Annotated in this window: 34 protein-coding genes and 2 pseudogenes; 22 read left to right on the top strand and 14 right to left on the bottom strand. The window is 71.0% G+C overall.

Annotation, left to right across the window (positions count from 1 at the left end):
* Positions 1 to 114: 114 nt before the first annotated feature.
* The 5 genes and pseudogenes from ACI3KY_RS07070 to ACI3KY_RS07050 all read right to left on the bottom strand — a co-directional run bounded on the left by ACI3KY_RS07070 (position 115) and on the right by ACI3KY_RS07050 (position 5,300).
* Positions 115 to 642, bottom strand: coding sequence for an ECF transporter S component (locus ACI3KY_RS07070; RefSeq protein ID WP_404929473.1), 528 nt, complete (start codon positions 640 to 642; stop codon positions 115 to 117).
* A gap of 130 nt (positions 643 to 772) precedes the next feature.
* A pseudogene (locus tag ACI3KY_RS07065) lies at positions 773 to 1,528 on the bottom strand (siderophore-interacting protein); the annotation flags it as partial.
* A gap of 63 nt (positions 1,529 to 1,591) precedes the next feature.
* On the bottom strand, positions 1,592 to 2,443 hold the full coding sequence (locus ACI3KY_RS07060; RefSeq protein WP_404929472.1) for an energy-coupling factor transporter transmembrane component T: 852 nt from the start codon (positions 2,441 to 2,443) through the stop codon (positions 1,592 to 1,594).
* Positions 2,440 to 4,530 carry an ABC transporter ATP-binding protein gene (locus tag ACI3KY_RS07055; RefSeq protein WP_404929471.1) on the bottom strand — a complete coding sequence of 697 codons (2,091 nt, stop codon included), beginning with the start codon at positions 4,528 to 4,530 and terminating at the stop codon, positions 2,440 to 2,442. Before ACI3KY_RS07055 ends, ACI3KY_RS07060 begins: the two co-directional genes overlap by 4 nt.
* A gap of 218 nt (positions 4,531 to 4,748) precedes the next feature.
* Entirely contained in the window at positions 4,749 to 5,300 is a 552-nt protein-coding gene (locus ACI3KY_RS07050; protein WP_404929470.1) for an ECF transporter S component, read from the bottom strand.
* A gap of 141 nt (positions 5,301 to 5,441) precedes the next feature.
* Between ACI3KY_RS07050 and ACI3KY_RS07045 the strand changes: the two genes are divergently transcribed.
* On the top strand, positions 5,442 to 8,453 hold the full coding sequence (locus tag ACI3KY_RS07045) for a S8 family peptidase (RefSeq protein WP_404929469.1): 3,012 nt from the start codon (positions 5,442 to 5,444) through the stop codon (positions 8,451 to 8,453).
* A 119-nt stretch (positions 8,454 to 8,572) separates the two neighbouring features.
* On the opposite strand, the gene ACI3KY_RS07040 is transcribed toward ACI3KY_RS07045, so the two are convergent.
* Both ACI3KY_RS07040 and ACI3KY_RS07035 read right to left on the bottom strand, forming a co-directional pair.
* Positions 8,573 to 9,562 carry a pirin family protein gene (locus tag ACI3KY_RS07040; protein WP_404929468.1) on the bottom strand — a complete coding sequence of 330 codons (990 nt, stop codon included), beginning with the start codon at positions 9,560 to 9,562 and terminating at the stop codon, positions 8,573 to 8,575.
* A 10-nt stretch (positions 9,563 to 9,572) separates the two neighbouring features.
* A complete protein-coding gene (locus ACI3KY_RS07035) occupies positions 9,573 to 9,965 on the bottom strand; it encodes a GNAT family N-acetyltransferase (RefSeq protein ID WP_404929489.1) in 393 nt (130 codons plus the stop codon).
* Positions 9,966 to 10,066: 101 nt separating this feature from the next.
* Between ACI3KY_RS07035 and ACI3KY_RS07030 the strand changes: the two genes are divergently transcribed.
* On the top strand, positions 10,067 to 10,906 hold the full coding sequence (locus ACI3KY_RS07030; protein WP_404929467.1) for a GDSL-type esterase/lipase family protein: 840 nt from the start codon (positions 10,067 to 10,069) through the stop codon (positions 10,904 to 10,906).
* A 96-nt stretch (positions 10,907 to 11,002) separates the two neighbouring features.
* Positions 11,003 to 13,561 carry a DEAD/DEAH box helicase gene (locus ACI3KY_RS07025; protein ID WP_404929466.1) on the top strand — a complete coding sequence of 853 codons (2,559 nt, stop codon included), beginning with the start codon at positions 11,003 to 11,005 and terminating at the stop codon, positions 13,559 to 13,561.
* A gap of 149 nt (positions 13,562 to 13,710) precedes the next feature.
* On the opposite strand, the gene ACI3KY_RS07020 is transcribed toward ACI3KY_RS07025, so the two are convergent.
* The gene (locus ACI3KY_RS07020) at positions 13,711 to 14,583 is read right to left on the bottom strand and encodes an SDR family oxidoreductase (protein WP_404929465.1); all 873 of its coding nucleotides are present in this window, start codon (positions 14,581 to 14,583) and stop codon (positions 13,711 to 13,713) included.
* 77 nt (positions 14,584 to 14,660) lie between these two features.
* Between ACI3KY_RS07020 and ACI3KY_RS07015 the strand changes: the two genes are divergently transcribed.
* Both ACI3KY_RS07015 and recQ read left to right on the top strand, forming a co-directional pair.
* The gene (locus ACI3KY_RS07015; protein WP_404929464.1) at positions 14,661 to 15,251 is read left to right on the top strand and encodes a DUF1697 domain-containing protein; all 591 of its coding nucleotides are present in this window, start codon (positions 14,661 to 14,663) and stop codon (positions 15,249 to 15,251) included.
* Positions 15,252 to 15,506: 255 nt separating this feature from the next.
* The gene (gene recQ, locus ACI3KY_RS07010; protein ID WP_404929463.1) at positions 15,507 to 17,516 is read left to right on the top strand and encodes a DNA helicase RecQ; all 2,010 of its coding nucleotides are present in this window, start codon (positions 15,507 to 15,509) and stop codon (positions 17,514 to 17,516) included.
* 88 nt (positions 17,517 to 17,604) lie between these two features.
* Here the strand turns inward: recQ and ACI3KY_RS07005 are convergent, their stop codons facing one another.
* Positions 17,605 to 18,195, bottom strand: a complete 591-nt coding sequence (locus ACI3KY_RS07005) for a TetR/AcrR family transcriptional regulator (protein ID WP_404929462.1) — start codon at positions 18,193 to 18,195, stop codon at positions 17,605 to 17,607.
* A gap of 90 nt (positions 18,196 to 18,285) precedes the next feature.
* Between ACI3KY_RS07005 and ACI3KY_RS07000 the strand changes: the two genes are divergently transcribed.
* The gene (locus tag ACI3KY_RS07000; RefSeq protein ID WP_404929461.1) at positions 18,286 to 18,669 is read left to right on the top strand and encodes a hypothetical protein; all 384 of its coding nucleotides are present in this window, start codon (positions 18,286 to 18,288) and stop codon (positions 18,667 to 18,669) included.
* A gap of 182 nt (positions 18,670 to 18,851) precedes the next feature.
* On the opposite strand, the gene ACI3KY_RS06995 is transcribed toward ACI3KY_RS07000, so the two are convergent.
* Complete coding sequence (locus ACI3KY_RS06995; protein ID WP_404929460.1) at positions 18,852 to 20,189, bottom strand: TetR/AcrR family transcriptional regulator; 1,338 nt, start codon at positions 20,187 to 20,189, stop codon at positions 18,852 to 18,854.
* A gap of 164 nt (positions 20,190 to 20,353) precedes the next feature.
* Here ACI3KY_RS06995 and ACI3KY_RS06990 point away from each other — a divergent pair, with 164 nt between their 5' ends.
* On the top strand, positions 20,354 to 21,658 hold the full coding sequence (locus ACI3KY_RS06990) for an MFS transporter (protein ID WP_404929459.1): 1,305 nt from the start codon (positions 20,354 to 20,356) through the stop codon (positions 21,656 to 21,658).
* Positions 21,658 to 23,499, top strand: coding sequence for a glycoside hydrolase family 3 protein (locus tag ACI3KY_RS06985; RefSeq protein WP_404929458.1), 1,842 nt, complete (start codon positions 21,658 to 21,660; stop codon positions 23,497 to 23,499). The genes ACI3KY_RS06990 and ACI3KY_RS06985 overlap by 1 nt, the downstream gene beginning before the upstream one ends.
* A 193-nt stretch (positions 23,500 to 23,692) precedes the next feature.
* Here ACI3KY_RS06985 and ACI3KY_RS06980 read toward each other — a convergent pair whose 3' ends face one another.
* A complete protein-coding gene (locus tag ACI3KY_RS06980; RefSeq protein ID WP_404929457.1) occupies positions 23,693 to 24,154 on the bottom strand; it encodes a GNAT family N-acetyltransferase in 462 nt (153 codons plus the stop codon).
* A gap of 187 nt (positions 24,155 to 24,341) precedes the next feature.
* Here ACI3KY_RS06980 and ACI3KY_RS06975 point away from each other — a divergent pair, with 187 nt between their 5' ends.
* Positions 24,342 to 26,105, top strand: coding sequence for a formate--tetrahydrofolate ligase (locus tag ACI3KY_RS06975; RefSeq protein ID WP_404929456.1), 1,764 nt, complete (start codon positions 24,342 to 24,344; stop codon positions 26,103 to 26,105).
* 250 nt (positions 26,106 to 26,355) lie between these two features.
* Here ACI3KY_RS06975 and ACI3KY_RS06970 read toward each other — a convergent pair whose 3' ends face one another.
* The gene (locus tag ACI3KY_RS06970) at positions 26,356 to 27,627 is read right to left on the bottom strand and encodes a GNAT family N-acetyltransferase (protein WP_404929455.1); all 1,272 of its coding nucleotides are present in this window, start codon (positions 27,625 to 27,627) and stop codon (positions 26,356 to 26,358) included.
* Positions 27,628 to 27,705: 78 nt separating this feature from the next.
* Positions 27,706 to 28,065 carry a VOC family protein gene (locus tag ACI3KY_RS06965; protein WP_194412011.1) on the bottom strand — a complete coding sequence of 120 codons (360 nt, stop codon included), beginning with the start codon at positions 28,063 to 28,065 and terminating at the stop codon, positions 27,706 to 27,708.
* A 194-nt stretch (positions 28,066 to 28,259) separates the two neighbouring features.
* Between ACI3KY_RS06965 and ACI3KY_RS06960 the strand changes: the two genes are divergently transcribed.
* On the top strand, positions 28,260 to 30,365 hold the full coding sequence (locus ACI3KY_RS06960; RefSeq protein ID WP_404929454.1) for an acyl-CoA dehydrogenase: 2,106 nt from the start codon (positions 28,260 to 28,262) through the stop codon (positions 30,363 to 30,365).
* 234 nt (positions 30,366 to 30,599) lie between these two features.
* On the opposite strand, the gene ACI3KY_RS06955 is transcribed toward ACI3KY_RS06960, so the two are convergent.
* Positions 30,600 to 31,004: a glucose-6-phosphate dehydrogenase gene (locus ACI3KY_RS06955; RefSeq protein WP_404929453.1), complete on the bottom strand. Its 405-nt coding sequence runs from the start codon at positions 31,002 to 31,004 to the stop codon at positions 30,600 to 30,602.
* Between the two features lie 171 nt (positions 31,005 to 31,175).
* Between ACI3KY_RS06955 and ACI3KY_RS06950 the strand changes: the two genes are divergently transcribed.
* From ACI3KY_RS06950 to ACI3KY_RS06895, 12 genes and pseudogenes are all read left to right on the top strand, one after another.
* Entirely contained in the window at positions 31,176 to 31,745 is a 570-nt protein-coding gene (locus ACI3KY_RS06950; RefSeq protein WP_404929488.1) for a DNA-3-methyladenine glycosylase I, read from the top strand.
* A gap of 39 nt (positions 31,746 to 31,784) precedes the next feature.
* A complete protein-coding gene (locus ACI3KY_RS06945) occupies positions 31,785 to 32,393 on the top strand; it encodes a TetR/AcrR family transcriptional regulator (protein WP_404929452.1) in 609 nt (202 codons plus the stop codon).
* Positions 32,394 to 32,402: 9 nt separating this feature from the next.
* Positions 32,403 to 34,646, top strand: a complete 2,244-nt coding sequence (locus ACI3KY_RS06940) for an LLM class flavin-dependent oxidoreductase (RefSeq protein ID WP_404929451.1) — start codon at positions 32,403 to 32,405, stop codon at positions 34,644 to 34,646.
* Between the two features lie 315 nt (positions 34,647 to 34,961).
* Complete coding sequence (locus tag ACI3KY_RS06935; RefSeq protein WP_404929450.1) at positions 34,962 to 37,349, top strand: ATP-binding cassette domain-containing protein; 2,388 nt, start codon at positions 34,962 to 34,964, stop codon at positions 37,347 to 37,349.
* 243 nt (positions 37,350 to 37,592) lie between these two features.
* Positions 37,593 to 43,655, top strand: coding sequence for an Ig-like domain-containing protein (locus ACI3KY_RS06930; RefSeq protein ID WP_404929449.1), 6,063 nt, complete (start codon positions 37,593 to 37,595; stop codon positions 43,653 to 43,655).
* A 244-nt stretch (positions 43,656 to 43,899) separates the two neighbouring features.
* Positions 43,900 to 49,968 (top strand): Ig-like domain-containing protein, encoded by a 6,069-nt coding sequence (locus ACI3KY_RS06925; protein WP_404929448.1) that lies wholly within the window; start codon positions 43,900 to 43,902, stop codon positions 49,966 to 49,968.
* A 41-nt stretch (positions 49,969 to 50,009) separates the two neighbouring features.
* Positions 50,010 to 50,981 (top strand): AAA family ATPase, encoded by a 972-nt coding sequence (locus ACI3KY_RS06920; protein WP_404929447.1) that lies wholly within the window; start codon positions 50,010 to 50,012, stop codon positions 50,979 to 50,981.
* Positions 50,981 to 52,240 carry a DUF58 domain-containing protein gene (locus ACI3KY_RS06915; protein WP_404929446.1) on the top strand — a complete coding sequence of 420 codons (1,260 nt, stop codon included), beginning with the start codon at positions 50,981 to 50,983 and terminating at the stop codon, positions 52,238 to 52,240. The genes ACI3KY_RS06920 and ACI3KY_RS06915 overlap by 1 nt, the downstream gene beginning before the upstream one ends.
* Entirely contained in the window at positions 52,237 to 54,801 is a 2,565-nt protein-coding gene (locus ACI3KY_RS06910; protein WP_404929445.1) for a transglutaminase family protein, read from the top strand. Before ACI3KY_RS06915 ends, ACI3KY_RS06910 begins: the two co-directional genes overlap by 4 nt.
* Complete coding sequence (locus ACI3KY_RS06905; protein ID WP_404929444.1) at positions 54,798 to 56,213, top strand: RDD family protein; 1,416 nt, start codon at positions 54,798 to 54,800, stop codon at positions 56,211 to 56,213. The genes ACI3KY_RS06910 and ACI3KY_RS06905 overlap by 4 nt, the downstream gene beginning before the upstream one ends.
* Entirely contained in the window at positions 56,210 to 57,067 is an 858-nt protein-coding gene (locus ACI3KY_RS06900) for a PP2C family protein-serine/threonine phosphatase (protein ID WP_404929443.1), read from the top strand. Before ACI3KY_RS06905 ends, ACI3KY_RS06900 begins: the two co-directional genes overlap by 4 nt.
* A pseudogene (locus ACI3KY_RS06895) lies at positions 57,067 to 57,671 on the top strand (FHA domain-containing protein); the annotation flags it as partial. The gene ACI3KY_RS06900 and the pseudogene ACI3KY_RS06895, both read left to right, overlap by 1 nt.

Raw genomic sequence — 57,671 nt, 5'->3', positions numbered from 1 at the left:
CTCGCGAGGGTCCGGGCCGCGGCATCCGTCGTCCGTGCGTTCACCGCACCGGGGCTCCGCAGTCACGAACTGTCCGTCCCGTCGGCGCACCGACGCGGAACACGACTGCGGAGCTCAGGGGGTGACGGGTGGGCGCCGACGGGCGAGCTTCGCGACGCCGGCCTTGCGCAGGCGATCGGCGACGAGGATGCCGAGCCCGACGCCCGCGAGGCAGCTGGCGATCGTGAGGACGAAGAAGGTCACGAGCGTCCAGGGCGGCATGGCTGCGAGGTTGAACGAGGCCGCCGCGAAGATCGGGTAGACCACGCCGACGAAGACGGCGCCGGCGTAGTACTGCCACGTGCGCCAAGAGCGGTAGAGGCAGACGAGGAAGGCCAGTTCGGCGAAGAACGCCCACCACACGGCCGCTCCGATGAACGGGAACACCACGAGCCCCGAGATCACCCCGACGAGGATGCCGGCGAACGGCCGCTCGAGCAGCCGCAGCGCGACGGTCGCCGGCAGCAGCCACAGCCCGGCGATCGCGACCGAGATGAACGGCACGGTCGCGAAGAGCACCGTCGAGATCCAGCCGGCGCCCCACAGCATCACGCCGCCGGCGACACCGATGGCGGCGCAGGTCAGCAGATACGCCGTCGTCACCCGGCCCCGAAGTCGCAGCGCACCGCGGTGGAGGCCCACTCGTGAGCGGCGCGGAGGCGGCGCCGACGACGCGCCAGTAGCCGCAGAAGCTCACGTGGTCCTTCGAGACGCCGCGCTCGCCGACGAGGTGCCGGCGACCCTCGGTCGCGAGGGCCTGCTCGCCCACGACGTACGCGTGGAACGGGGCATCCGGAATCGAGGCATCACGCAGCGCCTGCAACGCCGGTGTTCCGGGCGTGACATCGTGGTCGCGCACGATCCACTGGACGTCGACGCCCGGCGGGTGCGGAAACTCCAGGGCGTCGTCGGCCGACGGCACCTCGACGATCGCCAGGCCGGTCGCCTGCGCCGGAAGAGAGGCGCAGATGCCCGCGACCGCGGGGAGGCCCGTCTCGTCGGCGACGAGCACGACGCGATCCGTGCCCCGCTCGGGGTTGAAGGTGAGTCCCTCGTCGATGATGACGACGCTCTCGCCCGGTCCGCAGGTCTCGGCCCACCGCGATGCCGGACCCGCTGTGCCGTCGGCCGCCGAGCCGTGCAGCACGAAGTCGACGTCGATCTCGGCATCCGCGGTGGCGGTCGCGGGACGGAAGGCGCGCACCGTGTAGTTGCGCATCACCGGGCGGACGCCGTCGGGGATGCGGAGGTACTTGAGGTACCCGAACATCTTGTTCGCCTTCGCCGGGAGGCGGTCCAGCCCTTCGTCGCCGCCCAGCGGCAGGAAGAGACGGAACCACTGGTCGTAGCCCATCGGGCGGAACCTGTCGATCTCGCCTCCGCCGAGCGTGACCCGCAGCCAGTGCGGCGCGAGGCGCTCGGTACGCAGCACCTGCAGATGCACGAGGCCCTGCGTATCGGGCTTGACGAGTCGGGGAACCGGTGCCATGTCAGTGCTCCTTGATGACGGCGAGGGGGGTGAGTGCGACAGGGGAGTCGAGCGCGGGCGGGGTCATGACAGACCCCAGGGGAAGAAGGAGGTGAGGATCGCGGCCGACACCGCCCAGAACGCCAGCACGAAGACCGTGTCGCGCACGCGCCAGGGCACGAGGTATCGCTCGGTGCGGTCGGGATGCGCGCCGAACGCGCGGGCGTCCATGGCGAGGGCGACGCGCTCGGCATGGCGGATGGCGCCGGCCATGAGCGGCACGACATAGCCGAACCAACGCGCCGCCGCGGCGAGCGGACCCCGACCGCCGTGCGCGCCGCGCACGCGGTGCGCCTGACGGATGACGTCGAGCTCGTGCCCGAACCGCGGCACGAAGCGGAACGCCGCCAGCGCCGTGTAGCCGATGCGATACGGCACGCGCAGCTGCTGCACGGTCGCGCGCACGAGGTCGGGTCCCGTGGTCGACAGCCCCGCGATGAGCGTGAGCGCGACGATCGCCGAGAGTCGCAGACCCGTCGCGCCGCCGACGGCGAGTGCCCCGCCGTACATCGTCCAGCCGCCGAGCTGCCACACCACGACGGACTGGTCCACGCGCGAGGGGTCCGTCCACAGCGCGAACCCGAAGCCGATCACCAGCGCGCTGACCGGCAGGGCGAGGAAGAGCACGGCAGCCAGCCGTCGTGTGAAGTCGACGCCGACCAGCAGCACGGCATACGCGAGCAGCAGGAACGCGGCGGGGGTCGCGGCATCCCTCACGAACACCAGCACCGCCATCGCGGGCAGCGGCGCAGCCAGCTTCGCGAGCGGGTTGAGCGCGTAGAGGAAGCGGATCCCGGATGCCTGGACCCGCGTCGCGTACGGATCCACCGGGCTGTGCACGGCTGTGGCCGCGGTGAGAGGGCCGGCGTCGGTCACTTCTCGCTCCCCCCGCTGGTGGAGTGCGCGGGCGCCGTTCCGTATTCGGGGAACGGGTGGGTGCCGGCGGCTTCGGCAGCGCTCGCCACGCCGTTCCCGGGCGCGGGACGCGTGACGGGGGTGCCCGAAGCGCCGGGGAGGTCGGCGAGGCGCGCGATGCGGGACAGCTCGGGATGCCGCTGCACACCGCCCAGCGCGCGACGCAGCGGAGGCGGGCGCAGGCCTGCACGGGCGATGAGCGCGTCGTCGGCGAAGATCGCGGCGGTGGGGCCCTCGGCGAGCACGCGGCCGTCGGCGAGGATCACGGTGCGGTCGGCGTATTCCGTCACGAGCTGCATGTCGTGGGTCACGACGATGACCGTGGTGCCCTCGGCGTTCAGCTGCGACAGCAGCGACAGCAGCTCGTCGGCGCGGGCGCGGTCCTGCCCGAAGGTCGGCTCGTCGAGCACGAGCACCGGTGCGCCGGCGACCAGCGCCGTGCCGACCGAGAGCCGCCGCTTCTGTCCGCCCGAGAGCAGGAACGGATGGCTGTCGGCCTTGCCGTCGAGCCCGAACCGCTCGAGCAGCGCCAGGGTGCGCGCGCGCACCTCGTCGTCGGGCAGGTGCTGCCGCCGGAGGCCGTGGGCGATCTCGTCGAAGACGGTGTGCGCGATGAACTGGTGCTCGGGGTTCTGGAACACGAAGCCGATGCGCCTGCTCAGCGTGCGGGCGTCGGCGCGGCCGATGTCGAGTCCGTCGACGTGCACCGTGCCTTTCGGCGGTGCGACCACGCCGGCGAGGGCCTGGATGAGGCTGGTCTTGCCGGCGCCGTTCGCCCCCACCACCGCGACGAAGGCGCCTCGCGGCACATCGAGGTCGACGCCGTGCAGCACGTCGCTGCGCCCGCGGCGGAGGGTGAGGCTCCGAACCGTGATGAGGGGCGTGTCCGGAAGCTCCGCACCCCGGTCGGTGAGCGAGGGAGCGCCGGCGACCGAGTCGAAACGCCCCGGACCGACCGGGCCCGCGGGCTCGGCGCGTTTCGTCTCGCTCGTTCCTCGCTCGCTCAACGACCGGGGAGAAGGGGACGCTCCGGTGGACTCGCTCGACGACCGGGGAGAGGGGGACGCTCCGGTGGACTCGCTCGACGACCGGGGAGAGGGGGACGCTCCGGTGGACTCGCTCGACGACCCGGGAGAGGGGGACGCTCCGGTGGACTCGCTCAACGGGCGGGCTCCCGCCGGGGCATCCTCCGTCTCCAGGGCGTCGCGCAGTTCGTCGGGGGTCAGCGGCAGAGGGTCGAGCGTGAATCCCGCGCGGCGCAGCCGCAGTGCGGCGATCGTCGACACCGGCAGCCACACGCCCATGTCGTGCAGATCCTCGGCACGGTCGCGCAGTACCTCGTCGACGGTGCCGTCGGCGGCGAGGCGGCCGTCGTGCCCGAGGACCAGCACGCGGTCGACGAAGCCCACGGCCGCGTCGAGATTGTGCTCCACCAGCAGGATGGCCCGGTCGCCCGCCGAGACGAGCTCCGCGAGGGCGGCATAGACCTCCTCTATCCCTGCCGGGTCGAGGTTCGCGGTCGGCTCGTCGAACACGAGCAGGGGCGACCCCATCGCCAGGGCGCACGCGATCGCGAGGCGCTGTCGCCCGCCGCCCGACAGCCGGTCGGGGTTCTCGGCGCGGCGTTCCCAGAGGCCCACGCGGCGGAGGGCGTCCTCGGCGCGGGCGAGCACCTCGGCCACCGGCATCCGCAGATTCTCGGGTCCGAACGCGACCTCGTCGAGCACGGTGCCGGTCACCAGCTGTGCGTCGGGATCCTGGAAGACCATGCCGACCCGCGTGCTGAGCTCGGCGACGGGCGTGGTCTGCGTGTCGAGCCCGTCGACCGCCACCGATCCGGTGACGCTCGCCGGCACCACCTGCGGGAGCAGGCCGTTGAGCGCGAGCGTCAACGTGGACTTGCCCGAGCCGCTGGGACCCAGCAACAGCACCACTTCTCCCGGTGCGATGTCGAACGAGATGGATGCCGGAGCCGGCGTCGTCTCGCCGTCATGGGTGATGCCGAGCCCGCGCACCCGCAGCAGCGGCACGGCAGAGGGCACGGGCATCCGATCGTCGAAGGAAACTTAGCCTTCCCTAACTTACCCGCCTTCTCGCCCCCCACCAATCGGATGACTTGGCGTATATATGTACGCGACACGCCAGGGTGTCGCGTATATATACGGCAAGTCACGGGAAGACGTCCCACGGGCGCGCGACGGCGACGGCGGGGCGGCCGGGAGCGGCAGGCGCTGCGGCCCGGGGCGCGGGCGCGGGGAGTGGCGCGTCAGGCGCGGCTGCGGCGAGCCACGCCGGCGCGGCGCAGCGCACCGCCGATGGCGAGGCCGATGGCCGTCCACGCCACGGGGCCGACGATGAAGAGAGCGACGTAGACGATCTGCGCCCACAGGGCGAACTTCGTGACGTCGGCCGCGAACCAGATCGCCACCGCGATGACGGCGCCGACGATGACCGCCGAGAGGAAGAAGCGCCAGGGCTCCCAGCGGCGATAGCGCGACGTGGCCGCGATGATCTCCTGCAGGCCGCCGATCAGCAGGGCCGTGCCGATGTAGCGCCCGATCCACAGCGGCACGATGGCGCTGGCGACGAGGGCGGCGATGAGGTGCGTGATGAGGGCGACCCACGGCCGGCGCAGCAGATCCTGCGCGACGACACCGGGAAGGACGTGGACCCCGAGGACGAGCCCGTAGAGGATCGGCGCACCCGCCGAGACGAAGCCGCTGATCGCACCGGCTCCGGCCTGCAGAACACCCGTTGCGACGCCGATCGCGGCGCAGGTGAGCAGAACGCTCGTTGAAATCCGGGTTCGATCAGCCACCTGCCCAGCGTACTTGGCTACGGAAGTACGTTTCTCACACATCTCTCATTTACTGAGATTCCGCTGACAGTTACGTTTGAGATCGCTGCGCCCCAACGATGTGGCGCGGCAACTCCCAGCACATCAACCTGGAGGCCACACATGGGTCGATCCTCCGTCAGAGCAGCAGCGGTCGTCACACTCGCCGCGCTGTTCGCGGGCACTGCCACAGCAAGTTTCGGCGCGGTACCCGAGGCGGTGACAGCACCTGTTCCCGTCGACGCCGCCGGCGGCCACTACATCGTCGTCCTGAAGGGCGCGCCCCTCGCGACCTACGACGGCGGCGTGAGCGGTATCGCCCCGACCAAGCCCGGCAAGGGCAACCAGCTCGACGCGCAGTCCGCGAACTCGCAGAAGTACGTCGCGCATCTCAAGAAGGAGCAGGCGGACTTCGCCACCGAGAACGGTGTGACTCCGGCCAGCACCTACCAGGTCGTGCTCAACGGCTTCAGTGCGGACCTGACGGCAGAGCAGGTCGGCAAGCTGCAGACCGACAAGGACGTGCTCGGGGTGTTCCCCGACGAGATCTACCACCCGACCGCCGCGGTGCCTTCGACGGAGTTCCTCGGTCTCGGAGCGGGTGCGAACGGCAGCGGCGGCGTGTGGGACAGCGTCGGCGGCACGGCAGCGGCGGGCAAGGGCATCGTCGTCGGCGTCGTCGACACCGGCATCTCGCCCGAGAACCCCTCGTTCGCCGGCAGCAAGCTGAGCACCAAGCCGAGCAGCGAGCCCTATCTCTCGGGCGACAACATCGTCTACAAGAAGGCCGACGGCGGCACGTTCGTGACCCAGCGCGTGGCCGGCGAGCAGTGGAGCAAGCAGGACTACAGCACCAAGCTGATCGGCGCGCGCTACTTCAACACCGGTGCCGCGGCCTCGGGCTTCTCGTTCAAGACGGACTTCGCATCACCGCGTGACCTCGAGGGCCACGGCTCGCACACGGCGAGCACCGCCGCGGGCAACTTCGGCGTCTCGGCCTCGGTCGAGGGCATCGACTTCGGCAAGATCTCGGGAGTGGCTCCCGCCGCCAAGGTCGCGGCCTACAAGGCCTGCTACGGCGGACCGGACCCGCTCTCGACGGATGACGACATCTGCGCGGGCAGCGACCTGATCGCCGCCATCAACGCCGCCGTCGCCGACGGCGTCGACGTCATCAACTACTCGATCGGCGGCGGCTCCGCCACGAGCGTGCTGCAGGCTGACGACATCGCATTCCTCAACGCCGCTGCCGCGGGCGTCTTCGTGTCGGTGAGTGCCGGCAACGACGGCCCCGACGCCGCCACCGCCGACCACGCATCGCCGTGGTACACGACGGTCGCAGCATCCACCATTCCCACCTATGAGGGAACGGTGCAGTGGAACGGCCAGCAGGCGGTCGGCGCCTCGGTGACGGTGTTCTCGCAGCCCGAGGGCAAGGTCTCGGGCAACGCCGTCTACGCCGGTGAGGCAGCCCTCGCAGGCGCCGCACCGAACGAGGCTTCGCTCTGCTTCCTCGGCACGCTCGACCCGGCCAAGGTCGCCGGCAAGATCGTTGTGTGCGATCGCGGTACCAACGCCCGCGTCGAGAAGTCGCAGGCTGTCGCCGAGGCCGGTGGCATCGGAATGGTGCTCGTCAACGTCACGCCGGGTTCGCTCGACAACGACTTCCACTCGGTGCCCACCGTGCACATCGACGCGCAGTACCGCGACGCGCTCCTGGCGTACGTCAAGGGCAACGCGGCCGCCACCATCACCCTCGTCGGTGACAACGTGACGGGCATCCCCACGCCGACGCCGCAGATCGCGGGCTTCTCGAGCCGCGGACCGATGCTGGCCGACGGCAGCGACGTGATCAAGCCCGACGTCTCCGCCCCCGGTGTGGCGATCCTCGCGGCGACGAACAACGCCAAGGGATCCGCGCCGACGTTCGGCTTCATGTCGGGCACCTCGATGTCGTCGCCGCACGTCGCCGGTCTCGGTGCCCTGTACCTCGGGAAGTACCCGAAGGCGACGCCGGCCGAGGTGAAGTCCGCGCTCATGACGACCGCGTACGACCTCGTCGACTCGAAGAACCAGCCGGTCACCGACCCGTTCACGCAGGGTGCCGGACACGTCGACCCGACGAAGTACTTCAACCCGGGACTGCTGTACCTCAACGGTGCCTCGGACTGGCAGTCGTACATCGAGGGCGCCCTCGGTGCGGACTACTGGGAGGGTGTCGACCCGACCGACCCGAGCGACCTCAACATCGCCTCGATCGGCGTGGGCGCGCTGGCCGGCAACCAGACGATCACCCGCACGGTGACGGCTGCCAAAGCCGGGACGTACACGGCATCGGTCGATGTGCCCGGTGTCGACGCGGTCGTCACTCCCTCCTCGTTCACGATCGAGGCGGGCAAGACGCAGACGTTCACCATCGAGTTCACCAACGCGACGGCTCCCGTCGAGGAGTGGGCGACCGGCTTCCTCACGTGGACCGGCGCCGACACGTCGGTGCGCTCGCCGATCGCGGTGTTCCCGGTCACGGCAGATGCCCCGACGGCGGTCTCGGGTGAGGGTGCCGACGGCGACGTCGACATCACCATCACCCCGGGCTACACCGGCGAGCTGCCGCTGAACGTGTTCGGCCTCGCGAAGGAGGACGTGCTGATCGACGGTGACGAGACCACCGGCGCGGCCACGGACGGCAAGACCGAGAAGCTCGTGCAGGTGGCTGCCGGCACCGAGCTCGCGCGGTTCGAGCTGGACTCGTCGGACGACACGGGCAGCGACCTCGACCTCACGGTCATGCGCGTCGTGAGCGAGACCGATCACCGGTACTACCAGGCCTGGACGTCCGCGACCGGCTCGGCCGATGAGGCCGTGCAGATCGCGCAGCCGACCGCCGGGTGGTACCTGATCACGGCGGACGTGTACGCGTTCACCGCGCCGTTCACCTGGACGGCGACGAGCACCCTCGTCGGGGCCGGAGGCGTGGGTTCGCTCACCGCCGACCCCGCGGTGATCGACGCGGAGCAGGCCACGCCCACGACGTACAACGTGTCGTGGTCGGGCCTCGAGGCGGGCAGCTACCTGGGTGTCGTGCGCTACGGCGACTCGCAGGTGCGCACGGTCGTCTCGGTCGACGTCCCGTAAGCGTTCCGGCAAGAAGAGGCGCCCGGGCTGCGGCCCGGGCGCCTCTTCGCGTCGGGAGACGGATGCCGCGTCCCGACGCGATCGGAATCGCCGACGCGGCGCCCGCGTGCCGGGATGAGTTACAGCCGGCGCCGGCGGCGGGTGAGCCGGACGGCGGGCATCGGAGGCGCCGGGATCCGCTCGTCGCCGTGGTCGACGACGTGGCCGAAGCGCTCGCCTCCGGACTCCCAGGCCTCGCGAGCCTCCACGATCTCTTCGTGCGTGCGGCCGACGAAGTTCCACCACATCACGACGTCGTCCTCGAAGGGCTCGCCGCCGAGAAGGAACAGCGTCGCGCCGGCGCCGCTCGAGACGATGACATCGTCGCGTCGCGTGCCGAGGTAGAGCAGGTGGGCCGTGTCGACAGCCACCGTCTCCACGGCGTCGCCCTCACCGACCTCGGCGTCGCCGGATACGACGATGAGGGCGTGCTCCCAGTCCGGGTTCAACGGCACGCGCACCGTGGAGCCGGGGGCGATGCGCAGCTCGGCTCCGACGATCGGCGTGTACACGGTCGCGGGCGAGGCCACGCCGCCGAGCCGGCCGAGCACGACGGTCGCGGCGCCGGCGGCGCCGTCCACCGCGACGAGTTCCAGCTCGGGAAGCACCGCGTGCTGTTCGAAAGCGGGAGGACCGTGTCGCCGGGCTTCGGGCAGGGCGACCCACAACTGCAGCGCGTCCAGCGGTGCGGCATCCTCTCCCAGCGAGTATTCGGAGTGCGAGATGCCCGCCCCGCTCGTCATGAGGTTGAGCGCGCCACGACGCACGACCACGTCGCTGCCCACGGAATCGCGGTGGCGCACCTCGCCGAGGTAGGGCCAGGTGACGGTCTGCAGGCCGATGTGGGGGTGGGGCTCGACGCGCATGCGCGTCTGCTGCGGCCCGAAGCGGTCGAGGAAGCACCAGGCGCCGACGAGCGGCAGGTCGCGCTGCGGCAGCGAGCGGTGCACCGACATGGCGCGCACGCCACCGAGCGGCACCTCGCGGGTCTCGAGCAGGAGCGTGCGCGGTCCTGGGCAGTCGACCGCCGATTCGGTGGCGACGGCGTCGTCGGCGTCCAGTCTGGTCATGTGGGAGTGCTCACTCGGGGTGCGGCTGGTCGGGCCACTCGACGGTGAGCCCGGGCACCTCGTGTTCGCGCAGGTACTTCGCCACCACGGGGCAGTGGGGCACGACGGTCTCGCCACGGGCCGCGGCATCCGTCATCGCCTCGCCCACGAGCGTCTGCGCGATGCCCCGCCCGCGGAAGGCCGGGTCGACCTCGGTGTGCGGAAAGTGCAGGCGTCCGCGCGCATCGATGCGGAACACGGTGAATCCCGCGAGCACGCCGTCGACGTGCACCTCGTATCGGCGGTCCTCGTCGTTGCGGGTCACGATGGTCTGCGCAGTGGTGTCGGTCACAGGAATCCTTCCGTCGTCGTTCTCAACGTACGTCGCCCGCGCCGGATTCCGCCACCGCGGGTGCAGCCGCACCCCTGGCGGGAGGGATGCCACAGGTCTATCGTCGGCATCATCCGCGGTGTGCGCGGTTCGATTCGGGGGAATCGATCCTGTCAGGGATTCGAAGGGGAATCATGAAACGACGTCTACTGGCCGCGCTCGCGGCCGTCGCACTCGGAGCCGGCATGCTGGTGGCGGGTGCGGCCGGACCGGCCACGGCCTCACCGCTGATGGTCGCCAAGTACGTCGCTCTCGGCGACTCGATCGCCGCGGGCCAAGGCGGTGGTGCCCCGCTGGACACCTGCGTCCGGACCGACGGCGGCTACGCGGCACAGCTCGATGCGGAGCCGAAGTTCAACCTGCTGCGCAACGCGGCCTGCAGCGGCGCCACGATCGCCGACACCTTCAGTCAGCTGTCGCAGGTGAACCGCGGGACGACCGTCGTGACGCTCACCGTCGGCGCGAACGACCTCGATCTCGATCAGGTCTACGCGACCTGCTCGATGGCCGCGGCCGGCGGCGATCCTTCGCCCTGCCTCGCCGCGATTCAGAACGCCATCAGTTCGGCACCGGGGCTCGTCGCTCCGCTCACGTCCCTGATCAACGCGATCGCGGAGCGTGCGCCGGATGCGACGATCGTCGTCACCGGCTACCCGCACCTGCTCGAGGCACCGCCGGGCCTTCCGCAGTTCGCTCAGCTCGCGGCCCTCGTCGCGGCGGTGAACGATGCCACCGACGCCCTGAACGCCGCCATCCAGGCCGCCGTCGCCATGGCTGCCGCCACTGGTGTCGACGTCGTCTACGCGGACGTGGTCGACGCCTTCGCAGGGCACGGCGTGCAGCTCGTGCCGGGTGTGCCCAGCGATCCGTGGTTCGGAACCGACCCGGTGGGCGACCCCGCGGGCTACTTCCACCCGACGTACGAGGGGTACGCCGCCTACACCGACGTCATCCTGGCAGAGTTGGGGCGCTGAACCCGGGCACGCAGGCGGGGTGGGGGGATGCCGCAGCCGCGGCATCCCCCCACCCCCGCGGTCCGTCCCGGTGACGTGACCTGACAGACTCGGACGGTGACGCTCCTCGATACCATCGCGACCGCGGCGGCGGCGGCCGGCTCGGCCGCACCCGACGCCGACGCGCTCTACGACGCGTTCGTCGAGTGGGCGGCCGACGAGGGCTTCGCCCTGTATCCCGCGCAGGACGAGGCGGTCATCGAGATCGTGTCGGGCTCGCACGTGATCCTGTCGACGCCGACCGGCACGGGCAAGTCGCTGGTGGCCGTCGCCGCGCACGCCGCGTGCGTGGCGCGGGGCGGACGCAGCTACTACACGGCGCCGATCAAGGCGCTGGTGAGCGAGAAGTTCTTCGCGCTCGTCGAGATCTTCGGCGCTGCGAACGTCGGCATGGTCACCGGCGACTCGTCGGTCAACCCCGATGCGCCGATCGTCTGCTGCACCGCCGAGATCCTCGCGAACATCGCGCTCCGCCAGGGTGCGGGAGCCGACGTCGACCAGGTCGTGATGGACGAGTTCCACTACTACGGCGATCCCGATCGCGGGTGGGCCTGGCAGGTGCCGCTGCTGCTCCTGCCGCGCGCCCAGTTCGTGCTCATGTCGGCGACCCTGGGCGATGTCGCCGCGATCGCGGAGGACCTGGAACGCCGCACGGGCCGTCCGGTATCGCGGATCACCGGCGTCGACCGTCCGGTGCCGCTGCACTTCTCCTACGCCCGCACCCCCGTGCACGAGACCGTCGAGGAGCTGCTGCAGACCAACGAGGCGCCCGTGTACATCGTCCACTTCTCGCAGGCTGCCGCGATGGAGCGGGCGCAGGCGCTGTCGAGCATCCGGATCGTCTCCCGCGAGCAGCGGGACGCGATCGCGGAGGCCATCGGCGGGTTCCGCTTCACGACGGCGTTCGGCCGCATCCTGTCACGGTACGTGCGGGCCGGCATCGGCGTGCACCACGCCGGCATGCTGCCGCGCTACCGCCGGCTCGTCGAGACGCTGGCGCAGCGCGGCCTGCTGCGCGTCATCTGCGGCACCGACACGCTGGGCGTCGGCATCAACGTGCCCATCCGCACGGTGATGATCACGGCGCTGTCGAAGTACGACGGCACGAAGATGCGGCAGCTGTCGGCACGCGAGTTCCACCAGATCTCCGGCCGCGCCGGCCGCGCCGGCTACGACACGTCGGGCACCGTCGTCGTGATGGCGCCGGAGTGGGAGATCGAGAACGAGGCGGCGCTCCGCAAGGCCGGCGATGACGCCGCCAAGCGCAGGAAGATCGTGCGCAAGAAGGCCCCGACCGGGGTCGTCAACTGGGGCCTCGGATCCTTCGAGCGCCTCGTCGACGCCGAGCCCGAGCCGCTGGTGCCGCAGCTGTCGCTGACCGCCGCGATGCTCATCAACGTCATCGCCCGCGGCGGCGACGTGTTCGAGAACGTGCGGTCGCTGGTCTTCGACAACCACGAACCGCGAGCCAGGCGCTACGAGCTCGCACGCCGGGCGATCGCGATCTTCCGCACCCTGCTCACCGCCGGTGTGGTCGAGATCGACCGGAGCGGAGGCACGGATGCCGCGGGCCGCGGCATCCGGAATCAGATCCGCCTCACGGTCGACTTGCAGCCGAACTTCGCCCTCAACCAGCCGCTCTCGCCGTTCGCGCTCGCGGCGATCGGCCTGCTGGACCCCGAGGACGCGCCCGGTGCGGCGGGCACGGGCCATTACGCGCTCGACGTGGTGAGCGTCATCGAGGCGACGCTCGACGATCCGCGCCAGATCCTCTCGCAGCAGGAGTACCGGGCACGCGGCGAGGCCGTGGCGGCGATGAAGCAGGACGGCATCGAGTACGACGAGCGGATGGCCCTGCTCGAGGAGGTCACGTACCCGAAGCCGCTCGAGGAGCTGCTGAGCCAGGCATACGAGGTGTTCGCGTCGAGCCAGCCGTGGATCCGCGACTTCGAGCTGTCGCCGAAGTCGGTGGTGCGCGACATGTTCGAGCGGGCGCTGTCGTTCTCGGAGCTCATCTCGCTGTACCAGCTGTCGCGCAGCGAGGGGCTCGTGCTGCGCTATCTGTCGGACGCGTACCGTGCGATCCGGCAGACGGTGCCGACCGAGGCGCAGACCGACGAGCTGCACGACATCGTCGCGTGGCTGGGCGAGGTCGTGCGACAGGTCGACTCGAGCCTCGTCGACGAGTGGGAGGCCCTGGTCAACCCCGTCGCCGACCCCACGGCCCCGGTCGTGCCGCCCGCGCCGCCATCGGTGCTGACCAACCGGCGCGCGTTCAACGTGCTGGTGCGCAACGAGCTGTTCCGCCGCGTGCAGCTGGCCGCCCTGCAGCGCGACGACGAACTCACCGAGCTCGACCCCGACGTCGACTGGCCGGCCGCGCTGGACGCGTACTTCGACGAGCACGACGAGATCCTCACCGGCGGTCCCGCGCGCTCACCGCGACTCGTGACGGTGGACGAGACGGATGCCGCCTCCGGTGTCTGGCGCGTCGAGCAGACGGTCGACGATCCTGCCGGCGACCACGACTGGCGCATCCGCGGGGTCGTCGAGCTCGCTGCCTCGGTCGAGGCGGGGGCCGCCGTGGTGCGGGTCACCGAGGTCGTCCGGCTCTGAGCCGCGCGGCCCCCGGTGGATGTCGCGCGGCCCGGGGCCGCGGCATCCGCTGCTCTTTCCTGCGAGCGCTGCGTCCCGCGACGCCGCGCTCGCAGCAAACTGTCGCGGTCGAGCGGGCAGCCCGACGGCGGCTGCGAGCAGGAGAGAGGTCAGCCGAGGCCGAGTCCGCCGTCGGTGGAGAGCACCTGGCCGACGACCCACGCGCCATCCGGCGTCGCGAGCCATCCGATGAGGCGCGCCGGATCGGCGGGTTCGCCGTAGCGGCCGAACGGGGTCGACCGCATCCACTCCTCGATCTCCTCGAGCGGCCGGTCGGTCGTGGCGGGATCGAGGTAGCCGGTGTTGACCGGACCCGGGTCGATCGTGTTGAGGATGATCCCGAGGTCGAGCAGCTCCGCCGCGACGGTCTGGGTGACGCCGGCAAGTGCCGCCTTGCTCGCGGCGTACGCGACCTCGCCCCGCATCGGGCCGTGGATCTGCCCCGACGTCATCCAGAACACGCGCCCGACCGGTTCGGCGAAGGGGCCGCGACGCGCGACGCGCTCCCCGGGCCGCGCGGCCGTGCCGTCCCGGGCGTGCCGCGCGGCGAACTCGCGGGTCAGCAGGATCGTCGAGCGGGTGTTGGTCTGCCAGAACGAGTCGAGCCGGTCGGCCGTCATGTCGAGGATCGATCCGTCGTCGCCCGACTGCGCGTGGTTGCACACGAGGATGTCGAGTCGTCCGGTGAGCGCCCGGGCCGCGTCGAGAACGAGGGGGATGGATGCCGCGTCCCGCAGGTCGGCGCTCACGTCGCCGAGCTGCGCACCCGCCGTGAGCTCGGCTCGTAGGCCGTCGCGCACGGCGCCGAGGTCGTCCGTGCCCCAAGGCTGGTTGGCGTCGTGAGCGGAGTAGTGGTGGAGGAAGAGGTCGGCGCCGAGCCGCGCGAACCGGGTGGCGACGGCGTAGCCGATGCCGCGTCGGCGCGAGACGCCGGTGACGAGGGCGGTCTTGCCGCGCAGCGGGAAGGACGGGGACGAGAACATGCGATGCCTTTCGAAGGACGCCGCGACGCGGCATCCGTGTTCGGGAGATGGTGACGAAGGCAGGTCACAGGCATTGCATGACGAAGACGATAACGGATGCCGCGGGCCACGGCATCCGTCATGATGGCGTGATGCCGACCTACGTGGCGTTCCTGCGCGCGATCAACCTGGGCGCGAACCGCAAGTTCGCGAAGGACGACATCCGGCGTGCCGTCGAGAGCGTCGGGTTCACCGACGTCGAGACGCACATCAACACCGGCAACGTGCGGTTCACCACGCCGATGCGCTCGCGGGCGAAGATCGAGGCGGCGCTCGAGGATGCGTTCGCGGCCGACCGTGGATTCGACGTTCCGACCATGGTGTTCACTGCGGCCGAAGTCGCCGACATCGCTCGCGAGGCTGCGGCGCTGGGCGCCGAGAGGCCCGGGCTCGAGCGGCACTACGTCTATCTGCTCAAGGAGGAGCTGTCGGCCGACACGGTGGCGCGCGTGGAAGGGCTCGCGACGCCGGTCGGCGGCATGGTGGTGCGAGGACGCGTCGCGCACGCCTTGCTGGGTCCCGGCTACCAGGCCGGCAACGTCGACCCCCTCGGCGCGGCGAACCTGCTCGGCGTCGCGACGAGCCGCAACGCCACCGTCATCAACGCCATCGCCGCCAAGTGGTGCTGAGAGCCCTGTGGCGTTGAGCCAGTTCGCTGAGGCGGAAGCGGCTTTCCTCAGCTGAGGAAAGCCGCCGAGTTGAGGAGCGGCCGGCGGCGTGTCGCCCCGCATTCGAGCTCGTTGCCTCAATTGAGGACCGCCGGACCGCGGCCGCCTCACCGTCCGGCTCCTCCCCAGCCGCGCCGCCCGCCGGATGCGACCGGGTTCTCCGCCGGCTCGCCGTCGGAGGGGATCACGTCGGATCCCGCGGCTACGCTGGGACGGGTGACCATCCCGCAGGGCGACCCGTACGCCGACCTCGCGTGGGAGCCCGATCTCCTGCCGCCCGAGTTCGGCGATGCGCCCCTGCCGGACGACGCGTGGGCACCGCCCGAGGACGGCTGGCAGCCGCCGCCGGACTTCGGTGCCGGCCCCTCCACCGACTTCGACCCGTTCGCGGGGGCAGGCCCGCGGCGCGACTTCACCGGCGCGGATCCGCGCACGGTGCTGCGGGAGGTCTACGGGTTCGACGCGTTCCGCGGCGAGCAGGCGGCCATCGTCGACCAGGTGGTCTCGGGCGGCGACGCCGTCGTGCTGATGCCCACCGGTGGCGGCAAGAGCGTCTGCTACCAGGTGCCGGCGCTCGTGCGCCCGGGGACCGGGCTCGTCGTGAGTCCGCTCATCGCGCTCATGCACGACCAGGTCGACGCCCTCCTCGCCAACGGCGTGCGCGCCGCCTATCTCAACTCGACGCAGGCGCCGCCCGAACGCGCGGCCGTCGAGCGGGCCTACCTCGCGGGCGAACTCGACCTGCTGTACGTCGCACCCGAGCGGCTGAACACCGAGACGACGCTGCGGTTCCTGGCACGCGGAAAGCTCAGCGTCATCGCGATCGACGAGGCGCACTGCGTGTCGCAGTGGGGCCACGACTTCCGGCCCGACTACCTCGCGCTCGGCGCCCTCGCCGAACGATTCCCCGGCGTGCCGCGGCTCGCCCTCACTGCCACGGCGACGCCCGCGACCCACCGCGAGATGACCGAGCGGCTGCAGCTGCCGAACGCGCTGCACTTCGTGTCGAGCTTCGACCGGCCCAACATCCAGTACCGCATCGAGGCCAAGTCCGACCCGCGCCGCCAGCTCGTCGCCTTCATCCGGTCGCAGGGTGTCGGATCGGCCGGCATCGTCTACGCGCTGAGTCGCAAGTCCGTCGAGCAGACCGCCGAGTTCCTCTCGACGCAGGGGATCGACGCGCTGCCGTACCACGCGGGGCTTCCTGCCGAGACCCGTGCCGCGAACCAGTCGCGGTTCCTCCGCGAGGACGGCGTCGTCATGGTCGCGACGATCGCCTTCGGCATGGGCATCGACAAACCCGACGTCCGCTTCGTCGCGCACATCGATCTTCCGAAGTCCGTCGAGGGGTACTACCAGGAGACGGGCCGGGCCGGCCGCGACGGCGAGCCGTCCGTCGCGTGGATGGCCTACGGGCTCGGCGATGTCGTGCAGCAGCGGCGCATGATCGACCAGTCTCCGGGCGACCGAGCCTTCAAGACCCGTCTCGGCCAGCACCTCGACGCGATGCTGGCTCTCTGCGAGACGATCGGATGCCGCCGCCAGAACCTCCTCGACTACTTCGGCGAGGCATCGGGCCCGTGCGGCAATTGCGACACCTGCATCGAGGCGCCCGAGACGTGGGACGGCCTCGTCCCGGCGCAGAAGCTGCTGTCGACCATTGTGCGGCTGCAGCGCGAGCGCGGTCAGGCGTTCGGCGCCGGCCACCTCATCGACATCCTGCGCGGCGGGTCGACCGACCGCGTCCGCCAGCAGGGCCACGACAAGCTCTCCACGTACGGCCTCGGCGCCGACCTCAGCGAGCAGGACTGGCGCAGCGTCATCCGCCAGCTGCTGGCCCGCGGCATCCTGGTCGCCCGCGGCGAGTACGGCACGCTCGCACTGGGTGAGCCGGCCGCCGGCGTGCTGCGCGGTGAGACGGCGGTGCCACTGCGCCGCGATGTGATGGGCCGTTCGGGCGGCGTCGCCCGGGTGCGCAAGACCACGGCGCCCGACAACCTCGACCCCGCGAACCTCGGCGTCTTCGAGGCGCTGCGCGCCTGGCGCACCGGCGTCGCGAAGGAGCTCGGCGTGCCCGCGTACATCGTCTTCGGCGATGCGACGCTGCGCGCGCTCGCCGAACGTCGCCCCGGCAGCCTCGCCGATCTCGACGGCGTCTCCGGCATCGGCGCCAAGAAGCGCGAGGCCTACGGCGAGGCCGTGCTCGAGGTCATCGCCGCCGCCTGAGCGGTTGCGCTGCGCGCCCCGCTCGAGGCGTGCGATCGTCTCTGACGATGTGGCGCAGGCGACGCGCGCCGCGGCCAAGCGGGGCGCCTCAGTCGAGATCGTGTGGTTCGCTGAGACCGGCCCAGACGGCGCCGACGATACGGTGTGCGATCGCGTCGGCGTCTGTGATCGCCTCCTCGCCGCGATACGTCGCCTGAAACGCCTCGAACAGTGCAGCGCCGGTCAGCACGCGCGAGACGGCCTCCGTGTCGACGCTTTTGCTCAGCCGGCCGGCGCCGACCTCGGCATCCAGATAGGCCATGACCAGGGCGGCGGGTCGGTCCGGCCCGCCGCCGTGTCGTGCCACGTCGCTGCGGTGTGCGTCGCGCAGGGAGGGCGTGCCGAAGATGGAAGCCGCCATGGGGAAGCTCTGCACATAGAAGTCCATCAGCTGGGCGACCAGCGTCTCGAGATTGGCGACGACGCTGGACGTGCCGACGAGCGATGCCGGACTGGCCAGGCGGGGCATCCGTTCGCCCAACACCGCCATGAAGATCTCCTGCTTGTCGGCGAAGTGCTTGTAGAGCAGGCCCTCGGAGCAGTCGGCAGCCCGTGCGATCTCTCGGGTGGTGGCAGCTGCGAGGCCCCGTTCGCGCAGGACCTGCGCGGCGGCGTCCAGGATTCGTTCGCGGGCGTTCATGAGGTCCTCTATGTGGTCCGAGGTGATTTGACGTGTCGAGATGCAACCTTCAGTCTAGTGAGTAAACGCTCACTTACCAGGAAGCCGCTCATGACACCCATCGAAATCGTCCGTCTCTCCCTCGTCTTCGCGCACATCGTCGGCCTCGCTGCCGTGATCGGCTCGTACATCCTGCAGATGCCCTGGAAGCGCGGGTTCGACTTTCTGCCGCTCGTCATCGGCTCCACGGTGGCGCTCGTCACCGGGTTCGCGCTCGTCGCCGTCCGCGAGGTCTCCGATCTCGAAGTGGATCGGTGGAAGATCGTCGCCAAGCTCGCGGTGGCGCTCGCGGTGCTGGCGCTGTCGGTCGTCGGGCTCGTGCGCTCGCGGCGTCTCCAGCGGCGCGGTGCTGACGACGGCCGGCTCAAGCCGCTTCTCATCGGCGCCGGCGTCCTGGCCATGGCGAACGTCCTCATCGCACTGTTCTGGCGTTGATCGACCGGGGTGGCCGGGCTGGTCGGTGGAGCACCGCCGGCACTGATGGGACCGCCCGCAGCGCGGATCGTCTCTCGGCGGGAAGGCAGAGCCGGTGATGGCGACACGCCGGGAACGGATGCCGGAGCCCGGCGCGTCGCGTGATGGACCCGACTTCTCGCACCACGGTGGCCGCCGCGCCGTCAGGTCACCGGCAGCACGTCGGCGAGGTGGGCGGAGAGCTCGGCCGCGACATCCACCGCGGCACGGTCGTACAGCCACTGGTACTGGAGGCCGTCCCACAATGCGACGAGCCAGACGGCCTCGCGCTCGGGGTCGCGGTGGGCTGGAAGGTCGCCGTCGGCCTGTGCCGCCTGGAACAGCGCCGCGAAGTGGTCGATCGTCTGCACGTAGCGGTGCGCGAAGTATGCGTGCGCGGGGTGATCTGCCGGCACGGCCTCGCACGACAGCACCGCGTACACCTCGATGAGACCCGGCGCGTCCGTGGCGTTCTCGGCGGCGCCGCGGGGGAGCGCTCGCAGCTCGTCGGCGGCGCGGTTGCCGGGAACGAACGAGGCTCGGCCCTGGATGCCGCGGTCGCGCTCGGCCAGCACGGCACGCAGCAGCTGCTCCTTCGACGCGTAGTGGTGCAGCAGCGTCGACTTCGACACCCCGACGCGTTCGGCGATTTCGCGCAGGCTCGTGTCGCCGTACCCCTCCTCGGCGAACAGCGCCGTCGCGTCGGCGACGATCCGCGCCCGCCGTTCGCGCCCGACGCGGTATCCCGAGACATCCGTGCCCGCCTCCGGCCCGAGCGCCCACACGTCGCCGGAGAAGTCCGGCAGCGGAGGCACGGGCGCGGCGACGGCGACCGCGCCCGGGGGCGGCTCCGATGGCTCACGCCATCCCACCGGCAGGGCGAGCATGCTCTCATGCTCCTCGAGCATCCCGACCAGGTCGACGCGATCGGGCAGGTACTGCTCGAGCACCTGCAGGCCGTCCCAGGCCGCTGAGATGCGGATCGCCTCGCCCCGCGGGTCGCGGTCCGGAGCGACCGTGTCGTGCAGGATTCCCTCCTCCATCGCGGCCTCCGACACGTCGCGGAGATCGGCGTAGCGCGCGCGCATCCGCTCGTGCGCGGGATGACGTCGGGTGGATGCCTCGCCGGTGAGCGCGGCGAAGAGCGGCAGGTAGCCGGGGATCGTGGCATTGCGCTGTGCGAGGAGCGAGTAGGCGAGGGCGCCCGGGTCTTCCGAGGCGACCTGCTGGAGGAAGAGCGTCTCGTTCTCGGCCTCGAACGACTCGACGACGGCCGCGAGCAGCTCGTCCTTCGTGGCGAAGTGCTTCAGCAGCCCCGGGTGGCTGATGCCTGCGGCCGTCGCGACGTCGCGCAGCGACGCGGTGCGATAGCCGTGCGTGACGAATGTCTCGCGCGCGGCGTCCACGATGCGGGTGCGGGTGAGCCGGGCGCGATCACCCCGGGTCGCGCTCACCTCGCGCGGCTGCCGGGCGGCCTCCTCGGTCGCGGTCGTCGTCGGCACGCGGCATCCTCTCGTCTCGACCATCATAGCGAGGCGGGTTTCCAAGCGGTCGGCTTTGAGTTACCAAACGGTCGGGTTTCGTGTATCGTCGTCCGCGAGCGTCGTGGCCGACGCTTGCGGACGCCTGTATCCACGCGGCGTCCACCCGTGTGAAAGGACTCCCGATGACAGAGATGTCACCTGCCGCGACGGTCGCCGCCGCCGGCACCACCGGCTTCAAGGCCCCCGGCACGACGCCCGAGAAGACGCCCCGCGGCTACGCGCCGGGTCTCGCCGCCGTCAACTTCGGCGTCTACCTGGCTCTGCTGACGCCGGTGCTGGTCTCGATGGCCTTCAAGATCCAGCACATCTCGGCCACCCCTGAACAGGCCACCGCGAACCTCGGGCTCGTCTCCGGCGTCGGCGCACTCTTCGCGCTCATCGCCAACCCGCTCGCGGGGCGCCTGTCGGACCGCACGACGTCGCGCTTCGGCATGCGCCGCCCGTGGATCCTCGGCGGCGCCCTCGTCGGGGTCGGTGCCTTCCTGCTGATCGGCATCGCCGGCTCGGTGTGGGTCGTCCTCCTCGGCTGGTGCCTCGCCCAGGCGTCGCTCAACGCCGTGCTCGCCGCGGCCAACGCGACGCTGCCCGATCAGACACCGGTCGCGAGCCGCGGCCGGGTGTCCGGCATCGTGGGCATCACGACCCCCCTCGCCATCCTGGCCGGCAGCTTCCTCATCAACTTCATCGGCGACGACGTGCTGCGCTTCCTGGTGCCGGCGCTCATCGCTCTCGTCCTCGCCGTCGTCTTCGTCGCGCTGCTGAAGGATCGCCGGCTCGACCAGAAGCCCTCGCAGCGGCTGACCGTCGGCCAGTTCTTCGGCTCGTTCGTCTTCAACCCGGTCAAGCACCCCGACTTCGGCTGGACATGGCTGACGAAGTTCATGATCATGTTCGGCTACGCGGGCATCGCGACCTTCCTGCCGTACTTCCTCACGCAGAAGTTCGACCTCGACGAGCAGACCGCGATCTCGACCATCCTGATCGCGAACATGGCGTCGACCGTCGGCATGGTCATCTCCAGCCCGCTCGGCGGGGTGCTGTCCGACCGGTTCGGCAAGCGCCGGCCCTTCGTCGCGCTCGCCGGCATCATCATGGTGGTCGGTCTCGTGGTGCTCGCCTTCGCCCCGTCGGTGCCGGTGGTCATCCTGGCCCAGGGCATCATCGGCCTGGGCGCCGGCTCGTTCTTCTCCGTCGACCTGGCCCTCGCCACGCAGGTGCTGCCGAATCCGGACGACACTGCGAAGGACCTGGGCGTGCTCAACATGGCCAACGCGCTGCCGCAGTCGATCGCTCCCGCGATCGCGCCGCTCGTGATCGCCATCGGCGCGGGCACCGCGATCGGCGGCTACAGCCTCTGGTACCTCGTCGGTGCCGCCGTCGCGCTCGCCGGCGCGATCCTCGTCTACCGCATCAAGGGAGTGAAGTGATGACCGACACCACGACAACGGATGCCGCGACCTCGGCCTCGGCCTCGGCCGGCGCCGCGCGCCCCTGGCTCGACGCGGGCCTGCCGGTCGACGAGCGCGTCGAGCTGCTGCTCGCAGAGATGACGGTGGAGGAGAAGGCGGGCCTGCTCTTCCAGACGATGATCACCATGGGCGAGGACGGCGAGCTCGCCGAAGCCGACCCGGCGTTCGGGCTCCCGTCGAACCGCGAGTACGTGGTCGACAAGGGCATGACGCACTTCAACCTGCTCGGCGTCGCCCCCACCGCGGGCGCGATCGCACGCTGGCACAACAAGCTGCAGGAGCTCGCGGCATCCACTCGTCTCGGCATCCCCGTGACGATCTCGACCGATCCGCGGCACTCGTTCACCGAGAATCCCGGTGCGGCGATGCTCGCCGGCCCCTTCTCGCAGTGGCCCGACGCCCTCGGTCTCGCGGCCACCCGCGACGCGGCGCTCGTCGAGCGGTTCGGCGACATCGCGCGCCAGGAGTACACCGCGGTCGGCATCCGCGTCGCGCTGCACCCGCAGGTCGACCTCGCGACCGAGCCCCGCTGGGCGCGCGCGCTGCAGACGTTCGGAGAAGACGCGGAGCTCTCGGGCGAACTCGGTGCCGCGTACATCCGCGGGTTCCAGAACGGCGAGTCCTTCGGGCCCGGCGCGGTCTCGGCGATGGTCAAGCACTTCCCCGGCGGCGGGCCGCAGAAGGACGGCGAGGACCCGCACTTCGCCTACGGACGCGAGCAGGTCTACCCGGGCGGCAAGTTCGAGCTGCACCTGAAGCCGTTCGAAGCGGCCTTCGAGGCAGGGGTGCGTCAGGTCATGCCCTACTACGGCATGCCGGTCGGCACCGAGTACGAGGAGGTCGGCTTCGGCTTCAACAAGTCGGTGCTCACCGGCCTGCTGCGCGAGCGCTACGGCTTCGACGGCATCGTGTGCACCGACTGGGGCCTCGTCAACGACGCTGCGATCTTCGGTCAGCCGTTCCCCGCCCGTGCGTGGGGTGTCGAGCACCTCACACCGGCCGAGCGGGTGCTCAAGATCCTGGATGCCGGTGCCGACCAGTTCGGCGGCGAGGCGTGCCCCGAGATCGTGGTCGAGCTGGTGGGTACGGGTGCGGTGTCGCCGGAGCGCCTCGACGTGTCGGCGCGCCGCCTGCTGCGCGAGAAGTTCCTGCTCGGTCTGTTCGACAACCCGTTCGTCGACGCCGAAGCGGCCGACACGATCGTGGGCTCGGCGCAGTTCCGCGCCGAAGGCGACGCCGCCCAGCGCGCGTCGATCACCGTGCTGTCGAACCGCGCCCTCGCATCGGACGCTCCCCGACAGGCTCAGGAATCCGTGCTGCCGTTCGCGCGCGGCGTGAAGCTGTACGTCGAAGGCATCGAGCCGGACGTCGCCGCCGCATACGGAGAGGTCGTGTCATCTCCAGCTGAGGCGGATGTCGCGATCCTGCGCCTGCAGGCGCCGTTCGAGCAGCGTGAGACGACGTTCGAGAACTTCTTCCACGCCGGTTCACTCGAGTTCCCCGCCGACGTGCTCGCACACATCGCCGAGATCTCGGCGGCCGTGCCGACGGTGGTCGACGTCTTCCTCGACCGCCCCGCGCTCCTGGGTCCGGTCGTCGAGACGGCCCACGCGGTGATCGGCAACTGGGGCGCGAGCGGCGCGGCGCTGCTCGACGTGCTGAGCGGCGCAGCGCCTGCGCAGGGCAGGCTGCCGTTCGACATCCCGTCGTCGATGGCGGCCGTCGAGGCCTCGCGCCCCGACGTACCCTTCGACACCGCCGATCCGCTGTTCCGCTTCGGCCACGGGCTGTCGCTCTGACCCTGCGCTGACCCGCGGAACGGATGCCGCGCAGCGACCTCGCGGCGCGGCATCCGTCCGTCTTGCTGTCCGCTTCATGTGCTCTCGCCGAGTTGACACGTCACGCGCGTCGGCATCGTGTGCGTTCGGCGAGAACACCTGATGTCGACGGAGCTCGCGGGCGTCCATCCCCAGCAGAGCAGGGAGGGTCGGCTCACAGCTCCTGGAAGAAGTAGTACGCCCGTTCTTCGGTCTGCGGGTCGGATCCGTGGAAGCCGTGGCGTTCGTAGAAGCGCTGCGCGTCGACGTCGCCCTCGTCGACGTTGATCTCGATGACCGACACCCCGTCACGGCGGCAGTCGGCGATCAGACGCTCCACGATCGCGCCGCCGATGCCGGCCCCACGCGCGGGCGGTGCGACGTACATCTCGTCGAGCAGCGCGACCGGGCCCGGGTACCAGACGTTCGGACGCAGGGTCACAAGGGCGATGCCCACGGCGGGCTCCCCGCCCAGCAGTGCGAACGTCTGCGTCCCGGCGAGCAGGCCGCGTAAGCGCTCGGCCAGCACGGCCGCACCCGGCGAGGCGGTGTCGAACTCCGTGTTGAAGTCGTGCAGCAGCGCTGCCACGCGCGCGGCGTCGTCGACCGTGGCCCTGCGTACCTCCGCCGTCGCCATGGCTCCAACGGTAGAGAGCGGGCCGCGGCCGCACCACCCTCTTGCCCGCCGCCCGCCGCCGGGCTGTGGAAAAGCCCGGCTCGCGCCCGGCGATCCGGGGCACCCGCACATAGGCTGACGACAGCGGGCGACGGTGCCCGCGACGGCGCGCATGGCGCCGGGGACGGTGCGTGTCGAGGGAGTCCGCGTGGCCACCAGCAATATCGAGATCGCCCAGCATGCCGACCTCTGGCCCATCGGGCGGATCGCCCAGGACCTCGGCATCCCCGACGACGAGCTCGAGCCGTACGGCCGCTACAAGGCGAAGGTGTCGCTGCGGCACCTGCAGAGCCTCCGCGACAGCCCGCGCGGGCGGCTCGTGCTGATGACCGCCGTGTCGCCGACCCCGGCCGGCGAGGGCAAGACCACGACCACCGTCGGCCTCGGCGACGCGCTCCGGCGCATCGGCGAACGGTCGATGATCTGCCTCCGCGAGCCGGCGTTGGGGCCGGTGTTCGGGATGAAGGGCGGCGCCGCGGGCGGCGGGTACGCGCAGGTCGTGCCCATGGAAGACATCAACCTCCACTTCACCGGTGACTTCTCGGCGATCGGCATCGCCACAAACCTGCTCGCCGCTCTGATCGACAACCACGTGCACCACGGCAACGCGCTCGGCATCGATGTGCGGCGCGTCACGTGGCGGCGCGTGCTCGACGTCAATGACCGGGCGCTGCGCGACACGGTCATCGGCCTCGGCGGGCCGGGCAACGGCTACCCGCGCGAGGGCGGCTTCGACATCGTGGTGGCCAGCGAGGTCATGGCGATCTTCTGCCTCGCGACCGGCCTCGCCGATCTCAAGGAGCGTCTCGGCGAGATCGTCGTCGCCTACACGCGCGACCGCACGCCCGTCCGGGCCCGCGACCTGCAGGCCCATGGCGCGATGGCCGCGATCCTGCGCGACGCCCTCGCCCCCAATCTCGTGCAGACCCTCGAGCACACCCCGGCGTTCGTGCACGGGGGTCCCTTCGCGAACATCGCGCACGGCTGCAACTCGTACCTGGCGACCGACTCCGCGTTGCGCATGGCCGACTACGTCGTCACCGAGGCGGGTTTCGGCGCCGACCTCGGTGCGGAGAAGTTCGTCGACATCCTCTGCCGCACGACCGGCCTGCGACCCGACGTCGCCGTCGTCGTCGCGACCGTGCGGGCGATGAAGTACCACGGCGGCGTCGAGGTCGCCGACCTGCCGCACGAGAACGTCGCCGCGCTCGAGCACGGCACTGCCAACCTGGTGCGGCATCTGACGACGATCCGCGAGACCTGGGGCATCCCGGCGGTCGTCGCGATCAACCATCGCACGGAAGACACGGATGCCGAGATCTCGGCGCTGCTCGCCGCGTCGGAGGCCGTCGGGGTCACGGCCGTGGTCGCGAGGCACTTCGCCGAGGGCGGTGCCGGCGCGGAGGACCTCGCACGCGAGGTGGTGCGCCTGTGCGCGCGCGGTCCGGTGGCCGCCCTTCGACAGGCTCAGGGACCGGGTGTGGCGCAGGGACCGGGTGGCGCAGAGCCTGTCGGTGGGGTCGCTGAGCCTGTCGAAGCGCTGCGCTTCACGTACCCCGACGACGCGACGCTGTGGCAGAAGATGAGCGCGATCGCGACCCGCATCTACGGGGCGTCGGAGGTGACGGCGTCGACCTCCGTGCGTGCACAGATCAAGCGCCTGCAGGACGAGGGCTACGGCGGCTATCCGGTGTGCGTGGCGAAGACGCAGTACTCGTTCTCGACCGACCCGAGGCTGCGCGGCGCACCGACCGGCCACGTCGTCGACATCCGGGAAGTGCGCCTCGCCGCCGGCGCACGCTTCGTCGTGATGGTCTGCGGCGACATCATGACGATGCCCGGCCTGCCCGCGGTTCCGGCCGCGAACACGATCGACATCGATGATGACGGCCGCATCGTCGGGCTCTTCTGACGGCAGTGCCTGTTCCTCAACTGAGGATCTGCGCCGAGCTGCGGAGCCGGCCGCGGCGTGTCGCTCCTCATTCCGGCCAGGTTCCTCAGATGAGGAACGCGTCCCTCCTCCGGGTGCGTTTCCTCAGCTGAGGATCTGCGCCGAGCTGCGGAGCATGCGACCGCGTGTCGCTCCTCATCTCGGCTCGGTTCCTCAACTGAGGAACGCGCGAACCGACGCCCAGCCCCCTGTCCCGGGTGCGCGCCGGGCGTCAGGCCGGCGGGAACGTGCGCACGCGCTCGACCCGCAGCACGTGGGGGAGGGCCGCCACATCGCGCGTGCCGTCGGCGCGGGGGAACTCGTACACGTCGAGCATGAGCTGCATCGGGTAGTCGATCGTCTGGCGCACCGTCTTGACCCAGCGATGGTCGATGAAGAACCGCACATCGTCGGGCGTCCACTCGACGGCATAGTCGTGCATCGCGGTGAGGTCCCCGTCGACGCGGACCTTCTCGAAGTCCTGACGCAGGCGCGGGTCGTGCTGTGCCTTCACTCCGACACCGACCCAGCCTCCCGCGTCGTCGATCTCGGAGCCGAAGATCTCGGCGATGCAGATCTCGCCGCAGTCATCCGGCCGGTCCTCGAAGCCGATCGGCCAGCAGGCGACCATCGCGTCCGGGTGGCGCACCGCGGCCATCCGCACCTCGATCACCCCGAACCGCGGAAGATGCAGGCGGCGCTCGGGCTGCGCCTCGCGCACGACGAGACCGTCACGGAAGCGATGCTGGCCGGCGGGGCTGCCGAGCGGTCCCGAGAACTGGCCGGTCTGCAGATGCGAGACGCGGTTCCCCTCGTCGAACTCCGGCGACCACGGAGGTGTGTCGGCGTCGATGCGCAACTCCAGCGCGTCCGGCGCGATGGAGTACCGCGCCGCCGCGCGCTCTCGCGACGACCAGTGAGCGAGGTAGTAGGGCCACCACACCTTCTCGTCGAGCACGCCTTCGTCGAACCGCTCGTCGAGGTCGGGTTCGCGGGCGTCGAGGTCGAGCGGTGACATGTCGAGGACCCAGGTGTTGAAGGCGAGCCGGCCGCCGCGCCACGGCATGCTGCCCGAGTCGCGATGTGCGAATCCCGCGGTGCGGCACAGCGCGTTCGACCCAGGGTTGTCGACGCCCGGGTAGGCGACGAGCATCGTGCGTTCGCCGCGCGCAGCCACCAGCCGGATGATCAGCCTCAGCGCCGCCCCGGCGATCCCCCGCCGCTGCCACTCGGGGAAGACATGCCATCCCGTCTCCCACGCCGGCGTGCCGTCGTGCTCGACCTGCCAGTATCCGATGCCGCCGACGGGGGTGCCGTCGACCTCGATCCGGTACATCGCGGCTTCCCCCGCGGCAACGAGACGCAGGTAGCGCTCCTGACGCTCCTCGAGCTGCGCCGGTGTCTCGGGGCCGCCCAGATGCGCCGTCATCTCGGCCGTGTTGGCGCGCTCCAGCAGCGGGAGGTCGGCAGGACCCCACGGCGCGAGCGTCACGGCTGCGTTCATCGCGCCCATTGTGCGCCGTCCCGCCGACACCGCACCACCCCTGCGTGCCCGCGCCGGCAGCCCCCCGGCATCCTCGACTCAGCGGTCCGTCACGAGGAGCGTGTTGCCGTCGGGATCCGTCGCGGTGAAGAACAGACAGCGGTCGGGGTCGCCCAGCATGTCGCCGGGGTGTGCACCGAGCCGGGCGAGTCGCTCGTGCACCGACGCGAGATCGTCGACACGAAAATTGCACGTCGCCCACGGCAGGCCAGGCTCGACGCGGATGCCGCTCTTCGGGCTCATCAGCGTCACCTGGCCGTGCGACCCGGCGAGCACGCTCGAGAAGTCGGTCTCGTCGGCGATGGCGAGGCCGAAGGTGTCGGCATACCAGTGCGCCCCCGCGCGGGCGTCGCTGACGGGGATGAACGCGGTCGTGATCGCAGTCGGCGGGGGCGTCATGGCGATGAGCCTACGTCCGTCCGCCGACTCGCACAGGGGGGTGATCGCGCCCGCCTGTGCGTCTCGCACAACGCCTGGACGACCCGTCTCGCATCCGCGTTGTGGGATTCCGCCAGTCGCTTTGAGTCCAGGTTGTGGGAGTCCTACCGTCGAAGTGACCTTACTTCTGTCCATCGCACCGAGAGGTGATGCACATGGCCGACGCCGCCGTCCGCACCAAGAAGCCCGCCACCAGCAAGCGCACGCCCGCCGGCGGCGCCCCGACCGCCCCGCACACGGCGGCCGAGGCATCCGAACCGCGCATCGACATCTCCGCGGTCACCGATCTGCTCCTCGGCACGTGGGGTGAGACCCGACGCGAGGCCCGCGAGATGATCAAGGACCCCGCGTTCTGGCGCGTCGAAGGCCAGTCGATGGCCGAGCACCGCGAGCGCGTGCTGACGCAGCTGCACCTGCTCGTCGAGCACGGCGGTTCGCAGCGCGCGATGCCGGAGCGGTACGGCGGCAAGAACGACAACGGCGCGAACCTCGCCGGCTTCCAGGAGCTCGTGCTGGCCGACCCCAGCCTGCAGATCAAGTCGGGCGTGCAGTGGGGCCTGTTCGGCTCGGCGGTGTTCCAGCTCGGCACCGAGAAGCATCACGAGGAATGGCTGGCGGGCATCCTCGACCTCTCGATCCCCGGCGCGTTCGCGATGACCGAGACCGGCCATGGATCGGATGTCGCGGCCATCGGCACGACCGCGACCTACGACGCCGACGCCGAGGAGTTCGTGATCCACACGCCGTTCCGCGGCGCGTACAAGGACTACCTGGGCAACGCGGCGCTCCACGGCAAGGCGGCGACCGTGTTCGCGCAGCTCATCACCGGCGGCGTCAACTACGGCGTGCACTGCTTCTTCGTGCCGATCCGCGACGACCAGGGCGACATGATGCCCGGCATCATCAGCGAGGACGACGGCGTCAAGGGCGGCCTCAACGGCATCGACAACGGTCGCCTCGCGTTCGATCACGTGCGCGTGCCGCGCTTCAACATGCTCGACCGCTACGGCCAGGTCGCCGCGGACGGCTCGTACACGTCCGACATCCCGAGCCCCGGTCGCCGCTTCTTCACGATGCTCGGCGCGCTGGTGCAGGGCCGCGTCTCGCTCGACGGCGCCGCGACCACCGGCACCGCACTGGCCTTGCACATCGCGCTGACGTACGCGAACCAGCGCCGCCAGTTCGATTCCGGCGCCGGCACCGAAGAGGTCGTGCTCCTCGACTACGGCAAGCACCAGCGGCGCCTGCTGCCGCTGCTGGCCCAGAACTACGCGCAGTTCTTCAGCCACGACGAGCTGCTGCGGAAGTTCGACGGGGTCTTCTCGGGGCGCACCGACACGTCCGACGAGCGCGAGGATCTCGAGACGCTCGCCGCGGCGCTGAAGCCGCTCAGCACGTGGAACGCTCTCAACACGATCCAGGAGGCCCGTGAGGCGTGCGGCGGCTCCGGCTTCCTCGCCGAGAACCGCCTGGTCGGCCTGCACCACGACCTCGACGTCTACGCCACCTTCGAGGGTGACAACAACGTCCTCCTGCAGCTGGTCGGCAAGCGGCTCCTGTCGGACTACGCCAAGCAGTTCAAGGGGGCGGATGCCGCGAAGCTGGCCCGCTTCGCGGCACGGCAGACCGCCGGCAAGCTGTTCCACGGCGCGGGCCTGCGTCAGCTCGGCCAGGCCGTCGCGGACTTCGGCTCGACGGCCCGTTCGGTGGAGCTGGGCCTGCGCGAGGACCAGCAGCACGAGCTGCTCGCCGGTCGCGTGCAGCGGATGGTGGCCGATGTCGCGTCGGCGCTGCGCCCGGCGTCCAAGCTGTCGCCGGCGGCGGCCGCCGAGCTCTTCAACAGCCACCAGGCCGAGCTCATCGAGGCGGCTCGCGCCCACGCCGAGCTCCTGCAGTGGGAGGCGTTCACCGACGGGGTGAACCGCGTCTCCGACGAGGGCACCGCGCAGGTGCTCACGTGGCTGCGCGATCTGTTCGGGATGCACCTGATCGAGAAGCACCTCGCGTGGTACCTCATCAGCGGGCGGCTCTCGGCGCAGCGCGCGGCATCCGTCTCCCGCTATATCGATCGCCTCAGCGCGCGGCTGCGCCCCCACGCGCAGGATCTCGTCGACGCCTACGGCTTCGCGCCCGAGCACGTGCGGGCGCCCATCGCGTCGGGTGCCGAGCGTGCCCGTCAGGACGAGGCCCGCGACTACTACCGCGCGCTCGCCGCGTCGGGCAACGCGCCGGTGTCGGAGAAGTCGCTCAAGAAGAAGTGACGGGATCGTCGCCGGCCGGCGAGGTCACGGAACGGTAACGATGCGTGACAGGGGGTCCGGAATCGGGTGGTTCCGGACAGATCCCTTGTGAAGGCAGCTTCCGAGCCGTCCGCGCATCGGGCTTCGCGCGTGGCGGAGGACGTCTTCACCGGGGGCCGCGCATCGGGTACGCGGTCCCCTCCTTCGTGTTCCGATGTCACTCAGGAGGGCGCCGGCGCGCGAGTGAAGGGTGGGTCAGGCGGCCCAGCCGCACATGCCGCACTCGCCGGTCGCCGAGATCTCGACGAAGCAGTTCGGGCACATCGCGCGCACGCGGTCGGGGATGGTCGGCTTCGAGACACGGCGCTCGGCCGCCGGCCGCGACGCGGGTCGCCCCGTGGCGCGAGCGGGAGCAAGGGATGCCGCAGCCGTCGGCCGCGGGATCTCCGGGCGATGCTCGGCGCAGTAGAAGCGCACGTAGCCGTCGTGGTTCTTCGGATGCCGGTGCTTGAACGCCCAGAGCTCGCTGCGCTCGCGCGGCTCGGAGTCGGCGCCGCAGGTGAAGCACCGCGTCGGCTCTCCGGGCACGATGTCGGCGACCAGCACGAGAGTGTCGAACGGGATGGCATCCCGCCAGTCCGACGAAGCGACGATCTTCATGGCGTTTCCTCCCTGCGTGGACCGCACAGGCCCGACATTCCAAGGTAAGCGACGGGGGAGGCCTCCGGCGACCGAACGTGTGACCTCCACATGAAGGTTGAACGGCCGGTCGGGTCTGCCTCCGGTGCGGGCCGGCGGGTCGGTGCCCGCGCATAGTCTGACCGGGTGAGCATCGACGTCCGCTTCGGAGCCGACGGCCGCGCGCGCTGCGCGTGGGTCGGCGACGACCTCGAATACGCCCGCTATCACGACGAGGAGTGGGGCGTTCCGCTGCACGGCGATCGGGCGCTCTTCGAGAAGATGAGCCTGGAGGGCTTCCAGGCGGGCCTGTCGTGGATCACGATCCTGCGCAAGCGTCCGCGGTTCCGCGAGGTCTTCGCGGGATTCGAGCCCGCAGCCGTGGCGGCGTTCGGCGAGGACGACATCGCGCGATTGATGACGGATGCCGGCATCATCCGCAATCGCGCCAAGATCGAGGCCACGATCTCCAACGCACGGCTCGTGCTCGACCTGGAACCGGGTGAGCTTGACACGTTCATGTGGTCGTTCGCCCCGGCATCCCATCGTCGCCCGGCGACGTTCGCGGAGGTGCCCGCCACGACCCCGGCGTCGGACGCGCTGAGCAAGGCCCTGCGCAAGCGCGGTTTCCGCTTCGTCGGGCCGACGACGATGTACGCGCTGATGCAGTCGGCCGGCATGGTCGACGATCACGTCGACGGCTGCTGGCGCGTGATGTCCTAGAAACGGATAGCTTATCCGTTTCGGGTGTACGCTGGAGGAATGAGCCCCCGAGCCGATGCTGTTCGCAGCCGTGAGCGCATTCTCGAAGTCGCGCGCCGGCACGACGCGCGCTCACTGCGGCTCAACGACATCGCCCGCGATGCCGGCGTCGGGATCGGCACCGTTTACCGCCACTTCCCGACCGTCCGGGCGCTGATCGAGGCCCTCAGCGTCGAGACCCTCTTCCGCCTGGGTGCGGCGGCCGACCGGGCCCTCAGCGAGCCCGATGCGCACGCCGCGTTCCGGGGGTTCCTCGAGGAAGCGGTCGTCCTGCAGCTGCAGGACGGCGGCCTCGAGACCGTGCTCACGGACCTCGCCCTCACCGATCCCGGCCTGCACGACGAGTGCTCCGTCGCGCGGGGCAAGGTCTTCGCGGGGTACGACGCGGTGCTCTCGCGCGCGCAGCGGGACGGTGTGGCGCGCGACGACCTGTCGGTCGCGCAGCTGCAGCGCCTGATCTGCGGCATCGAGCACGCCGTACGTCTCGGCGCCCCTGCCGATCGCGACCTCCTGCTCGACATCCTGGTCTCCGGCATGCGCCCGGGAACCCTCGACTCATCGGCCGCGACGGCGGCCGCGCCGAACCGCCGCAGCGCGACCATCGGCTGAAAGGACCCCGTGGACTACGGACACGCGCTCGAATTCGGCGCCTTCATCACCCCGGCCGCAGCGACCCCCGAGGCGCCCGTGCTGCTGTCGCAAGTGGCCGAGGCATCCGGCCTCGATCTCGTCACGTTCCAGGACCACCCGTACCAGCCGGCGTTCCTCGACACGTGGACGCTCATGTCGTACGTCGCGGCGCGGACCGACAGCATCCGTATCGCGCCGAACGTGCTCAACGTGCCGCTGCGGCCGCCGGCGGTCGTGGCACGCGCCGCGGCGAGCATCGACCTGCTGTCGGGCGGGCGCTTCGATCTGGCGCTCGGCGCCGGCGGGTTCTGGGACGCCATCGAGGCGATGGGCGGTACGCGCCTCACTCCCGGCCAGGCGGTCACGGCGCTCGAAGAGGCGATCGATCTCATCCGCGAACTGTGGCGCACCGACGCACGCGGCGGCGTGTTCACCGACGGCCGGTACCACCGGGTGCACGGAGCCAAGCGCGGCCCACGGCCCGCGCACGAGGTGCCGATCCACATCGGGGCGTACAAGCCGCGCATGCTGTCGCTGACCGGCCGCAAGGGCGACGGCTGGCTGCCGTCGCTGGGGTACATGCAGCCCGGGGACCTCGCGAAGGGCAACGCCGCCATCGACGAGGCGGCGGCGTCGGTCGGTCGTGATCCGCGCGAGATCCGCCGCCTGCTGAACGTCGGCCAGCTCGCCGCCGACCCGCGCGAGTTCGCCGAGCGCCTCGCGCAGCTCGCGCTCGAGGACGGCATCGGCACGTTCATCCTCGCCGGCGACGACCCGAACCTGCTGCAGCGCTTCGGGGAGGACGTGGCCCCCGCTGTGCGCGAGCTCGTCGCGGCCGAACGCGGCACCCGCGGCGTCTCGGCCGCGCCGGTGAGGTCATCGGCGGCGCTCGCCGCCCGCCGCGACGGCATCGCCTACGAAGACGTCCCGGAAGGACTCCACGCGATCGAGCCCGGCGACTTCGACTACGGCGACGTGCGCGCGACCTACATGCGGGGCGGCGCGCCGGGACTCGTGCTGCAGCCGGCGTCGGCCGAGCAGGTCGCAGCGGCGATCGGCTTCGCGCGGCGGCATCCCGAGCTTCCCCTCTCGGTGCGCAGCGGCGGCCACGGGATCAGCGGCCGGAGCACCAACGACGGCGGCATCGTGATCGACCTCCGCCGCCTCGACGAGATCGAGGTGCTCGACGTCGATCGCCGCCTGGTGCGGGTCGGACCCGGCGCCCGCTGGGCGCAGGTCGCCGCCGTCCTGGGCGAGCACGGCTGGGCGCTGACCTCCGGCGACTACGGGGGCGTGGGCGTCGGCGGCCTCGCGACAGCGGGCGGCATCGGCCTGCTCGCGCGCGAGCAGGGCCTCACGATCGACCACCTGCGCGCGGCGGAGGTGGTGCTCGCCGACGGCTCGATCGTGCGGACGGATGCCGAGACCCATCCCGACCTGTTCTGGGCGGTCCGCGGGGCCGGCGCCAACGTCGGGATCGTCACCGCGTTCGAGTTCGAGGTCGACGAGATCGGTCAGGTGGGCTACGCGCAGCTCGCGTTCCAGGTCGACGACGTGGCCGCGTTCCTCGAGGGCTATGGCCGCATCGTCGAAGCGTCGCCCCGCGATCTCACGATGTTCCTCATGACCGGCGGCCCTCGGCCGGGGCAGCCGCAGGTCGTGCAGCTGTACGGCGTCGTCGATTCCGACGACCCCGACACGATCATCGCCCGCCTGCAGCCGTTCGCCGAGCTCGCCCCGCTCGTGCAGCAGTCGGTGCAGCTGACGACGTACGCGCAGATCATGGGCAACGCCGATCTCGGCCCCCAGCACGGTGCGGGGGAGCCGCACTCGCGCTCCGGTCTCATCGAGCACGTCACGCCCGCCTTCGCCGCGGCGGCGGCACGGATGCTGCAGTCCGGCGCCGTGCCGTTCTTCCAGCTGCGCGCGGTCGGCGGGGCCGTGGCCGACGTCGCCGAGGATGCCACTGCCTACGCGCACCGGTCGGCGAACTTCTCGGTCACGGCGCTCGGATCGCACCCCGACCGGCTCGACGTCCAGTGGCGCGAGGTGGCCGCGTACATCGACGGCTCGTACCTGAGCTTCGACTCGTCCCAGCGCCCCGAGCGGATCGCCGAGGCCTTCCCGCCCGCGACGCTCGCCCGCCTGCGCGCGGTCAAAGCGGCGTACGACCCGACCCGCGTCTTCCGCGACAACTTCGCGGTCGAGCCCGCGGATTCCGCCGCGGCCTGAGCCGCGGCATCCACCCTCCCGTCGCCCGTTCGTGACCCCCGAACCACCACCGCACGCGTTCGGGGTCACAACACGCGGCAACGTCCGCGCCGAAGCCACCATTCGTGACCCCCGAACCACCACCGCACGCGTTCGGGGGTCACAACACGCGGCAACGTCGGCGCGGAAGCCACGCCTTGTGACCCCGAACCACAGCCTCGGTCGTTGAGCGAGCGAGGAACGAGCGAGACGAAACGCGTCGAGCCGGGGCAGACTCCGCGGGATCGAGCAGGATTCAGGAAGCGCGGTGTCCGCGTCGCCGGGCAGACTGTGGGCATGGCATCCGATCCCCGCCCCGCCGGCACGCACATCGCCGATTCGCACGAGGTCATCCGCGTCGTCGGTGCCCGCGAGAACAACCTCAAGAACGTGTCTGTCGAGATCCCGAAGCGTCGGCTCACCGTCTTCACGGGGGTGAGCGGTTCGGGGAAGTCGTCGCTGGTGTTCGGCACCATCGCGAACGAGTCGCAGCGCCTCATCAACGAGACGTACCCGACGTTCGTGCAGCAGTTCATGGGGCAGCTCAGTCGCCCCGATGTCGACGCGCTCGAGAACGTCAGCCCCGCGATCATCGTCGATCAGGAGCGCATGGGCTCGAACGCCCGCTCGACCGTCGGCACGGCGACCGACGCGCACGCCATGCTGCGGCTGCTGTTCAGCCGTCTCGGCCAGCCGCACGTCGGGTCTCCGCAGGCGTTCTCCTTCAACATCCCGTCCGTGTCGGGTGCCGGCGCCGTGACGATGGAGAAGGGCGGCAAGAAGGTCAAGGAGCGCCGCTCGTTCGAGATCACCGGCGGCATGTGCCCGCGCTGCGAGGGTCTCGGCGAGACCAGCGACGTCGACCTCGACGAGCTGTACGACAAGACGAAGTCGCTGCAGGACGGCGCGATCAACGTCCCCGGCTACAACCCCGACGGCTGGATGGTGAAGGGCTTCACCGAGTCGGGCTTCGTCGACCCGGCCAAGCCGATCCAGGACTACACCGCGCAGGAGCGCGAGGACTTCCTCTACAAGGAGCCCACCAAGGTCAAGATCAACGGCATCAACATGACCTACGAGGGCCTCGTGCCGAAGATCACCAAGTCCATGCTCCAGAAGGACCGCGACTCGCTGCAGCCCCACGTGCGCGCGTTCGTCGACCGGGCCGTGAAGTTCATGCCCTGCCCGGAGTGCGGGGGCTCGCGGCTGAACGACGGGGCGCGGTCGTCGAAGATCCTGGGGCTCAGCATCGCGGATGCCGCGGCCATGCAGATCACGGATCTGGCGGCGTGGCTCGACACGGTGGACGACCCGTCCGTCGCGCCGCTCATGGCGGGCCTCCGCCAGACGATCGCGTCGTTCATCGACATCGGCCTCGGCTACCTGTCGCTGGACCGATCGTCGGGCACCCTTTCGGGCGGTGAGGCGCAGCGCACCAAGATGATCCGCCACCTCGGCTCGCCGCTGACCGACATCAGCTACGTCTTCGATGAGCCGACGGCGGGACTGCATCCGCACGACATCGAGCGCATGAACCGGCTGCTGAAGCTGCTGCGCGACAAGGGCAACACCGTGCTCGTGGTCGAGCACAAGCCCGAGGTGATCGAGATCGCCGACCACATCGTCGACCTCGGCCCGGGTGCCGGCCGCGCGGGCGGCGAGGTGCAGTACGAGGGGGATGTCGCGGGGCTGCGCGCGTCGGGCACCATCACCGGCCGTCACCTCGACGATCGGGCGCGGCTGAAACCGTCGACCCGCGCGGCGAAGGGCGCGCTCGAGATCCGCGGGGCCACCCAGCACAACCTCAAGAGCGTCGACGTGGACGTGCCGCTCGGCATCCTGACCGTCGTGACCGGCGTCGCGGGCTCCGGCAAGTCGTCGCTGATCCACGGCAACGTGCCGGCCTTCGACGACGTCGTCGTGGTCGATCAGTCGCCGATCAAGGGCAACCGGCGCTCCAGTCCGGCCACGTACACCGGCATCCTCGACACCGTCCGATCGGCGTTCGCCAAGGCCAACGGCGTGAAGCCGGCGCTGTTCAGCGCCAACTCCGAGGGCGCCTGCCCCGCGTGCCGCGGGCTCGGCGTGATCATTACCAACCTCGGCTTCACGCAGACCGTCGAGACGCTGTGCGAGCTGTGCGAGGGGTCGGGCTTCAGCGACGAGGTGCTGGAGTACACGCTCGACGGCAAGAACATCGCCGAGGTGCTCGCGATGTCGGCCTCCGACGCGGCGGCGTTCTTCGCCAAGGGGCCCGCGCACACGATCCTGGTGCGCATGATCGACGTCGGCCTCGGCTATCTCACCCTCGGGCAGGCGCTCAACACGCTGTCGGGCGGTGAGCGCCAGCGCCTCAAGCTGGCGATCTCGATGTCGAAGAAGGGGGCGATCTACGTGCTCGACGAGCCGACCACGGGCCTGCACCTCGCCGACGTCGAGAACATGCTCGGGATGCTGGATCGCCTGGTCGAAGCCGGCAACAGCGTGATCGTGATCGAGCACCATCAGGCCGTCATGGCCCATGCCGACTGGATCATCGACATCGGTCCGGGCGCCGGCCACGACGGCGGGGCGATCGTGTTCGAGGGGACTCCGGCCGACCTCGTCGCGAGCGCCGAGACGCTCACCGCCCAGCACCTGCGCGAGTACGTCGGCGCGTCAGCGGGGGCAGCGACCCGGTCGTGACGGCGCGCCCGCGGCGCGAGGCGCGGGCTCGTCGAGGTGGTTCGAGAGCGCGATGGGTGTTTGTCCCCATCGGCGGTTCTCGCCTGGCCGGGTACGATTTTCGTGATGGCACTTCCCGTCCCATAGCAGGCCGTGCGCCGGGTTAGGCTGGACCGTTCCCCCATGTCTTTGTGAGCGCCCGACGCCCCACGTCAGGTCCCGACGCCACGTAGAGACGCACGAGACCCCGGAGGCCGAGGTTCGATGAAGTCTTTCACCTGGCTTCGGGCGCGCCCCCGCGCCCTCGCTTCCGCCGGCGCCGTCACCGCGGCTGCGGTCACGATCACCACTCTCGCGTTCGTCTATCAGGGCGTGCCCACCACCGAGGTCGACCTCCACGACGGCGGCGTCTGGGTCACCAAGCGGTCGAGCCTCCTCGTCGGTCACTTCAACCACGAGTCGCAGGTGCTCGACGGCGGCCTGCGCACCACCAGTGACGACTACGACATCCTCCAGTCCGGCTCGACCGTGCTGCTCGTCGACCAGGCCGGTTCCGCGCTCAGCGTGATCGACCCCGGCATGGTCGCGATGTCGGGCGCCGCGGGCATGCCCGGCGACGCCGACGTGGCGCTCGGCGGCGACACCGTCGCGATCCTCGATCGCGCGTCCGGCGATCTGTGGGTCGTCCCCAGCCAGAGCGTCGGCTCCTTCCAGATCGAGGGCACCGACCCGATCGTGAACCTCGGCGAGGGAGCGGATGCCGCGGTCGGCGTGGACGGCGTCGTCTACGCCGTCGCACCCGAGACCGGCGAGCTGGTGACGATCCGCACCGGCTCCGACGGTGCCCCCGAGGACCCGGTGCGCAGCGGTCTGCCGGACGTCGACGACAAGGCTGAGCTCTCCGTCACCGCGGTGGGCGACAAGCCGGTCGTGCTCGACAGCTCCACCGGCACCGTCATCGTCGACGGCCGCGCGACGATCGTCGACGGGGGACGCAACGCCGTCCTCCAGCAGGTCTCCGCGGCGGCGGACGCGGTGTCGCTCTCCACGGAGTCGGCGTTCGTGCGCGTGCCGTTCGACGGGTCGAAGCCCACGACGGTGAAGGCCGGATCCGAGGGCGCGCCCGCGGAGCCGGTCTGGCTCGACGGCTGCGGCTACGCCGCGTGGACCGGCTCGGGCCGGTTCGTGCGCGACTGCGCCGGCGACGGCGACGATCTCGCCGTCGACATCGAGGGCATCGAGCCCACGTCGCTGCTGAAGTTCCGCGTCAACCGCGACGTCGTGGTGCTCAACGACATCGTCGGCGGAGCCACGTGGATGGCGGCGGAGGACCTGCAGCGCGTCGACAACTGGGACGAGATCACGCCGCCCGAGGGCGAGACCGAGGACGACGAGCAGACCACCGAGGAGACCACCGAGACGGTGCTCCCGGAACGGTCCGACATCAACACGCCGCCCGACGCGAACGACGACGACCTCGGCGTGCGCCCGGGCCGCACCACGATCCTTCCCCTGCTCGACAACGACAGCGATCCCGACGGCGACGTGCTCACGATGCGCGTGCTCGACGGCGGTCCGTCGGTCGGAGAGGTGCAGTCGATCGACAACGGCCGCGCGTTGCAGATCGCGGTTCCCGAAGACGCGCAGGGCACGACATCCTTCACCTACGAGGTCGCCGACGGCCGTGGCGGGACCGACACCGCGAGGGTGTCGCTGGCCGTGCACGGCTGGGACATGAATGCCCCGCCGACGCAGAAACGCGTCACGACGGTGGCGGTCGAGGCCGGCGGCACGATCACCTACAACGTCCTGCCGGACTGGATCGACCCGGACGGCGACGACGTGTTCCTGAGCTCCGTCGTGCCCGCCGAGGGCGACGAGGCGGACTTCACGTCGGACGGCCGCATCACGTACCGCGCCGTCGGCGGGACGCAGGGCCGGAAGGACGTCGAGATCACCGTCTCGGACGGCTCCGACGTGACAGTCGGCGCCGTGCGGTTCGACGTGCGGCCCGTGGGCTCGATCGATCCGGTGACGAACGCGGACTACGTCGCCGTGCGAACGGGCCAGACCGCGACCGTGTCGCCGCTGGCCAATGACGTCGGCGCCGGGCGCGAGCCGCTGCGCCTGGCACGCGTCGATCCGGTGACGGGCGCCGACATCGTGCCCGACTACTCCAGCAAGACCTTCTCCTTCCGCTCGGCGACGCCCGGCACGTACTACGTCCAGTACCTGGTCGCCGCGGGTGCTGCGGGCATCCCGGGCATCGTGCGGGTCGACGTCATCCCCGAGGGCGAGACCGATCTGCCGCCCGTCGCGGTGCGCGACGTGGCGCTCCTGCCCAGTGGCGGCGAGGTGCTCGTCAACGTGCTGACGAACGACTCCGACCCGTCCGGCGGCATCCTCGTCGTCCAGTCCGTCACCGTCGAGCCGAACTCCGGCATCGCGGTGGCGGTGCTCAACCACGAGACGCTGCGCATCAGCGACCAGGCCGCGCTCTCCGAGCAGGTGCGCATCTCGTACCGCATCTCGAACGGCTCGCAGTCGGCCGAGGGCGACGTCATCGTCATCCCCATCCCGGCGCCCGCCCAGCTGCGGCCACCCGTCGCCAACGACGACCAGGTCGTGGTGCGCGCCGGCGACGTCGTGACGATCCCGGTGCTCGACAACGACTACCACCCCAACGGCGACACCATCCACGTCGCGCCCGACCTCGTGCCGCCGCTCACCGATCCCGAGGACGGCGAGGTCTTCGTCTCGCAGGACACCGTGCGCTTCCGCGCGTCCGAGAAGACCGGCACCGTCTACGCGACCTACGAGGCGGTCGACAGCACCGGGCAGAAGGATGCCGGCTACATCACCATCCAGGTGATCCCCGTCAACGCCGACACCAACGCGGCGCCGCGGCCGCGCGACCTCACCGCCCGTGTGCTCGCCGGCAGCCGGGTGAACATCGCGGTGCCGTTGGACGGCATCGACGACGACGGGGACTCCGTCGAGCTCGTCGGGCTCGCGTCGTCGCCCGGCAAGGGCCGCATCGTCGAGACGGGGTCGGACCACCTCGTCTACCAGGCGTTCGACGACACCGCGGGCGTCGACACCTTCACGTACCGCGTGCGCGACCGGCTCGGCGCCGAGTCCACGGCCACGATCCGCATCGGCATCGCGCCGCCGGAGGGCGTGAACCAGGCGCCCTACGCGGTCAAGGACTCCGTCATCATGCGCCCGGACCGCTCGGTCGCGGTGCCGGTGCTCGCGAACGACTCCGACCCCGACGGGGACGAGTTCGGCATCGTCAAGAACGGGCTCATCCTGCCCGACGTCCCGGGGCTCACGGCGAAGGTGCAGGGCAACCGCGTCGTCGTCACGTCGCCGTCCGAGGCCGTCGAGACGTCGCTGCGCTACACCATCCGGGACGCCCGCGGCGCCGAGGCGAAGGCCGTGCTGCAGATCACCGTCGCCGACGACGTGCCGCTGCAGAAGCCGATCGCGCGGGACGACTACGTCCGCGCCGCCGACGTCGAGGAGGGCGTCGTCGATCTCGAGGTGCTCGCCAACGACGAGGATCCCGACGGCACCGTCGAAGACCTCGACCTGACCGTGGCGGACGCGAAGTCTCGTGTGCTGGCCGACGGCACGGTGCGGATCACGCTCGACGACACCGACCGGCTCGCGACCTACACGGTCGTCGACCGCGACGGGAACGAGGCATCCGCGTTCATCCACATCCCCTCGCTGTCGTCGCTGCCGCCCACGCTGCTGTCGACCGAGCCGGTCGAGGTCAAGAGCGGCGAGACCGTCGAGCTGCCGCTCGCCGACTACGTCCGCGCGGCCGGCGGCGGCAAGGTGGTCATCACCGAGGCGGCCAAGGTCACGGCGGCGCACAACGACGGCTCCTCCCTCATCAAGGACCAGACGACCCTGGTGTACACCTCGGCGGGCGGCTACTTCGGCCCCGACGCGATCACCTTCGAGGTGACCGACGGCACCGGCCCCGACGACCCCGAGGGTCGCAAGGCCACACTGTCGCTGCCCATCACGGTGCTGCCGCCCGAGAACCAGCAGCCGGCGTTCGTCAACGGGCAGATGGATGTCGCGCCCGGCGAGGACCCCGCGGCGCTCGACCTCGCCGGCCTCACCACCGATCCCGATCCGGAGGACGCCGACCGCATCGCGTACACGATCGTCGGCGGAGCACCCGACGGCATGACGGCGTCCGTCGAGGGCGACCAGCTGCGCGTGAGCGCGGCGGCCGACACGAAGAAGGGCACCGCCGCGACGATCCGCCTGCGCATCGAGGACGGCACGACCGAGCCCGTCGAGGGCGCCGTCACGGTGCGGGTGATCGCGTCCACGCGCGACCTGCCGATGGCGAACGACGACATCGTGCCGGAGGCCCACCAGGGCAAGACTGTCACGGTGCCGGTGCTCGGCAACGACGTGAACCCGTTCCCCGACAAGCCGCTGAAGGTCACTTCCACGATCCTCGAGACCGGCCAGGGCGACGCCGAGGTGGCGGGCGACCAGGTCACGGTCACGCCCGACGTGAAGTTCTTCGGAACGATGGTCGTGCGCTACCGCGTGCAGGACGCCACCGGCGATCCCGACCGAGAGGTCGAGGGCCGCATCCGGCTGACGGTGCAGGGCAAGCCCGATGCGCCGGGCACGCCGATCGTCTCGAGCGTGCAGGATCGCACCGTGGTGCTGTCGTGGACGCCGCCGGCCAACAACGGCGCCGAGATCGAGCGCTATCTCGTGACCTCCGTCGCAGGGGATTACGAGAAGGAGTGCCTCGCGACCACGTGCACGCTCGACGGCCTGACGAACAACGTGAAGTACAACTTCACGGTGGTCGCCGAGAACCGCGTCGGCCCGTCCGACCCGTCGGCGCCCTCGGAGGAGGCGCGTCCCGACGCGCGGCCCGACACCCCCGCCGCGCCGACGCTGTCCTTCGGCGACAAGAGCCTGAACGTGGCGTGGGTCACCCCCTCCACCCCCGGCTCTCCGGTCCAGCACTACACGCTGGACATCTCGCCGGCGCCGCCGTCGGGCATCTCGCAGAAGACCGAGGTCGTCGGCAACTCGATCGTGTGGGACGGGCTTCAGAACGGCGTCGCGTACCAGGTGCGCGTCCAGGCCCACAATCTCGCGCCCGACCCGTCGAGCCCCAGCCCGTGGTCGGTGACCGAGATCCCCGCGAAGGCGCCGGATGCTCCGGGCGCCCCCACGACCGCGCGGCTCGAGCCGGTCGGGGCACAGGCGCAGCTCCGCGTCTCGTGGAACAAGCCGGCCGACAACGGCGACGCGATCGATGGCTACCAGCTCGACGTGATGCAGGGTGGGAGCGTCGTCAACTCGATCCCCGTGTCGGCCGCGGAGACGAGCCAGGCGGTCGTCGTCAACACCTCCACGACGGACTACACGTTCCGGGTGAGGGCGCAGAACAAGGCCGGCTGGGGTGCGTTCAGCGCGAACTCCGCCCCGCAGCGCGGCTTCACGCCGCCGGGAGCGCCGCCGAACGTCTCGGCGTCGACGCCCGAGGGCAACAGCGCGATCCTCGTGGCGTACGGTGCGGCCGCCGGCAACGGTGCGAGCGCCGGCGAGCTGAGCTACCAGTACTCGCTCAACGGCGGGAACTGGGCGGGGATGCCGGGCAACCACATCATCGGCGGGCTGTCGAACGGCACGACGTACACCGTGCGTGTGCGGGCCGTCGCCACCGTCGGGGGCGTGCAGGAGCCGGGCGCCGCGTCGGCGCCGTCGAACTCCGTCATCCCGTACGGCCCGGTGCGCAACCCGAGCGTCTCGGCGACGGCCAGCGGCCGGAGCATCACCTACCAGTGGAGCCCGCCCAGCACGAACGGCCGCGCCATCACCCAGATGCAGATCCGCATCGACGGCGGCGGCTGGCAGAACGTCGCGAACAACGGCTCGACGTCGGCCACCTACGGGTACGCCGAGACACACCGGATCGAGGCGCGCGCGCAGGATGCCGCCGGCCAGTGGAGCGGCGTCGTCGCCGACTCCGCGCGGACGGTGGACCCGCCGCAGCCGCGCGCGTGGACGAGCCGAGGCTCCAGCGCGCAGGGTATGGACGGCTGCGACTCGGCAGCGTGCTCGTACTTCGTCTTCAACGTCGAGAACTGGACGCCGGGCACCTACACGCTCAGCTGCAATGACGGCGAGGGGCGTTGGAGTAGCAACCAGTACCAGGTGGGTGCGAACGACAGCGTGCGGCTGAGCTGCTACTCGGGCTATCCGGGCTCCAAGTGGGTCAGCTACAGCGGACCCGGCGGCTCGGGGGATGCCGAAGCCACGACCTGGTAGCGGTCATACGCGTACACTGCCGCGCGGAATTCCGAAGGGCCGATCGATGGGTGTTTGTCCCCATCGATCGGCTCTGATCAGGCGGATTATCATCGTCGTAGTTGACACTTCCCGTCCAATCGCGTTCCGTCTGTCGGGTTAGGCTGGACTGTTCCCTTGATGTCTTCGGTGAGCGCCGGACGCCCCACGTCCGGTCTCGGCGCCACGTAGAGACGCACGACACCCCGGAGGAGGCCGAGGTTCGATGAGGTCTTCCGCATGGCTGCGCGCTCGTCCGCGCGCGCTCGCATCCGCGGGTGCGGTGACGGCCGCGGCCGTCACCCTGACGACGCTCGCGTTCGTCTATCAGGGTGTCCCCACCACCGAGGTCGACCTCCACGACGGCGGCGTGTGGGTGACGAAGCAGTCGAGTCTCATGGTCGGGCACTTCAACCACGAGTCGCAGGTGCTCGACGGAGGGCTCCGCACGACCAGCGACGACTACGACATCCTTCAGTCGGGCAGCACGGTCCTCCTCGTCGACAACGCCGGCTCCGCGGTCAGCGTGATCGACCCGGGGATGGTCGCGTTGTCGGGGGCTGCGAGCCTGCCCGGCGACGCGAAGGTGGTGCTGGGCGGCACGACGGCCGCCATCCTCGACCGCGCGTCGGGCGATCTGTGGATGCTGCCCGCCGAAGGCATCGGATCGTTCCAGATCGAGGGCGCCGATCCGACGACGAATCTCGGCGAGGGGGCGGATGTCGCCGTCGGCGTCGACGGCATCGTGCACGGCGCGTCGGCCGAGACCGCGGAACTGGTCACCATCCGGATGGGCGCCGACGACGCTCCCGAAAAGCCGGAACGTGCGCCGCTGCCCGGCGTCGACGAGAAGTCGACGCTGTCGATCACCTCGGTCGGCGACAAGCCGGTCGTGCTCGACAGCTCCACCGGCACGGTCATCGCGGACGGTCGGGAGACCGAGCTCGACGGCGGGCGCGATGCCGTGCTGCAGCAGCCCTCCGCCGCCGCGGACGCCGTCTCGGTGTCGACGGCGTCCGCCCTGGTGCGCGTGCCCTTCGACGGCTCCGAGCCCACGACGGTGAAGGCCGGCGGCGAGGGCGCGCCGGCGTATCCGGTGTGGCTCGACGGCTGCGCCTACGCGGCCTGGAGCGGCTCCGGCCGCTTCGTGAGGGACTGTGCGGGTGACGCCGGCGATCTGGATGCCGACATCGACGGCGTCGAGCCCACGTCGCTGCTGCAATTCCGCGTGAACCGCGACGTCGTGGTGCTCAACGACATCGTCGGCGGCGCCACGTGGATGGCCGCGGAGGATCTGCAGCGCGTCGACAACTGGGATGAGCTGACCCCGCCCGAGGGGGAGACCGAGGACGACGAGCAGACTACCGAGGAGACCACCGAGACGGTCCTCCCGGAGCGCTCCGAGATCAACACGCCGCCCGATGCCAACGACGACGACCTCGGTGTCCGTCCCGGCCGCACCACGATCCTTCCGCTGCTCGACAACGACAGCGATCCAGACGGCGATGTGCTCACGACGCGGGTCCTCGACGGGGGCCCGTCGATCGGCCAGGTGCAGTCGATCGACAACGGCCGCGCGCTGCAGATCGCGGTCCCCGAGGACGCTTCGGGGTCGGCATCCTTCAGCTATGAGGTCTCCGACGGCCGCGGTGGCACCGACACCGCGAGGGTGTCGCTGGCCGTGCACGGCTGGGACGTCAACGCGCCGCCGACCCAGAAACGCGTGACGACCGTCGCCATCGAAGCGGGCGGCACCATCACCTACAACGTGCTGCCCGACTGGATCGACCCCGACGGCGACGACGTCTTCCTCGGTGCAGTGACGCCCGCGGAGGGCGACGAGGCCGACTACACGTCGGACGGCCGCATCACCTATCGCGCCGTCGGCGGGACGCAGGGCCGGAAGGATGTCGAGATCTCGGTCTCCGATGGCACCGATGTCACGGTCGGCACGATCCGCTTCGACGTTCGTCCGGTCGGCTCCATCGATCCGGTGACCAACGCCGACTACATCGCCGTCCGCACCGGGCAGACGGCGACCGTCTCGCCCCTCGTCAACGATGTGGGCGCCGGTCGCGAACCGCTGCGCCTCGCCCGCGTCGATCCCGTCCCGGGCGCCGACATCGTGCCCGACTACGCGAACAAGACCTTCACCTTCCGCTCTGCGACCCCCGGCACGTACTACGTGCAGTACATGGTGGCGGCCGGCGCCGCGGGCGTGCCCGGGATCGTGCGGGTCGATGTGATCCCCGAAGGCGAGACCGATCTGCCGCCGGTGGCGGTGCGCGACGTGGCGCTCCTGCCGAGCGGCGGGGAAGTGCTCGTCAACGTGCTGACGAACGACTCCGACCCGTCCGGCGGCATCCTGGTGGTGCAGTCCGTGACGGTCGAGCCGAACTCGGGCATCGCGGTGGCGGTGCTCAACCACGAGACGCTGCGCATCAGCGATCAGGCCGCCCTTTCGGAGCAGGTGCGCATCACGTACCGCATCTCCAACGGCTCGCAGTCCGCCGAGGGCGATGTCATCGTCATCCCCATCCCCGCCCCCGCGCAGCTGCGCCCGCCGGTCGCCAACGACGACCAGGTCGTGGTGCGCGCCGGTGACGTCGTGACGATCCCGGTGCTCGACAACGACTACCACCCGAACGGCGACGCCATCCACGTCGCACCCGACCTCGTGCCCCCGCTGATCGAGCCCGAGGACGGCGAGGCCTTCGTCTCGCAGGACACCGTGCGCTTCCGGGCATCGGACGAGCCGGGCACCGTCTACGCCACCTACGAGGTCGTCGACAGCACCGGGCAGAAGGACGCCGGCTACATCACCATCCAGGTGATCCCCGTCAACGACGAGACGAACGCCGCTCCCCGCCCGCGCGACCTCACGGCGCGCGTGCTCGGCGGGACCCGGGTGCGCATCGCTGTGCCGCTGGACGGCATCGACGCGGACGGCGACTCGGTCGAGCTGGTCGGCTTGGCCTCGTCGCCGAGCAAGGGCCGCATCACCGAGACCGGCTCCGACTACCTCATCTACGAGGCGTTCGACGACACCGCGGGCGTCGACACCTTCACCTATCGCGTGCGCGACCGCCTCGGCGCGGAGGCCACGGCGACGATCCGCGTCGGGATCGCCCCCGCCGAGGGCGTCAACCAGGCGCCGTATGCGGTCAAGGACTCGGTCATCATGCGGCCGGACCGCTCGGTCGCCGTGCCCGTGCTCGCCAACGACTCCGACCCCGACGGCGACGAGTTCGGCATCGTCAAGAACGGGCTCATCCTGCCCGACGTCGCAGGCCTCGAGGCGAAGGTCGAAGGCAACCGCGTCGTCGTGACCTCGCCCTCGGAGCCGGTGGAGACGTCGCTGCAGTACACGATCCGCGATGCCCGCGGCGCCGAGGCGAAGGCCGTGCTGCAGATCACCGTCGCCGACGACGTCCCGCTCCAGCGTCCCATCGCGCGCGACGACTACGTGCGTGCGGCCGATGTGGAGGACGGGGTCGTCGATCTCGAGGTGCTGGCCAACGACGAGGATCCCGACGGCACCGTCGAAGACCTCGACCTGAAGGTCGCCGATGCGGATTCGCGGGCGCTGGCCAACGGCAAGGTGCGGATCACACTGGGCGACGCCGACCGCCTCGCGACCTACACGATCACCGACCGCGACGGCAACGCGGCATCCGCCTTCATCCACATCCCCGCTCTCTCGTCGCTGCCGCCGACGCTTGTATCGACCGAGCCCATCGAAGTCGAGAGCGGCGAGACCGTCGAACTGCCGCTCTCGGAGCATGTGCGGTCCGCTGACGGCGGCAAGGTGGTCATCACGGAGGCAGCGAAGGTCACCGCTGCACACAACGACGGGTCCTCGCTCATCAAGGACCAGACCACGCTCGTCTACACGTCGGCCCCTGGGTTCTTCGGGCCCGACGCCATCGCGTTCGAGGTCACCGACGGCACCGGCCCCGATGATCCGCAGGGGCGCAAGGCGACCCTGACCCTGCCGATCACCGTGCTGCCGCCCGAGAACCAGCAGCCGACGTTCGTCAACGGGCAGATGGATGTCGCACCCGGCGAGGACGCCACGTCGCTCGACCTCGGCGGGCTGACCACCGACCCCGACCCCGAGGACGCGGACCGCCTGGAGTTCGACATCGTTGGAGGGTCGCCGGACGGGATGACGGCGTCGATCGAAGACGACGAGCTGCGCGTCAGCGCCGCCGCGGAGACCAAGAAGGGCACCGCCGCGACGCTCCGTCTGCGTATCACCGACGGGACCACCGAGCCGATCGAGGGCACCGTGACGATCCGCGTGATCGCATCGACACGCGAACTGCCCACGGCCAACGACGACGTGATCGACGAGGCCCATCAGGGCAAGACCATCACGGTCCCCGTGCTGAGCAACGACGTGAACCCGTTCCCCGACAAGCCGCTGAAGGTGACCACCGCAGTCCTCGAGACCGGTCAGGGCGACGTCGACGTGGCGGGAGACCAGGTGCGGGTCACGCCCGACGCGAAGTTCTTCGGCACGATGGTCGTGCGCTACCGCGTCCAGGACGCCACCGGTGACCCCGACCGGGAGGTCGAGGGCCGCATCCGGCTCACCGTGCAGGGCAAGCCCGACGCCCCCGGCACGCCGACCGTCTCGAGCGTGCAGGACCGCACCGTCGTGCTGTCGTGGACTCCGCCGGCGAACAACGGCGCCGAGATCGAGCGGTACCTCGTCTCGTCCACCGCGGGCAACTACACGAAGGAGTGCCTGGCGACCACGTGCACGCTCGACGGACTGACGAACAACGTCGAATACAACTTCACGGTGGTGGCCGAGAACCGCGTGGGCCCGTCCGACCCGTCGGCGCCCTCCGAGACCGCGCGCCCCGACGCGCGTCCGGACACACCGGCCGCACCGTCGCTCGTCTTCGGCGACCGCAGCCTCTCCGTATCATGGGTGACTCCGACCACGCCGGGCTCGCCGGTCGAGAAGTACAACCTCGAGATCTCGCCCGCGCCCCCGTCGGGCATCAGCCAGAAGACCGATGTCACGGGCAACTCGATGGTGTGGGACGGGCTGCAGAACGGCGTCGCCTACCAGGTGCGGGTGCAGGCACTCAACCGCGCGCCGGAGCCGTCGAGCTGGAGCCCGTGGTCGGTGAGTGAGATCCCGGCCAGAGCGCCCGACGCGCCGGCCGCACCCACGACCGCGCGCCTGCAACCCGTGGGATCGCAGGCCCAGATGCAGGTGGCCTGGAAGGCTCCCGCCGACAACGGCGATGCCGTCTCGGGCTACCAGCTCGACGTCCTCCGTGGGTCGTCGCTGGTCAACTCCATCCCCGTCGCAGCGGGGCAGACGAGCCAGGCCGTCGTCGTGGACACGTCGACCACGGACTACACGTTCCGGGTGCGCGCGCAGAACAAGGCCGGATGGGGTCAGTTCAGCGCGACCTCGGCACCCCAGCGCGCGTTCACGCCGCCCGGGGCTCCGACGAACGTGACCGCGCGAGAGGGCGACCGCTCGCTCACCGTCACCTTCCAGCCCGGAGCATCCAACGGGGCGAACTCCAACGAACTGAGCTACCAGGCATCCGTCAACAACGGCGGCTGGCAGGCTCTGGCCGGCAACGGCGTCATCGGGGGACTGACGAACGGGACGAACTACACCGTGCGGGTGCGGGCCGTCGCCACCGTCAACGGCGTGAGCGAGCCGGGCGCCGAGTCGGCCCCCTCCAACACCGTGAAGCCCTATGGGCCCGTGCGCAACCCGAACGTGAGCGCGACAGCGAGCGGTACGAGCATCACCTTCAGCTGGAGTCCGCCGGCCGAGAACGGTCGCGCCATCACGGCGATGCAGATCCGCATCGACGGCGGCGGGTGGCAGGACGTGGCACTGAACAACTCGCGCACCAACAACTACGGCTACAGCGAACGCCACACCATCGAGGCGCGCGCTCAGGATGCCGCCGGCCAGTGGAGCGGCATCGCCTCGGACAACGCCACCACGGTGGCTCCGCCTCAGCCGAAGGTGTGGGTCACGAAGGGGAGCTCCGCGCAGGGGCAGCCCAATTGCAGCACCGCGCAGTGCGCGTACTTCCTGGTACACACCGAGAACTTCCCCGCGGGCGACTACGCCGTCTCGTGCAACGCCACGGGGCCCTACGGCGGCACGCCGTTCGCCGGCGGCTCGACGAGGCACCTGCCCGCCAACGGAACGGTGCAGCTGGGTTGCTACTTCGGCGACGACGGCGAGCAGGTGTGGGTCTCGATCGGCGGCTATGGCGACAGCGAGCGGCGAACCTGGCAGTAGCGAGAGCTGCGAAGACGACTCATGAAAAGGAACGAATCACGATGACGATGACCCCCGAACAGGCTGCCTGGTTCCAGGGCACCTTCGCCCGCCTGGTCGACAACGTCGACCAGGCCCTCATGGGAAAGCGCGAGGTCGTGGCGCTGGTGCTGTCGGCGATGCTCGCCGAAGGCCACGTGCTCCTCGAGGATGCCCCCGGCACCGGGAAGACGAGCCTCGCCAAGGCGCTCGCCGCGACCGTGCAGGGCACCAGCAGCCGCATCCAGTTCACCCCCGACCTGCTGCCGTCCGACGTGACCGGCGTCACGATCTACGACCAGGCGCAGCACCGGTTCGAGTTCCACCGCGGCCCGGTGTTCGCCTCGATCGTGCTCGCGGACGAGATCAACCGCGCGTCGCCCAAGACGCAGTCGGCGCTGCTCGAGGTCATGGAGGAGTCGCGCATCACCGTCGACGGCGTGACGCACGACGTGGGCCGGCCCTTCCTCGTGATCGCGACGCAGAACCCGATCGAGCAGGCGGGCACGTACAAGCTGCCCGAGGCGCAGCTCGACCGCTTCCTGGTGAAGACCTCGATCGGCTACCCCGACCTGGCCGTGGCCGAGCGCATCCTCGCGGGCGCGGCGGACCGCAATCCGTCTGCGCACCTTCCCGCGATCATCACGACGGGTGCGGTCGCCGACATGGCCGACCTCGCCGGCACCGTGCACGTCGACCCCGCCGTGCTGCGCTACACCGCCCAGCTGTCCGAGGCCACCCGCAACGACTCGGCGACGCGCGTCGGCGTCTCGGTGCGCGGCTCGCTCGCGATGATCCGCATCGCGAAGGTCTACGCCGCCGCGCAGGGCCGCCACTTCGTGCTGCCCGACGACATCAAGGCGCTCGTCGCCCCGGTGTGGACCCACCGTCTCGTGCTCGACCCCGAGGCCGAGTTCGCCGGCACCTCGGCCGAGACAGTCATCGCGCGCGTCCTCGACTCGGTCGCCGCGCCGCAGGCGAGGTCGGCGGCCTGATGGCGACGGAGGCACTCGGGAAGGCGACGGCGGCGGAGGACCGCCGCGCCTGGTACGGCCAGCTCCTGCTGGCCGCGCTGCGGCGCGCCGGCGCATGGCTCGGCGGAGTGTTCGGGGTCGTGCGCCCCGTCGCCTGGGTGCTCATCGTCGGTGCCATCGCTCTCTGGATCGCCGGCCGCTCTCTCGGCTGGTGGGAGCTCACGGTCGCCGCGGTCTCGATCGCCGTCGTGCTCGTGCTGTGCCTGCTGTTCCTCATCGGGCGCACCGCGTACGAGGTGTCGCTCGACCTCAACCGGACCCGTGTCGTCGTGGGGGAGCGCGCCGTCGGCGCCCTGACCCTCGCCAACACCGGTCAGCGCGCCATCCTGCCGTCGCGGGTGCTGCTGCCCGTGGGCGCCGGGCGCGGCGTCTTCGATGTGAACCGGCTCGCGGCCGGCGAATCCGCCGAGGAGCTGTTCGCCATCCCCACCACGCGCCGCGCCGTCGTCAAGGTCGGCCCGGTCAGCGTGGTCCGCGGCGATCCGCTCGGCCTGTTCGAGCGCGTGCACCGACGCGACGAGCCGGTCGACCTGTTCGTGCATCCGCGCACCGTGCTCTTCGACGGCCAGTCGCTGGGGTTCCTCCGCGACCTCGAGGGACTCCCCGCCGCCGACCTGTCGCCCGACGACGTGTCGTTCCACGCCCTGCGCGAGTACCAGCCGGGCGATGACCTCCGCCACGTCCACTGGAAGTCGACGGCGCGCACCGGCCACATGATGGTGCGGCAGTACGAGGAGACGCGCCGCTCGCACTTCGTCATCGGCCTGTCGACGAGCCCCGCCGACTACCGCGACGACGAGGAGTTCGAGCTCGCGATCTCGGCCGCCGGCTCGCTCGGCCTGCGCGCCCTGCGCGACTCGCACCGCGTCGAGATCCGGGTGCAGGAGCGCGCGCTGCCGTCCGGCACGGGCAAGCAGTTCCTCGACTCGCTCGCCGCCCTCAGCCCGTCCAAGCCCCGCGCGGGAACCGTCGTCGAGCTCGCCGGCGTCGTCGCCGCGACGCTCCCCCTCGCGAGCGTCGTCGTGCTGGTGTGCGGCAGCAAGGTGGACGCCAACGATCTACGCACCGCCTGCAGCCGTCTGCCCTATGGGGCGCGCGTCCTCGCCGTGGTCGCGTCGCCGGGCGAGACGCCGTCGCTGCGTCGCATCGGCGAGGCGGATGTCGTGACGCTCGGCGCCCTCGACCAGCTGCCCAACGCCCTGCGGAAGGTGCTCGCATGACCGCCCCGGTCACCCCGCTGTCGCGCGCCGACGCCGCCTCGCCGGCCGGGGCGCGTTCGAGCGCGCCGACGTCCCGTCCCCGCGCGCCCCGCGCTGCCGGCGTGTCGCTTCCGGCCCGGCGCTGGATCCTCGACCTCCTCGCCGTGGCTCTGCTGCTGCTCGTTCCGATCGTCGGCTTCTGGCCCACCTTCGACGGCGCCCGCTACCTCGTGGCCGCGCTCGGCGGGCTGGTGCTCGGCATGGCCCTGGGCGTCGTGGGTGCGCTGCTGCGCTGGGGCATCCTCGCCCTCACCGGCACCACGGTGCTCGCGTACTTCCTGTTCGGCGGAGCCCTCGCCCTGCCCCACACCACCGTCGCCGGCGTCGTGCCGACGCTCGAGACCCTTCGACTGCTCGCACTCGGCACCATCATGTCGTGGAAGCAGCTGCTCACGACCATCGCACCGGTCGCCACCGACGACGGCCACCTCATCGTGCCGTTCCTCCTCACGCTGGTCGCGGCGGTGCTCGCGACGTCTCTCGCCCTGCGGCTGCGCAGCGCGGCGTGGGCGCTGATCCCGGCGGCCGCCTTCCTCGTCGTCGCGATCGCGCTGGGCACGTCCGACCCGTTCGTGCCGGTGATCCAGGGCATCGTGTTCGGCCTCGTCGCCGTCGTGTGGCTGGCGCTCCGGCAGGCGTGGCAGCCCCAGGCAGCCGCGATCTCGGTCGGGGAGGGCTCCGCGAGCTCGGGTGCCGGCGTCCGGAGGGTGCTGATGGGCGGTGCGGTCGTGGCGATCGCCGCCATCGTCGGCATCACGACCAGCGGGTTCGCGGCACCGACCTCGCCGCGCTACGTCCTCCGGGACGTGGTGATCCCGCCGTTCGACATCCGTGAGTTCGCCAGCCCTCTCCAGTCGTTCCGCGCCTACGTGCGCGACCACCCCGACGACGCGCTCTTCACGGTCAGCGGGCTGCCCGAGGGCGCCCGCGTGCGCCTGGCCACCATGGATGCCTACAACGGCACCGTCTACAACGTCTCGGACGACGGCAGCCGGTCGTCCAGCGCGTTCGCACCGGCCCGCACCAACATGTCCGCCGACGCCGAGGGCACCGAGACCTCCGTGCACGTCGAGATCGGCGCGCTGCAGGGCGTGTGGATGCCGGATGCCGGCGCTGTCCGCAGCGTGACGTACGACGGCGACCGCGCCGACGACCTGCGGCGCACCACGCACTACAACGAGGCGACCGACACCGGCGTGGTCACGATAGGGCTGAAGAAGGGCGACGAGTACGTCCTCGACGCCGTGATCCCCGATGTGCCGAGCGATGAGCAGCTCGCCGACCAGGCGTTCTCGCGACTGAAGATGCCGAAGCAGGAGGGCGTGCCCGAGAGCCTGGCCGACATCGCCTCGAAGACCGTCGCCGAAGCGACCACCCCGATCGAGCAGGTGCGTGCTCTGCAGCAGATGCTCTCGGAGGGCGGCTACTTCAGCCACGGTCTCGCCGGTCAGCCTCTCTCGCGCGCCGGTCACGGCGCCGAGCGCATCGCCACCCTGCTCGGCTCGCAGCAGATGGTCGGCGACGACGAGCAGTACGCCACCGCGATGGCCCTGCTCGCCTCGCAGGTCGGCATTCCGGCGCGCGTCGTGATGGGCTTCTATCCCGAAGAGGATGCCGCGGGCCAGCCCGTCTTCACCGCCACCGGCGACACGCTCCATGCCTGGGTTGAGGTCGCGTTCGACGGTGCCGGCTGGGTGCCGTTCGATCCGACGCCGCCCGACGATCAGGTGCCGAGCGACCAGACCACCAAGCCGAAGGCCGATCCGAAGCCGCAGGTGCTGCAGCCGCCGCCCCCGCCGGCGGAGCCGGTCGATCTGCCGCCGACCGTCGCCGACGATCGCGGCGCGGAGGACGAGGACGGCTTCGACGCCGCGCTGCTGTGGACGATCGTTTCGATCGGCGTCGGCGCGCTGGGGCTGATCGCCGTGCTCCTCGCCCCGTTCATCGTGATCGGCGCGCTGAAGGCGACGCGTCGCCGCAAGCGCCGCGAGGCCGACCGGGCTCCGGATCGCATCAGCGGCGGCTGGGACGAGCTCGTCGACCGTGCCTCCGACTTCGGCGCCCCGGTGCGTCCCGGGGCGACGCGTCAGGAGGACGCCGGCGTGCTGACGACCGCGTTCGCCGAGCCGCGCGTGGCGACCCTCGCGTCGCGTGCCGACCTCGAGGTGTTCGGCCCGACCGAGCCGACCCCCGACGACATCGACGCGTTCTGGACGCAGGTCGACGAGATCGTCGGCGGCATGGCCAAGGGGCGTACGGTGTGGCAGCGGCTCGGCGCACGCCTCAGCATCCGCACCCTGCTCGAAGACACCCGCTTCGCGCTGCCCGCGCGCACCCTCACCTCGGCCCGCACGTCCGGCAGGCCTGCGCGTGCCGACCAGGACGCGTCGGCCGACCCCGCGTCCACCGACCCGGCGTCCACCGATCCCGCAGGCAAGACGAGCCGCAAGCGCCCGTCGCGCCGCGGGAAGGCCGCCGGCGCGGCCGAGCCCTCCACCGACCCCGCACAGGAGAACGAATGACCGTGAGCCCGCCCGGCGCCGCCCCCGCGGCGACCATCGGACGCCGTGTCGGGGCGTTCGCGATCGACATCGGCGTCGTGTACGCCATCGGCGCCGTGCTGGTGGGCATCGTCGCCGGAATCATCTTCGGCGTCGGTGCCGGGTGGGAACGCGACGGCCTCGCGCTGATGATCCTCTTCAGCTACGTCGGAATCGGCCTGCTGCTGTTCGTGTGGTGGCTGGTGTACTCGGCGATGCAGGGCGGTCGCGGCTCGATCGGGCAGCGCCTTCTCGGGCTGCGCCTGCAGGATGCGGCGGCGTTCTCCGAGGCATCCGGAGCGGTGCCGATCGGCTTCGGGCGGGCGCTGTGGCGCAACATCGTGTTCGGCCTCGCCGGGTCGATCGTCGTCGGCTACTTCTCGCCGCTGTTCGACGCGAGCCCCCGGCGCCAGGGCTGGCACGACATGGCGTCCAAAGCGGTCGTCGTCGACATGCGCAAGGCACCGGCCGCTCCGCCCGCCGCGGCGCCTCCGGCCACGGCGAACCCCTATCTTCCGCCGCCGGCCGGGGCGGCGACGCTGCCGCCCGCACCACCGCTGCGGCCCGCCGCACCGGTGCCGTCCCCGGGCTTCATGCCGGCACCCGTGGGACCCGTGTCGTCGGCGCGCCCCGGGGCGCCCGTCACGCGTCCCGCTGCGCCGGTCGGGACCGGGGTGATCGACGGCGTGCCGTGGCTCACCCAGGACCCGCAGCCGTCGCCCGTGGTGCGCCCGCCGCAGTCGGACGACGCCTTTCCGAGTGTGACGATGCCGTTCCCCGCCGCGACGACCACGGAGCCGCTGGGTGCGGCGGCGCTGAGCGCTGCCGCGGGCGGCGCCGCGGTACGACCGACCGCGCCACCGGCGATGGCTCCGGCGACCGCGCCGGCCGCAGCGGCGGCCGCACCGTTCGCCACCGCACCGTTCAGCACCGCACCGTTCAGCACCGCAGCATTCAGCACCCCCGCGGACGCTGCTTCAGGCGCTCCCGTGGCCGAGCCCGACGAGGATCTCGACTCCACGCGCATGGTCGTGCCCCCGCCCGCCCAGCGCGCCGCACTGTACGAGGGTGCACCGGTCATCGCGGTCCTCACCTGGGACGACGGCGCGCGTATGGCCGTGTACGGCCGCACGCTGTACGGCCGCAACCCGGCGAGTGAAGAGGGCGCCGTCGCGATCGCCGTGCGCGATGAGACGCTGTCTCTCTCGAAGACCCACTTCGAGATCGGCGGGGATGTCACCGGTGCGTGGATCCTCGACCGGCACTCGACGAACGGCACGACGCTCGTGCGCGACGGCGTCCGCATCCCGCTCATTCCCGGCGTCCGCACGAATCTGCGCCCCGGCGACAGCCTCGAGTTCGGCGACCGCCGGGTGACGGTGGGCGCACTGTGATCACCGGACCCCTCGCGCCCATCACCGTCGCGTTCGGCGCCGCCACGGATGCGGGCCTGCGCCGCCGCATCAACGAGGACTCGTACGTCGCGGCGCCGCCGCTCTTCCTGGTGGCGGACGGCATGGGCGGCCACAACGCCGGCGAGATCGCCAGCGCGGCCGTGGTCGCGGAGTTCTCGACGCTCGCGGGGCGCGAGAGCCTCGCCATCGACGACGTGCAGGCGGCCGTCGCGTCCGCACGGCTGCGTGTCGCGGGCCTGCCGGCCGGCGCGGGCGCCGGAGCCGGCACCACGCTGACCGGCGTCGTGATCGCCGACGTGGACGGCGAGGGCTACTGGCTCGCCATCAATCTGGGCGACTCGCGCACCTACCGCCTCAGCGAGGGCAGCTTCGAGCAGGTGAGCGTGGACCACTCGGTGGTGCAGGAGCTCGTCGACAGCGGGCAGCTCGCCGCCGACGCCGCCCAGCGCGACTCGCGGCGCAACGTGATCACCCGGGCCATCGGCGCGGGAAGCGACGCGGAGCCCGACTACTGGCTCATCCCGGCCGAGGACCGCGACCGCATCCTGGTCTGCTCCGACGGGCTGTCGGGTGAGCTCGACCAGGAGGAGATCCACGCGATCCTCCTCGCCGAGGCCGACCCGCAGGCTGCCGCGACGCGGTTGGTGCACGAGGCCATGGTGCGCGGCGGCCGCGACAACATCACGGCGCTCGTCGTCGACGCGCTCGCGGTGCGCTCCAAGACCAGCCGTTCGTACGAACGCGATACGGTGCCGGTGAGTGCCCCCGCCGACTACACCGCCGACATCGACGGCGACACCCTGCCGCGCGCGGTGGCCACGGGAGGATTCTGATGTCCCCGCTGTACGCGCCGGGGAACACGCCGGTCGCCGTCACACCGCGCGGATTCGCGGTGCTCGAGGTCGGGGCATCCGCCGCGCTCCTCGCCCGGATCCGCGCGCTGCTCGCCGATGGACGCGGCCTCGGCGGCGTCATCGAGGCGCTCACCGGCGCCTACGGCGCATCGCTCACCGCCATCCCCGCTTTCGCGGTCGCCCTCGAAGAGGCTGACGGCGTCCGCGTGGCGGTGCGGGGGGACTTCGCCTTCGACGTCGACGCCACGACGCCGGAGCGCGTATCGGGCGCGGGCGTCACCACCTGGACCGAGCGGGTCATCCCGGGTGTCACGCGCGTGGCCCTCATCACCGCCGATGACGCGGCCTCGGCGCCCGCCGAGCTCGAGATCGTCGACGGCATCGTGCTGGTCGCGGGTCTCGTCTGGGACGCCGCCGCTGTCTCGGCCGCCTCGTCCGCGTCTGGGGATGCCGGGGTGCCGGCGCTTGAAGCGCCCCCCTCGGTGCGCCGCCGGCGTGACGATGCGCCGACCGGGCCGACCCCCGCATCCGCGACGACCCCCGCGTCCCCGCCGCACCCGGCATCCGCGCCGGACCCGGCGAT

Origin of the sequence: Microbacterium sp. ZW T2_14 (genome assembly GCF_044987405.1) — a bacterium.
In the GTDB taxonomy this organism is placed as follows: domain Bacteria; phylum Actinomycetota; class Actinomycetes; order Actinomycetales; family Microbacteriaceae; genus Microbacterium.
Note: the sequence above shows the minus strand (reverse complement) of the source record. Positions and strands in the feature narration are given on the sequence as shown.

Excerpts from the sequence above, each read along its gene's own strand:
- ACI3KY_RS07055 (WP_404929471.1), bottom strand. The coding sequence starts at position 4,530 with ATGCCCGTGCCCTCTGCCGTGCCGCTGCTGCGGGTGCGCGGGCTCGGC.
- ACI3KY_RS07045 (WP_404929469.1), top strand. The coding sequence starts at position 5,442 with ATGGGTCGATCCTCCGTCAGAGCAGCAGCGGTCGTCACACTCGCCGCG.
- ACI3KY_RS07040 (WP_404929468.1), bottom strand. The coding sequence starts at position 9,562 with ATGACCAGACTGGACGCCGACGACGCCGTCGCCACCGAATCGGCGGTC.
- ACI3KY_RS07030 (WP_404929467.1), top strand. The coding sequence starts at position 10,067 with ATGAAACGACGTCTACTGGCCGCGCTCGCGGCCGTCGCACTCGGAGCC.
- ACI3KY_RS07020 (WP_404929465.1), bottom strand. The coding sequence starts at position 14,583 with ATGTTCTCGTCCCCGTCCTTCCCGCTGCGCGGCAAGACCGCCCTCGTC.
- ACI3KY_RS07015 (WP_404929464.1), top strand. The coding sequence starts at position 14,661 with ATGACGAAGACGATAACGGATGCCGCGGGCCACGGCATCCGTCATGAT.
- ACI3KY_RS07005 (WP_404929462.1), bottom strand. The coding sequence starts at position 18,195 with ATGAACGCCCGCGAACGAATCCTGGACGCCGCCGCGCAGGTCCTGCGC.
- ACI3KY_RS07000 (WP_404929461.1), top strand. The coding sequence starts at position 18,286 with ATGACACCCATCGAAATCGTCCGTCTCTCCCTCGTCTTCGCGCACATC.
- ACI3KY_RS06990 (WP_404929459.1), top strand. The coding sequence starts at position 20,354 with ATGACAGAGATGTCACCTGCCGCGACGGTCGCCGCCGCCGGCACCACC.
- ACI3KY_RS06985 (WP_404929458.1), top strand. The coding sequence starts at position 21,658 with ATGACCGACACCACGACAACGGATGCCGCGACCTCGGCCTCGGCCTCG.
- ACI3KY_RS06980 (WP_404929457.1), bottom strand. The coding sequence starts at position 24,154 with ATGGCGACGGCGGAGGTACGCAGGGCCACGGTCGACGACGCCGCGCGC.
- ACI3KY_RS06970 (WP_404929455.1), bottom strand. The coding sequence starts at position 27,627 with ATGAACGCAGCCGTGACGCTCGCGCCGTGGGGTCCTGCCGACCTCCCG.
- ACI3KY_RS06965 (WP_194412011.1), bottom strand. The coding sequence starts at position 28,065 with ATGACGCCCCCGCCGACTGCGATCACGACCGCGTTCATCCCCGTCAGC.
- ACI3KY_RS06960 (WP_404929454.1), top strand. The coding sequence starts at position 28,260 with ATGGCCGACGCCGCCGTCCGCACCAAGAAGCCCGCCACCAGCAAGCGC.
- ACI3KY_RS06955 (WP_404929453.1), bottom strand. The coding sequence starts at position 31,004 with ATGAAGATCGTCGCTTCGTCGGACTGGCGGGATGCCATCCCGTTCGAC.
- ACI3KY_RS06945 (WP_404929452.1), top strand. The coding sequence starts at position 31,785 with ATGAGCCCCCGAGCCGATGCTGTTCGCAGCCGTGAGCGCATTCTCGAA.
- ACI3KY_RS06935 (WP_404929450.1), top strand. The coding sequence starts at position 34,962 with ATGGCATCCGATCCCCGCCCCGCCGGCACGCACATCGCCGATTCGCAC.
- ACI3KY_RS06930 (WP_404929449.1), top strand. The coding sequence starts at position 37,593 with ATGAAGTCTTTCACCTGGCTTCGGGCGCGCCCCCGCGCCCTCGCTTCC.
- ACI3KY_RS06925 (WP_404929448.1), top strand. The coding sequence starts at position 43,900 with ATGAGGTCTTCCGCATGGCTGCGCGCTCGTCCGCGCGCGCTCGCATCC.
- ACI3KY_RS06920 (WP_404929447.1), top strand. The coding sequence starts at position 50,010 with ATGACGATGACCCCCGAACAGGCTGCCTGGTTCCAGGGCACCTTCGCC.
- ACI3KY_RS06915 (WP_404929446.1), top strand. The coding sequence starts at position 50,981 with ATGGCGACGGAGGCACTCGGGAAGGCGACGGCGGCGGAGGACCGCCGC.
- ACI3KY_RS06910 (WP_404929445.1), top strand. The coding sequence starts at position 52,237 with ATGACCGCCCCGGTCACCCCGCTGTCGCGCGCCGACGCCGCCTCGCCG.
- ACI3KY_RS06905 (WP_404929444.1), top strand. The coding sequence starts at position 54,798 with ATGACCGTGAGCCCGCCCGGCGCCGCCCCCGCGGCGACCATCGGACGC.